The following is a 50,044-nucleotide window of genomic DNA, read 5'->3' on the forward strand; positions in this document are numbered from 1 at the left end:
GATTCCAAACATGTCCCGCCATAGACCTGGATTTGCGGCGACAGTCCTCCGGCCCCGGTGTTCCCGTGGGAAGCGTCCCGGCCGATGACAGCCGGGAAGGGCGACCGCCACCCCACCGGCTTGACCCTCACGTGACGTCAGTCCGTACGGTCGGCGTCATGAGTGACAAGAAGATCCGGTCCCCGCTCAGCGCCGAGGAGAAGCGCGAGGCCTGGGGTGAGTTCGCCGACCGGGAGGACGAGTACCTCGACGAGGTGGAGCAGCGGTGGGGGGACTCCGGCGCGTACGCGCAGTCGGCGAAGCGCGTCGCGACCTACGGCAGGGAGCAGTGGAAGCGGATCAACCGCGACAACGCGGCGATCGAGGCGCGGATCCGCGAGCTGATGGACGCCGGAGCGGCCCCGTCGAGCGAGGCGGCGATGGACGTGGCCGAGGCGCAGCGGCGGCACATCGCCCGCTGGTTCTACGACATGACGCACGAGTTCCACGTGCTGAAGAGTCACCTGTACGTGGAGGACCCGCGTTTCCGGGCGGGCATCGAGACGAACACCCGGCCGGGCGCGGCGGAGTGGCTGCGGGAGGCGATCGCGGCCAACGCCGAGCGCGCCGCCCGCGCACAGGACACGGCCAGGTGATGGCAGGGTGACCGGCCCGGTCGGGACGAGACGTCCGGCGGTTCGTCTCCCCGTCCTGGGCACGGCTCCCTGGCCCGGCGCGGCTTCCGGCCGAGGTGAGGCGCCCGGAGGTTCGTCTCCCCGTCCAGGGCCCGACTCCTTGGTCCGGCCCGACTCCCAGGCACAGCGCTACTTCCTGGCCCGGCGCGACTTCCGGGATCAGCGCGACTCCCACGCCTCCCAGAGACGGGCGTAGCGGCCCCCGGCGGCGACCAGCCGTTCGTGGGGTCCCTCCTCGACGATCCGCCCGTGCTCCAGGACGACGACCCGATCGGCGGAGACGGCCTGGGTCAGCCGGTGCGCCACGACCAGGGTGGTCCTGCCGAGGGTGGCCGCGGCGGCCGACTCCTCCAGCAGGCGCGCGCCCATGCTGCCCGCCTCCGCGGTGGCCTCGTCCAGCACCGCGACGGCCGGGTCGGCCAGTACCAGGCGGGCGAGGGCGAGCTGCTGCGCCTGGGCGGGCGAGAGCTCGTGACCGCCCTCCCCGACCACGGTGTCGAGGCCCTCGGGCAGCGCCAGCGCCCATGACAGCGCCCCGACCGTCTCCAGCGCCGAGGTGACCTGCTCGGCGGTCGCGCCGGGGCGGGCCAGCCGCAGGTCCTCGACGAGGGGACCGGCGAAGACGTGGGTCTCCTGCGTGATGATCGCCACGTGCCCGCGCAACCTCGCCGTGTCCAGCGAGGAGGGCGGCACCCCGCCGATCAGCACGCTGCCGCCGGTCGGGCGCAGCGACCCGGCCGCGACGGCGGCGAGGGTCGACTTGCCCGCGCCCGTCGAGCCGACCAGGGCCACCCGGGTCCCGGCGGGCACGCGCAGGGTGACGCCGTGCAGTACCTCGGCGGAGCCGTCGTAGCTGAAGCGCACGTCGGCCAGGTCGAGCGAGGCGTCGGCCGGCGCCGGTCCTCTCTCGGGTTCGGGAGCGGACTCCAGGTGGGCGACGCCGACCAGCCTGGCCAGGCTCGCCCCGGCCGCCTGCACCTCGTCGAAGACGAACAGCAACATGCCGATCGGGTTGAACAGCCGGTGGAACAGCACGGCCGCGGCGGCGGCCTCGCCGACGGTGACGGCGTCCGCGCGGACCAGCAGGAAACCGGCGACCAGGATGGTGGTGAGGCCGAGGAACTCGGCCCTGTTGACCCGTCCCACGAAACGGGTGAACAGGTCCAGCACCCCCACCGACACCTCCCGCGAGGCGCGCGAGGCGGTGTCGACGGCACGCAGGTGACCTTCCTCCACGCGGTAGGCGTGCACCGTCCGCACGCCCTGCATGCTCTCCACCAGCCGTTGCGACGAGCGCGCGACCGCGACGCGCTGCCTGGCGTAGTAGGGGGCGGCCCGGGGCAGGTACCAGCGCAGCGCCAGCGCGTACAGCGGCACCGAGACGGCGCCGGCCAGGCCGAGCCGCCAGTCGAGGCCGGCCATCGCGGCCAGGCTCAGCGTGCCGAGCAGGAGCGAGGCGATCACGCCGGGGATGACGTCGGAGACGGCCTTGGTGACCTCGGCGGCGTCCGCGCTGACGCGGGACAGCAGGTCGCCCTTGCCCGCGCGTTCCAGCCTGGTGAGCGGGAGCGTGAGGGCACGGGCGACCGTACGCTCGCGCAGGGCGGCGAGGACCTGGCCGCCCAGCCTCGCCACCAGGTAGGACGTCACCCCGGTGGCCGCGCCGCCGGCGAGGGCCGACAGCGTGATGACCACGGCGACCGCGACGATCACCGCGGTGCCCGACTGCTCGCGCACCCGGTCGACGAGGATGCCCATCACGTACGCGGGGACGACCGACGCCGTCGCGCCGAGCACGCCCACGAGCAGCGTCACGGCCACCGTGCCGCGGCGCTCGCGCAGTTCGGCGCGCAGCCAGCGCCAGGTCTCGGCGCCGCTCGCGACCGGCAGCAGGTCCTGTTCTCCCGGTGAGCTCATCGCTGAACCGCCCGCCTGTAGTCGTCGTCGGTGGCCCCCAGCTCGGCGTGTGATCCCTCGGCGACCACCTTGCCGTCGTCCAGCACGAACACCCGGTCGGCGGCGGCGAGCAGGGCGGGGCTGCTGGTCACCACGACGGTGGTGAAGGTGCCGCCGTCGCCGGGGTGGCGCAGGGAGCGCAGGCCCCGGGCGATGCCCTGTTCGGTGACCGCGTCCACGGCCGTGGTCGGGTCGTGCAGCACCAGGATCGGCGGGCGGGCCAGCAGCGCCCTCGCCAGGGCCACCCGCTGGCGCTGGCCGCCCGACAGGCTCGCGCCCCGCTCCACCACCTGATGTTCCAGGCCGTCGGGATGGGCGGCGACCACGTCGTCGGCCGCCGAGGCGGCCAGGACCGCCGCGAGCTCCTCCGGGCTCCCCGGCTCGCCGCCCATGGTCAGGTTGGTGGCGAGGGTGCCCTCGAACAGGTCGGTGTGGTGGGGCTCGACGAGGATCCGGCCGCCGATCCGCACGCTCCCGCCGTACTCGGCGGGGTCCACCCGCCCGGACAGCACCCGTACCAGCGCGTCGGCGTCGGCGGGGCGGTGGGCCATCACCCCGACGAACTCGCCGGGCCCGGCCACCAGGTCCACCCCCGCGAGCGCGTCGTAGCTCAGCCCGGAGACCTCCAGCCCGGGAAGGCCCGCGTCCGCCGAGCCCGCCGAGCCCGCCGCGTCGGCGTCGTCGGTCCGCGGGGCACCGGGCAGCAGCGGCGGCGCGCCGGCCACGCGCGCCACCCGGTCGGCCGAGGCGCGCGCCTCGGCCACCCAGCCGGGCACCAGCGTCAGCGTGCCCACGGGTTCCATCAGGAACTGCGCCAGCCCGATCACCGTGAGGAACTCGCCGGCGGAGATCTGGCCGCGCAACGCGAACCACCCGGCGAGCACCGCGACCCCGCTCGCCAGCAGCGCGCCGCCCGCCCCGGAGACGGCCGCGTAGATTCCCTGGGTACGGCCGGCCCGCAACGCGGCCGCCAGCGAGAGACGGCTGACCCGCGCGTACCGCTGGGAGGCCGCCGCCTCGGCACCGATGCCCCGCAACGGCCGCACGCCGCTGACCAGGTCGGTCGCGAGCGACGCGGCCCGACCGGCCAGCTCCTGCTGGGCGGCGACGTGCCGGGTGATGTACGGCGTGCCGACGTGCAGCGCCAGCAGCGTCAACGGCGTGGCCACCAGGACGGCCACGCCGAGCGGCAGGTCGATGAGCAGCAGCGTCACGGCGCACACCGCCGCCGCGACCAGCGCCCCGACCGCGCGCGGCAGGTAGTCCAGGAGCTCGGAGGTGTTGTCCGCGTCGTTGGAGGAGATCGTCAGCAGCTCGCCCGCGCGCAGGCCGGTGTCCAGGCCGCGCGGATCGATGATCTTCGCGGCGAGTTCCAGGCGCAGCAGGTGGGCCTCGTGGGCGATGGCGCGCATGAGGGTCCGCGCGCCGTACCGGTAGGCCATGCTCAGCGCGGTGAACAGCGCGGCCAGCGCGGCGAGCCACCACAGCAGCGACCCGCCGTCGCCCGGGCCGATCGCGCGGTCGACGATCACCCCGATGAGGATCGGCACGCTCGCCTCGCACACCTGGTGCAGGCTGAGCAGCAGGGTGCCCGCGCCCAGGCGCGCGGCGTTACGCCTCATGGTCCTGCGCAGGACGCTCGCCCCGGTCATGCTCGCGCCGGTCGTGCGTGCCCCGGTCATGCCCGCTCCTGTCATCCCCGCCCCCGTCACGCGCGTGCCCGTCCGGCCGGCGGCCACGCGGAACAGGTCTCGCCCAGGCTCACGGTCACCACCGTCCGGGGATGGTCCGGGTGCCCGGGGTGAGGGGCGGCGCGCACGCGACGACCGGCGGAGCCACGCGGGCCCGTACGGCGGGAGAGGGATCGCGCGGGGGACATGCAACACTCTTTCGGGCGGCTCTGGACGGGCGGGGACGGAGAGCTCGCCTGAAGTAGGTTAGCCTTCCCTAAGGGGAAGTGAGCCTAACTGGATCTCGCTAATTTCGACAAACCGGACATCTCGCGATCAGTGGGGTGCCGGGTTCCCCGTTCGCCCCTCGGTCACCCGCTCGCACCGTCCGGTGATGAGGCGTCCGGTGACGAGGTGGCTGGGCGGAAGGGCGTCTCGAAGAGCGTGGTGAAGGTCTCCTGGAAGTCGTTCCAGTCGCCGTTCAGGTTGCCCACCAGCACACGGGTGCCCTGGCGGTCGCCCATCGCGTACGACATCGAGCCCTGGATGAAGCCGCCGCCGCCCCAGAGCGTGACCCCGCACGGGAGCCTCTGGGAGTAGACACCGAGGCCGTACCCGGTGTCCGGGACCCAGCCCGAGCCCTCGGTCGAGACGGTGGTGAACATCTCCTCCTGCTGGGCGGGCGGTAGGAGACGACCGCCCAGCAGGGCGTTCAGGAACCGGTGCAGGTCCGAGGTCGTCGAGACCATGCCGCCGGCGGCGCCGGCCCAGCTCACGTTCATCTCGGTCACGTCGTGGATCTCCGCGCCGGGGCCGCTCTCGCCCAGCTTGGAGTAGTGACGGGCGTGCGGGGCGCGAACCGTCGTCTCCTCGGCGCCGGGGAGGTACGTTCCGGTGAGGTGGAGCGGGCGGGCGAGACGGTGCTCGACCTCCTCCGCCAGGGTCGCGCCCGTCACGAGCTCGACGATCATCCCCGCGAGGCTGTAGTTGACCTTGGAGTAGACGAAGCGCGTCCCCGGCTCCTCCGGGGGCGCGGGCTCCTGGCCGAGGACGGCGTCGGGGAGCCCGCTGGTGTGGTTGAGCAGCTGTCTGACGGTGATCCCGGTGCCGTCCGCGCCGAGGTGCTCCTCCACCACGCCGGGCAGCCACTTCGCCACCGTGTCGTCCAGCGTCAGCCTTCCCTCGGCCACCAGTTGCAGGACGACCGTGCCGGTGAACGCCTTGGTGAGGCTTCCGATGCGGAAGTGCTCACCCGGCCGGCGCTCGCGGCCGGTCGTCATGTCGGCCACCCCCGCCGTGCCGAACCACGGTGCCGAGCGGGTGTCCCTGAACTCGGCGACGACGCCGGGGCAGCCGCCACCGGCCACGACCCGGCCGAGCGCGCGCCGGATCCCGGCGTGGTCGCGGTTCCCGGCGTGGCCGCGGTCGCGGGCGGCCGCGGAGGGGGGAGTCGTCATGGTGGCTCCCGCCACCGTCAGGGCGACGGCGAGCAGGCCGGCGCGGGCATGGAACATCGACATTCTGCCTCCTTGGCATGGGGCTGGAAGGACTGGAGATCGGAAGGGGCCGGGCACGGCGAAGGAGGGCCGCGGACAGAGGCGTGAAAGGCGGCCGGAGGCAGTGGAAGGTGCCGGTGCGGCCGCTACCCGAGGTCGCCGTTCTCGATGGCGGTGTGGAGGCGGGTCAGCAGGTCGGCGCGGTCGACACCGGCCAGGGCCAGCGCGCGTGGCACCGTGCCGACCTCGGCTCGCAGGATCCCGAGCAGCACGTGCACCGGTCGCAGATCCTTCTTGCGGGTGACCGAGGCGAAGCTCCGCTCGAGGGCGAGCCTGCCCGTCGCCCCCATGGTGGGCGGGCGCCTGAGCGTGGTGCTCGGGGCCGGGAGGCCGAAGGAGGCGGGGGAGACCCCGACCGTGCTCAGGCTGTGCTCGAATTCCCGGTCGAGGGCGGCCCGGACCGTCTGGTGGTCGAGGCCCGCGGAGGCCAGGAGCCGCTGCGGGGCGGTGCCCGTCTGGGCCGCGACGGCCAGCAGGAGGTGGTGCGCCTCGACCGTGGCCGATCCGTGCCGCTGCGCCTCCATCGCCCCCTCCGTGAGGACCGTGTGGAGATATCTGTCGAACGGCTTCATGGTGAACGTCTCCTCAGCGTGACGCCCGCGGCGATGAGCCGCTTGGCGTGCTTCCGGTGGACCGCCTGGCGGGTCACGCCGAGCGCCTCGGCGACCTGCGGCCAGCTCCAGCCCGCGCGCATCGCCCGCTCGACGGCGGCGTCCTCCAGTTGGTCGGCGAGGCGCCGCAGCGCCACCACGGCCGCCAGCGCGTCGGCGGGGTCCTGGGAAGCGGGAATGTCACTCGCGGGCATGTAAGCAACATTAATTGACTAATCCGGTATTAGTCAACATGGGTTGCTTAGGGGTGATGGATCGCGCTTGACCTCAGGTCAGGTTGAGGATGCAGGGTTCTCCTCGGGGGCGATCGGCCCCCGCACCACCGAACGCCTGAACGGGGAGAACCGACATGAGCGCTGATCCGTCCGAGGAGGCCGCCATCCGCCGGGTGGTCGCGGACGCCGTGGAGTTCCAGAGCGACGTGGACAGGTTCGTCCCCCTGCACACCGCCGAGGTGGCCGTCGTCAATTTCGGCGGCCGACGGGTGGCGGGACGCGACGTGCTGGCCGAGGCGATGCGCCAGGCCCTGGCGTCGCCGCTGGCCGACGTGACCACCACGGTCGAGGTCGAGGACGTCCGCTTCCTGCGCGAGGACGTGGCGATCGTGGCGAGCGTCAAACACGTCCACGACCGGCGGCGGGAGACCGGCGGCGCTCCGGTGGGCGCGCTGCCCGCCACCTCGGGGCGGCTCACCTACGTGATGGTCAAGGAGGACGGCGCCTGGAGGATCGCCTCCGCCCAGACCACGCCGATCCTCACCTGAGCAGTCCCTGTCACCTGGCCCGCCCCCGTTCGTGAAGGCGGGACCGTTCCCGTCAACCGGTCACGTGGGGTTGGCGCGGGAGGATTCGCGCAGCACGAGGCCACACGGTACGGTCAGCACGCCGCTCGGCCGGGGAGCGCCGCCGATGGCGCCGAGCAGGTGCTCGGCGGCGACCCGCCCGATCTCGCCCAGGCTCATGTCGACCGTGGTCAGCGGCGGCCTGCAGCCCGTCGCCATCGGCTCCCAGTTGTCGAACCCCACCAGCGCCACGTCGTCGGGGACGCGCCGCCCGCGGTCCCTGAGGGTCTCGCAGACCCCGCGGGCGATCTGGTCGCTGCCACAGAAGATCGCGTCGACCTCGGGGTGCGCCCTCAGCAGGATGTCGGCGCCCTGACGCCCCCACTCCTCGCTCCACTCGCCGAACAGCGGCTCACCCGCGGACCGCAGCCCGGCCTGCGCCAGCGCGCTCGACATGCCCTCCGCCCTCCGCCTGGCCGCCTCGAACCGCCGCGGACCCGTCACGTGACCGATGCGCGAGCGTCCCGTGGCCAGGAGATGCCGGGCGACCAGCGCGCCCCCGCCGAGGTCGTCGGGGATGACGGAGAAGTCGGAGTCGCTGGTCGACCGGGTCATGGCGTACACGACGGGCACCGGCAGGTCGGTGCCGATGCTCGGGCGGGGTTCGGTGCGGCGGCCGGTGACGATGATCCCCTCGACGCGGCGGGCGAGCAGCCGCTCGACGTAGTGCTGTTCGCGGATCGGGTCGTCGCGCGTGTCGCACATGAAGACGGAGATCTGGCCCGCGCCCAGCGCGTCCTCCACGCCGAGCATGACAGGGATGCTGAACCTGCCGAAGCTGTCGCACGACACCAGGCCCACCGTGTAGGTGCGCCCTGAGAGCAGCCCCCGCGCCATCGCGTTGGGCCGGAAGCCGAGCTCCTCCGCCACGGCCGCCACCCGGGCCCGTGTCTCCTCACGCAGCTTGCCGCGCCCGTTGAGCGCCTTGGAAGCCGTGCCGATCGACACGCCCGCGGCCGCGGCCACCTCGCGGATCGTGACGGCAGCCACCTGTTCGGACAAGCCTTTTCCTTTCAGTGGTACGGCGGGCAGAGCCTCGGGCAAGCGCTTTCTTGGTCGGCCTCCGACTATTGACTCTCCGCTCATATTAGATCTACCTTCCATGAGGAAAACCTATTCCTTATGTTTCCTTCAGGTGGCACGGGGGAGCGCGCGACGCCCCTCGCAGGTATCAGGAACCGGAGCCCGCCATGAGACGAACACTCCTCTCGTCAGTCCTGCTCTCCTCCATGCTGGTCGGCGTGCCGGCCGCGCATGCCGCTCCCACCGCCGAGGTCGTCGACATGTTCGGCAGGACCGTCAACGGCTACGGCGTCAAGCTGGTGGACTGGGAGGGATACCTCGCCAACCCCTACGTCGAGCTCACCGTACGTCCCCCGCAGGACGTGCCGTTCCCGGTCACGATCGACCTCAAGGCCGAGGGCACCTCCAGGCTGATGATGGACCTGCCCAGCCAGCTCACCGCCACCGGCGCGACCAAGAGCCTGACGTTCGCCAACGCCTCCGAGCGGAAGACCTTCAAGCTGGCGATCCACTCCAAACGGGGTCCGGGCACCGACGAGCAGCACACGCTGAGGCTCACCACCAGGGCCGCGAACAACACGACCTACCAGCAGACCATGCCCATCCGGGTCCAGCAGGACCAGAAGACCGTGCTGGAACCCACGATCCCGATCAACTTCGACTACCGCTACGACACGATCACCGGCTACTTCTCCAGCCAGCCCTTCAGGACCGCGGCGGAGGAGGCGGTGAAGGACTGGTTCAGGTTCTTCGACCTGCAGCCCTTCGACACGGTGGCCGCGGGGGCCGAGAACAACCACCTGCCGGGCAACGACTGGCAGAACACCGTCTCCGTCACCAACAACGCGGCCTACAACGGCATGTGGGTGTACTTCCGGGGCATCCAGACCCCCTACTCCACCGGCTACCCGGCCGCCAACGGCAAGTACCACGCCAGGAACGGCCAGCAGCTGCCCGGCCCGATCCACCGCTCCACCGCGATGATCTTCGAGTACGACGAGGCGGGCAAGCAGCTCTTCACCTCCCTGGCCGACGAGGACTGGTACAAGACCGAGATCCAGGGGCCGGTGCTCGACGTGCACGGCCTGGTCATGCACGAGTACGGTCACGCCGTCGCCTTCCACAGCGACTGGGCGGGGATGCGGGACTACGTCAACACCTCCGGGGCCGGCGACCAGGACGTCATCGACTACATGGGGCACCCGGTCCCGCTGGACAGCAGCTACCACATCCCGGGCACGCAGGCCAGCTGGGACCGGCTCAGCGGGCAGAGCGGCGGCTGGACGCACCTGTTCCCGACGCGCCGCTGGATGCTCACCAAGCTCGCCCTGCTGGTCGCGGAGAACGCCGGCTGGAAGGTGAACCGCAATCTCACGCCGTTCCTCAAGCCCGCCATCGTCACCACCGCCCTGCCCCAGGTCACCGCGGGTCAGCCCTACCAGCAGACACTGGCCGCCAAGGGCGGCGTCCCGTTCTACGACTGGCGGGTGACCGGCGGCGCGCTGCCCGCCGGGCTCAGCCTCGACAGGTTCACCGGGACGATCAGCGGGACGAGCACGGCGGCCCCGGGCACCTACTCGGCCACCGTCCAGTTGCGTGACTACGACAGTCTCAGCGCCCCGGTGACCAGGACCTTCCAGATCACCGTCGGCGGCACCGCGCCCGTCAACCAGGCGCGGAACGCGACCGCGTCGGCGTCGTACACCTCCGGCTGGGAGAGCGTCACGGCGATCAACGACGGCATCGACCCACCCTCCTCCAACGACACCACCAACCCCCGCTGGGGCACCTGGCCACAAACCGGCCAGCAATGGGCCGACCTCACCTGGACCTCGACCAAAACCCTCAACCGCGCCGACGTCTACTTCTTCGACGACGAAGACGGCATCGACATGCCCGCCTCCTGGAAACTCCAGTACTGGAACGGCACCACCTACACCGACGTCCCCGGAGCGAGCTCCTACCCCCTGGCCAAGAACCAGTACAACACCGTCACCTTCCCCGCCCTGCCCACCACCCGCCTACGCGTCCTGCTCACCGCCACCGCAACCAGCTCCGTCGGCCTCCTCGAAGTCAAGGCCTACGGAACCTGACCCCACCCCGTGAGGGGCGCGCCGAGACGGCGCGCCCCCACGATCCACGTGAAGGGGAGGCCGGCACGGCACCCCCTCCTCCGGCCGGGCGTCCCGGTGCGCCGGGCGTCCCCGCTCGTCCGGCAGGGTGTCCCGGTGAACCGTCCCCGTTCGTCCGCGGGTGACCGGGAAACGGGGCCTCAGAGCGCCGCGGTGTAGGCCTGGGCGAGGCGTTCCAGCACGCCCGGGCCGTCCCGTTCCGGCGCCGGTTCGCCGAGGTGCACGGTCCGCAGCTCGGCCATGAACTCCTCCCACAGCTCCGGCCCGCCGGCCGCGAGCAGCTCCGCCCGCACCCGCAGCCGCTTCGTGGCCGGCCGGTGGCGCAGGCCCCACTCACCGAGATGGGCGAAGACGGGCACCAGCCGGATCGACGCCTCGGTCAGGCTGTAGGCGGCCCGCCGTCCGGGCCCCGCGTTCTCGCGGGTCAGCAGACCGGCGTTGACCAGCCGCTTCAACCGGTCGGCCAGGATGTTGGAGGCGATCCCCTCCTCCGAGCCGGTGAGCAGCTCCCTGAAGTAGCGCCGATTCCCGAACATGATGTCCCGCAGCACGAGCAGGCTCCAGCTGTCGCCGAACGCCTCGACCGCGGCATTGATCGGACACCCCGAACGCGCCGCCTCCACCACCTCGTACCCCGCTTCCGGATACTTCTGACGCCCTCAATCTGGTTGCAATTTACCATCGGCATGGCCTAGCGTGAGGCAACCGATTGCAAAATGCAATCAGATAGCAGGAGGCGACGAATGGGTGACACCGAGCCGCAGACCGCCGACGGAAAGGTGCTCTGGCACTTCACGATGTCGCTGGACGGATTCGTGGCGGGGCCGGGCCACGGGATGGACTGGATGACGGGGATCTCGTCCCGTCCGGGCCTGATCGACGAGTACGTCACGACCACCGGCGCCGTGCTGGGAGGCCGGGACGGCTGGGACCTGTTCCCGGACCCGGGCGGCGTGTACGGCGGTGCCTGGAAAGGGCCGCTCTTCGTCCTCACCCACCACCCCGAGGACGCGAAGCCCGCCGACGGCGTCACGTTCCTGAGCTGCGACCCGGCCGAGGCGGTGCGGATCGGGCTCGCGGCGGCCGGTGGCAAGAACCTTGAGGTCTTCTCGCCGACCATCGGCCGCCGGCTCCTCGAACTGGGGCTGATCGACGAGATCGACCTGCACATCGCGCCGGTCCTGCTCGGCGACGGCGTCCGGCTGTACGACAATCCCGGCGGCGTCCCGATCCGCCTCCACCGAGTCGGCGACGGCGACCCCACGCTGGTCGTGAACGTCCGCTACCGGCCCGTCACGACAGCGAAGACCTCGGCCGGAAGCGCGCGGAGCGACTGAGCGACGGCGGCGGGCGCTGGGCGAGGGGGGTGGGGCGGAAATCGAACGGCTCGGCTGCGGCCGTCCCCCGGACCCTCGTCGCGCCGAGCCTTCTGTCGCGGTCGTTGAGCGCTTCGGACGCGGCCCCGATCGACGTCCCGGCGGCGGCCGTGACCTCCCTGATCGCGACCGCCTTCCCGGAGCCGGCCGTCACCGCCTTCTCGAGCCCGGCCGTGGTCTCCTTCCCGGACCCGGCCGTGGCCACCTTTCCGGACCCGGCCGTGGCCACCTTTCCGGGCTCGCGGCAGGATCGGGCAACTGTTTTCCTCCTTGGACGAGGCCGTACCCCGCGCGATATCCGCTTGCTAACAGGGGAAATACAAACTCTTGACCGGTGCCGCATCACACCCTACCTTCGGTTTGAGAAAACCTATTCTCTGTTTTCCGAGAGTTTTCGTTTCCGCTCGGCGTGAGGAGCTCGATGGGTGCCTTCCACGAACAGGTCCGCGGCCCCGCCGTACCGACTTCGGGGTCCCGGGCGGTGCAGCGCCCGCTGGGGGTCGGCGAGGTGGTGATCACCGGTGGTCCTCTGGGGCGCCGGCAGGAGGTCAACCGCGCGGCGAGCATCCCGCTCGGGCTGGTCCAGATGGAGCGGGCGGGCAGCCTGCCCAACCTCAGGCGCGCCGCCGGCACGGAGGGCGGGGAGTTCCAGGGCTACCGCTTCCAGGACTCCGACCTCTACAAGCAGCTGGAGGCGGTGGCCTGGGAGTACGGCAGGGCGCCCGCCGCCGAGTACGAGGAGTTCGTCGACGAGGCGGCGCGGGTGCTCGCCGCGGCACAGCGCGCCGACGGCTACCTCAACTCCCACTACCAGGTGGTCAGGCCGGACAGGATCTACGCCGAGCTCGAATACAGCCACGAGATGTACTGCGCGGGCCACCTGTTCCAGGCGGCGGTGGCCGCGGCCCGCGTCGGGGTGGGCGAGGAGCTGGTCGCCGTCGCCCGGAGGTTCGCCGACCACCTGGTCGAGGTGTTCCTGCGGGGCGGCGACGACGGCATCGACGGGCACGCCGAGGTCGAGTCCGCGCTGGTGGAGCTCTACCGGCTGACGGGGGAGGGCTCCTACCTGGAGCTGGCCGGGAAGCTGATCGACAACCGGGGAAAGGGACTGATCAAGGACAGCGGCATGGGCCCCCTCTACGCCCAGGACCACCTGCCCGTCAGGGAGGCCGACACCCCGGTGGGGCACGCGGTGCGCCAGCTCTACCTGGAGGCCGGGATCGTCGACGTCTACCTGGAGACGGGCGACGAGTCGCTGCTGGAGTGCTCGGTGCGGCGCTGGGAGGACATGGTCGCCACCAAGACCTATCTCACCGGCGGCGTGGGCTCCCGCCACGACGGCGAGGCGTTCGGCGAGCGCTACGAGCTGCCGCCGGACCGCGCCTACAACGAGAGCTGCGCGGCGATCGCCTGCGTCCACTGGAACTGGCGGCTGCTGCTGGCCACCGGCGAGGGACGCTACGCCGACCTGATCGAGCGCGTCCTCCACAACGCGCTGGCCGCCTCCACCTCGGCGGACGGCGTCCGGTTCTTCTACGTCAACCCGCTCCAGCGCAGGAGCGACCTGGCCGAGGACGCCTACCTCGGGCGGCGGCGCGACTGGTTCGCCTGCGCCTGCTGCCCGCCCAACATCATGCGCACGATCTCCTCGCTGGGACACTACGTCGCCACGACCGGCGACCGGGCGCTCGTCGTGCACCAGTACGCGCCGGGGGTCATCCGCTCCGGCGAGTTCGAGCTGTCGGTCGCCACCGACTTCCCGTGGGACGGCAGGGTCACCTTCACCGTCGAGCGGGCGCCGGAGCGGGAGTGGGCGCTTCGCCTCCGCGTTCCCGCGTGGAGCGCCGTCACCACCGTGGACGGGCTGCCCGCCACCCCGGACGGCAGCGGGTACGTCGCCCTGGAGCGCGCCTGGCGTCCCGGCGACACGGTCGAACTCGGCCTGGACCTGACGCCGCGCCTGGTCCACCCGCACCGGCGGATCGACGCGGTACGGGGGAGCGTCGCCCTCCAGCGGGGGCCGCTCGTCTACTGCTTCGAGCAGGCCGACCAGGACGTCGACGTCGAGGAGCTCGCGCTGAGCCCGGAGGCCGAGCTGCGCGTGCTCGACAAGGACGACCTGCCCGGCGTCGGCAGGACCGTCCTCATCGAGACCGACGCCCTCGCGATCACCCAGCCCGGCGACGGCCTGCCGTACCTCACCACCCCCGTCGCCCCCCTCGCGACCGGCACGCACGTGACCGCCACGGCCGTCCCCTACTTCCAGTGGGACAACCGCGACGGCGGCGCGATGCGGGTCTGGCTCCCCCTCGCGTGAAGGAACGACGACCATGAGAAGACGAGACCTGTTCAGGGCGGGCGGCCTGGCCGCCCTCGCGGCCGCGGCCGGGGCCTGTGGCGGCGGTGACGGAGGAAGTTCGGCGGGAAAGGTCCAGCTGCGGTTCATGTACTGGGGCTCGACCTTCGAGAAGCAGGCCGTCGACAAGATGCTCAAGGCCTACGAGAAGCAGCACACCGGGGTGAGGGTGAACCCGCTCTACACCCCGGACGAGTACGACGTGAAGCTCAACACCCTGATCGCCGGCGGCCGGGTGCCCGACGCCGGATACGTGCCGATGTCGATGTCCTTCCGCCTCGCCGAGCAGGGCAAGCTGGTCAACCTCTTCCCGTACCTGAAGAAGTATCCGCAGCTGGCCGGCTACCTGCCCGACGCCTACCTCTGGTACGGCCAGGACAGGCTGCACGGGCTGGCCACGGCGAACGAGGTCGAGCTGTTGTGGTTCGGGAAGTCGGCCGTCGCTGAGGCAGGGGTCACCCCGCCGGTGCGGGCGGCCGACGCCTGGTCGTGGGACGAGATGGTGCGCAACGCCTACCGGCTCACCCTCGACCAGGACGGCAGGCACCCCGACGAGGCCGGCTTCGACGCCAGGCGGATCAAGCAGTTCGGCGTCTCCAGCAGCATCACCTACAGCGCCGCCTGGTATCCCTTCCTGCGCAGCAACGGCGCCGACTTCGCCGACGAGGCGGGCACCAGGTGCACGCTCGACAGCCCCGAGGCCATCGAGGTGTTCCAGAACCTGCAGGACCTCATCTACAAGCACCGCGTCGCGCCCGGCCCCGGCCAGCTCGCCGCGACCGGCGACGACGTGCCCGGCACCAACATCCTGCTGAAGACCAAGCGCGTCGCGATGGTCGTCGACGGCCACTGGAGCCTGCTCGACATGAACGAGAGCGAGACCGACTACGGCATCGGAGTGCTCCCCAGGTACGGGGAGCCGTTCACCACGACCCAGGTCGCGGGCGCCTCCGCCGTCTTCGCGGGCACCAGGCACGAGCAGGAGGCGGTGGAGCTGTTCGCCTTCCACAACGACCCGCGCTACGTCGACCTGTTCGAGCGGGGACTGTGGATGCCCCAGGAGAAGAAGTACTACGAGGACCAGGCGGCCATCGACGCCTGGACGAAGAACGAGGCGCACCCGCCGGAGTTCAGGACCGCGGTCGTCGACTACACGCGCGAGCACGGCGTGCCCGACATCCGCAACCGGGTCAAGAACCTGTCGGCGATCTCCAGCGACGTGCTCACCCCCGCCCTGCAGGAGATCGAGTCCGGCAGGCGCCCGGCGGGCGAGGTGCTCAGGGAGGTCGCCCCGAAGATCACCGGCATGCTCCAGGGCTGGCACCACACCCAGGCCCTGTGATGGCCCGGCTCCCCGGCCGGCGCGGGCTCCGGCTGGGCAGGCCCCGGCCCTCCGGCCGCGGCTCCCGGCCCTCCGGACGCAGGACCGGGCTCTTCGGCCGCGAGTCCTGGCTCTTCGGCCGCAGGTCCCGGCTCTCCGGCCAGCGCGGGCTCGAACGGCGCTGGGGACTGCTGATGGCGATCCCGGCGGTCCTCGGTTTCGCCGTGTTCACCGTCGGTCCCATGATCGCGTCGCTCTTCCTCAGCCTCACGGACTGGCGGATCGGCGGCACCCCCTCCTTCGTCGGAGCGGACAACTACACCTCGATGCTCGACGACGAGCTGTTCTGGAAGTCGCTGAGCGCCACCACCTACTACACCCTCGGCGCCGTCCCGCTCGTCCTGATCGTCAGCTTCGCCGTGGCCATGCTGCTCAACCAGCGGGTGCGCGGCCTGTCGCTGTGGCGGACGATCTTCTACCTGCCGACGCTCGTCCCCGCGATCGCGAACGTGGTCCTCTGGATCTGGATCTTCAATCCGGACTTCGGGCTGCTCAACTCGCTGCTCCGCCAGGCCGGCCTGCCCGGCTCCCAGTGGATCTACGACGAGGCCACCGCCATCCCCTCACTGATCATCATGAGCACCTGGGGGTTCGGTAACACCATGGTGATCTTCCTCGCCGGGCTCCAGGGCGTGCCCCGGCACCTGTACGAGGCGGTGTCCATCGACGGCGGCGGGCCGCTGCGCCGCTTCTGGCACGTGACGCTGCCGATGATGACGCCGACCATCTTCTACAACCTCGTGGTCGGCGTCGTCGGCACCTTCCAGGTCTTCAACCAGGCCTACGTGATGACCGAGGGCGGCCCCAACCACTCCACCCTCTTCTTCGTCTACTACCTGTTCCGCAAGGCGTTCACCGAGAGCGAGATGGGCTACGCCAGCGCCCTGGCCTGGGTGCTGTTCATGATCATCATGGTGGTCACCTTCCTGCTGTTCCGTAACGCCCGCCGATGGGTCTACTACGAGATGGCCGGTGCCCGATGACCACGCTGACCGCCCCGGACAAGTCCCGCGTCAGGGGAGTGACGCCCGCCGCCGGGCCGCGCGCACCCAGAAGGTACGGCAAGGCGCTGGTCTACCTGGCCCTGCTCGCCGGTGCCGTCCCGACCCTGCTGCCGTTCGTCTGGCTGGTCCGTAGCGCCCTCATGCGGGACGACCAGATGTTCGTCGCGCCGCCCGAGTGGATCCCCGACCCCTTCGAGTGGGGCAACTTCGGTGGCGCGCTCACCGCCCAGCCCTTCGGCCGCTATCTCCTCAACACCGTCGTCATCGCCGTGGTCAGCGTCATCGGCACCGTGCTCACCTGCTCGATCGCCGCCTTCAGCTTCTCCAGGCTCCGCTGGCGCGGCCGCGACGTCGTCTTCGCGGTCCTGCTCAGCGGCGTGATGCTGCCCTACGCGGTCACCCTCATCCCCACCTTCGTGATGTGGCAGGAGCTGGGCGCGCTCGACACGATCCTGCCCCTCACCGTGCCGAGCTGGTTCGCCGGCGCGGGTGGCGGGGTGTTCAACGTGTTCCTGCTCAGGCAGTTCTTCCTCACCATCCCGTTCGAGCTGGACGAGGCCGCCTACATCGACGGGGCCTCGCCCTGGCGGGTGTTCTGGACGATCGTCATGCCGCTGTCGAGGCCCGCGATCGTCGTGGTCACCATCTTCACCTTCATCGGCACCTGGAACGACTTCCTCGGCCCGCTGCTCTACCTCCAGAACGAGGAGAACCACACCCTCTCCCTGGGGCTGGCCTCCTTCCAGAGCATGTACATCACCCAGTGGGGATACCTCATGGCGGCCTCCGCCGCGGTGATCGCCCCGATCATCGCGCTCTTCTTCTTCCTGCAGCGCTACTTCATCGAGGGCGTCACCCTCACCGGCATCAAGAACTGAGGTCCTCGTCGATCCCCTGTCCACGCCCGAAGACAGGGGGCATCAGGCCGGAAGGAGGGGAAAGGCCGGAAGGACCGGAAGGATTCACGCGAAGAAGGCCGCCGCCCTCGCCGTCCCCGGCGGTCGTCCCCGTCGAGGTCGTGCTCCGGCACGATCCCGCACCCCTGAACGACGCGACGGGAGGCCGGACCGGACCGAGCCGGGGCCGTGACGGCGGGACGGTCCGGTCCGGCCGGGTCGGGGCCGTGACGGCGGGGGGCGGCCGGCCCGCCCCCCGCCCCTCACCGGTCAGGTGCTCGGCGTGGTCTCCTTCCAGGCATCGGCCCACCCGCCCTGCACCATGGTCTGGAAGACCCATCGGCCGCCCGACTTCACCAGCAGGTCCGCGTAACGCATGCCGTACGTCTCGCCGTTGACCGTCATCGTCGCGTCGGTGACCACGACGACCAGGTTCGCGGTGAGGAAGTGGGGTGTGCGGACCGACTCCATCGTGAGGTCACCCGCCTCACCGCCTCCCATCACCTCGGCCATCGTGCGGGTGAACCGCTCCCTCGTCCACCGGTCGGCCAGCCCGTCGCCGCCGGGACCGTCGGTCACCACGTTGAGCGGGAACATCGCCATGTCCGCCATGCGCTCGACGTCGACCTTCGCGCTGTGGGCGTCGTACTCGGCGAACCACGCCTCGACACTCTCCCTGTCCTCGGCCGTCGGCGTGAAGACGCCACTGCCGAACGGGGACTCCTGGACCTCTGACACGATTCCGCTCCTTCGTCGATGAACGCGTCCCACCGGTCCCTCGCCCGTCACCGTGGCGACGCTGGGCGCCGTCCGGTGGCACGCTGCGAACCGTATGGCATACCGTACAGTGTACGGAAGCCCTGTCAAGCGAGGCCCCGGAGCGAGGCGGACGAGAGCCGTGCCCGGCGGGTCCTCCAGGGACATCCCGCCCGGTGGAGCCGGGGAGTCCGGGCCCGCCACCCCGGTCGCGGCCGCGACCACGACGGTGGTCCTCCTCGGCCGGGCCGTTCCCGCCCTCGGCCGACTGAAGGCGCCGGGTCGGCGGACCGTCGTACGGACCCGGCCCGGCCCCGGAACCGGACGCGAGCTCGGACCCGAGCCGGGAGCCGGGAGCCCGGACCCAGACCCGGACCGACCGGCCCGACCCGGACCGGGAGCCTGGACGGGGCCGCTGTGATGGTCGCGCCGGCTCCTCGGCGGGAGAGCCCGTGGGATCGGAGCTCCGGGGGTCCGAAGCTATAGCAATGCAATGCTATATATTCTGGTGCCATGGCGAGGGTGAAGGATCCGGCGGTCCGCACCCTGCTCATCGAGCGGGCCGCGCACATGCTCCGCACCCGCGAGCCCATCACCCTGCGCTCGCTGGTGGCCGGGACCGGCGTCTCGACGATGGCCGTCTACACCTACTTCGGAAACATGGACGGTGTGTGGAAGGCCCTGCGACAGGAGGGCTTCACCCGTCTGGCGGCCAGGTTCACGACGGTGACGATGTCCGCGGACCCGGTGCGGGACCTGGCCGCCATGGTCGCCGCCTACCTCTGGAACGCCCTGGAGCACCCCGACCTGTACCGGGTCATGTTCGACGCGAACTTCGACCTCGAAGACCTCAAGGCCGCGGACGCGAGCCTGGAGCATCTGGTCCAGGCCGTCGAACGGGGGAAGGGGACCGGCCGCTTCCGCGCCGGTACCGACCCGCTGGAGCTGGCGATCCAGAGCTGGACCATCGCCCACGGGCTGGCCTCCCTGGTCGCCAACGGCCCCCTGCCGCGCGAAACGCTCGCTCACGGCGTCCCCCTGCTGACCGCGCTGTTCGTCAGCGCGGGGGACGAGGTCGACAGGTGCCGCCTGTCGGTCGAGAACGGCTGGAAGCACCTGCGCCTGCCCGGTTGACAGCCTGGCCGGGCCATTTCACGAAATTTCCAGTCTTGCTCCTCAGGTGCCGCCGCCTCGGCACGGTCAGGGTGAGCCGCGTGCCGCACGAACGCTCCGGCCGGCAGTCCGATGGTCGGAGAAATACGCGAAGAAGACCCTCTCCGCTCGCCACCGCCCTCGTCATGGCGGTGGCGCTCTCACCCGTCCCGGACGGGGATCCACCGGCCGGAAATCCGATTGCGTGAGGGAGGCGGGATGGGGTTGGGTCGGGTCCCGTGACCGCGTTCGACGCACTCCTGCGCCCCGATCGTTACCCGCTGTCCTCAACCTACGATCCGGCCTGGCTGCTCGGGCTCGACATGGGCCCCCATCCGTTGTGGATGCTGGAGGACCTCGCCCGCGACCTCGACCTGAGGCCCGGCATGCGGGTGCTGGACCTCGGCTCGGGCAAGGGCGCGACGTCGGTGTTCCTGGCCCGCGAGTACGGTGTCCGGGTCGTCGCGGCCGACTGGTGGATCGGCGCGGACGAGGCGGCGGGGGTCTTCGCCGAGGCCGGTGTCGGTGACCGGGTGGAGGCGGTGCGGGCGGAGGCCCACGACCTGCCGTTCGAGAAGGAGAGTTTCGACGCCATCGTGAGCGTCGACGCCTTCGAGTACTTCGGCACGGCCGACAGCTATCTCCCCTACCTGGTGCGATTCCTCCGCCCCGGGGGCACGCTCGGGATGGCCACCCCCGGGATGACGCGAGAGGTCCGCGAGCTCGGGGCGATCCCCGAGCACATCAAGAAGGTGGTCGGCTGGGAGGCCATCGCCTGGCACACGCCACAGTGGTGGCGTTTCCAGTGGGAGATCACCGAGCTGGTGGAGGTCACCTCCGCCCGGCTGCAGGAGGGCGGCTGGCAGAACTGGCTGCTCTGGGCCGGAGCCTGCGCCGACCACCGCCCGGAGGATCGTGCCTCGCACCAGCCCGTGATCGACATGCTCGTCGCGGACGGCGGCGAGTTCCTCGGCCTCACCCTGGTGACCGCTCGCAAAAAGTGAACGCCCAGGTCCCGGCGACGCGCCTCCCGCGCCTCCCGCGTCGGCCGGGCGGCCTCGGTGGCCGCCGGGCCGGTCGCCGGTTCGCGGGTCCGGGTCAGTCGGGCCCGGCGGTCATCAGCAGGGTCGCAAAGGCGATCATCGCGAGCAGGAAGGCGATCATGACCGCCGTGAGAGCGAGTTGCACGGCCGCGGTGAGCCTGGCCCACCGGAGGTTCTCGCGCTGGTTCACCAGCACACGGTAACAGTCGCCTGCCCGCTTTCCCAGGATGGAAGAAGCGCGGGCGATGTGCGCCCGTGACCATGACACGGCGGGCAGAGTGACAGGTGTCGAGTGTGGTTGCGGGGAGGACATCATGGCCGGACATGCCGGAGGTGGATCAGGCCGCGGGCGAAGACGCGCCCCCGCTGTCATGCTGTGGGCGGCACTGTGGCTGCTCAACGCCTACGATCTGCTGCTGGCGATCTGACCGGGCGCCCGTTCGCCGGTCGCCTCTTCGGCCGGTTCCCCGGTGACGCCTCCCGGACCGACGGCCACAACGGGCATGTCCGCCCCACACCGGCAAAACCACGCGCTTGAGCTCCGCGCCAGGTGAGACGCCTTTTTTACCTGCCGATCCGGTATGGAGCATCGGGAACCCCGGCCGTGTAGTGATCGTTTTCCTCTTGATCATCACACGACGCACGAGCAAAAGGGGAAAACGTGATCTTCAAACGGATGCTGGGGGCTTTCGGGGTCGGAGCTCCCTCGGTGGACACCGTGCTCGCCGCGCCGCGGGCGCGGCCCGGCGAGCTGTTGCGGGGCGAGGTGCGCGTCAAGGGCGGCGACTTCGACGCCGACATCGAGTACATCGCCCTCGGCCTGGTCACCAGGATGGAGTCCGAGCACGGCGAGGGTGAGCAGACCGGTCTGGTGGAGTTCTTCCGCACGCAGGTCAGCGGGCCGTTCCGGCTGCGCAGCGGCGAGGACAAGGTGGTGCCGTTCCAGTTCCCCGTCCCGTGGGAGGCGCCGGTCACCGAGGTGATGGGCCAGCGCCTGCACGGCATGGTGATGGGGGTGCGCACCGAGCTGGCGATCGCCGCGGCCGTCGACAAGGGCGACATGGACCCGGTCGAGATCGTGCCGCTGGCCTCCCAGCAGGCGGTGCTGGACGCCTTCGCGCGGCTCGGCTTCCAGTTCAAGAGCGCCGACCTGGAGTACGGCCATCTCTACGGCGTCAGCCAGCAGCTGCCGTTCTACCAGGAGATCGAGTTCTACCCGCCCGCCCAGTACTCCGGGCAGATCAACGAGGTGGAGCTCACCTTCGTCGCCGGTCCCGCGGGCCTGGACGTCATCGCGGAGGCCGACAAGCGCAGCGGCCGCCACGGCTCCGGCACCGACGCCTTCGGCCGCTGGCAGACCAGCCACGACCAGGCCCCGCACCGCGACTGGGTCTCCGAGATCAACACCTGGCTCGCCGCTCTCTCCCAGTACGGCTCCGGCGGCTTCCACCCCGGCGGCCACGACCCCTACGCCCACCAGGGCGGCCACTACGGGGACCATCACGGCGGTCACCATGGTGGTCACCACGGAGGGCCCGGCTGGGGCGGTGTCGCCGCCGGTGTGGCCGGTGGCTTCATCGCCGCCGAGGTCGTCGAGGAGATCTTCGAGGACGACGAGGGCGAGGACGAGGAGTGAGCCCGGGGTGAGCCCAAGGTAAGCGCGGGGTGAGCCCGGGGTGAGACCGGCACGCAGGTCTCACCCCGGCCGCGACGGTGACGCCCCGCCCCGCCCCGTACGCGCGGCGGGGCGGGGCGTCGTCGCGGTCTCGCCGAGCCCGCCTTCGTCCCGGTCGTCGTGGTGCGGCGACGACGGCCCGCCCCGGTCGTCGCGATGGTGCCCAACTCGCCCTCCCCTCCACAGGGGCTCCGTCTCGTCCGGCACCCGCCGGCCGTCCCCGAGGCCGGGGGGGCACGTCGAACCTTGAGGTCCGCGTGTCACGCGGGGTGGTATTCGCTTCTAAGCTCGGGGGATGGCGAAATACCTTGATGTGCATCCGAACAGTCCCCAGCCCCGGCTGCTCGGCCAGGTGGTCGACCTGCTGCGCGCGGACGGGCTGATCGCGTATCCGACGGACTCGGGCTACGCGCTGGGGTGCCGGATGGGCAACAAGGAGGGGATCGACCGAATCAGGGAGATCCGCAACCTCGGCAGTGACCACCATTTCACCCTGGTCTGTAGAGATTTCGCGCAGTTCGGCCAGTTTGTGCATGTGAGCAATGCGCTGTTCCGCTCGATCAAGGCGGCGACCCCCGGCGGTTACACGTTCATCCTGCCCGCGACCAAGGAGGTGCCGCGGCGGTTGCTGCACCCCCGGAAGAAGACGGTCGGCGTGCGGATCCCCGATCACGTCGTCACGCAGGCGCTGCTCGCCGAACTCGGCGAACCGCTGGTGTCGAGCACCCTGCTGTTGCCCGACGAGAGCGAGCCGCTGACGCAGGGCTGGGAGATCAAGGAGAGGCTCGACCACGTGGTGGACGCCGTCATCGACTCCGGCGAGTGCGGCGCCGTCCCGACGACGGTCGTCGATCTCTCGCAGGACGAGCCCGAGATTCTCCGCCGGGGCACCGGAGACCCGTCCCTCTTCGAGTAACGACCGGTGGACCGCCGTCAACGACCGGTGGACCGCCGCCCGGTGCCGCCGGCCCGACGGCCGGGACGACGACGGGGCCGGTGACCGCCTCCGGCGGTTCCCGCGCTCCGAAGAGCTCGCATGTTCCGAAGGTCCCGCGCTCCGAAGGGGGCCCGCGCTCCGGCGGCGGTTTCCGCAGATGGAAGCGGTTCCTGTGGCCAGGAGAGGCCACGTGCACGCACCCGTCGGCGGCCCGCGGGCGCATGCGCCGACCGGCGGCCAGGTGCTCGCCGTCACGTCCGGCGCGGAATCGTTCCACGTGGACGCGGTCGTCAAGTCTCGCGGACGGCGGTACCGGACCTCTCGTCCCGCCGTCGGCGAGGCCGTTTTGGCGGCCTGACCCGGGCATGAACGGTGCCCGCCGACGTGGAGTGAGCTCATAACTCCTGTAGCGTTGTCACATAGGGGGTGAGCTGCTTTGAAGGCGAAATCGAACGACGGCCGGTCGCGCTCCAGACCCGCGGTGCTGGAAGACGTCGCCGCGCTCGCCGGAGTGTCGGCGATGACCGTTTCACGGGCGCTCAACGCGCCCGAGAGGGTGCACACCGAAACCCGGGCGCGCGTGCTGGCCGCGGTGCAGGAGCTGGACTACCGGCCCAACGCCGCCGCCCGTCAGCTCGCCACGGGACGGTCCGGGGTGCTGGGCGTGGTCAGCATCGACACCACCCTGTACGGCCCGGCCTCGACCCTCTACAGCATCGAGCGCGCCGCCAGGCTCAACGACTACTCCGTGAGCATCGCGAGCCTGAGCACGCTCAACCGTCGCTCGATCGAGGAGAGCCTCCGCCAGCTGCGGTCCCAGTCGGTGGACGGCGTCATCATCGTCGCGCCGCACGAGTCGGCGGCCGACGGCCTGCGCCACCTGTCGTCGGAGATCCCCGTGGTCGCGGTCGACGCCGGGGCCGGCCTCTCCGTCCCCGTCGTCATGGTCGACCAGCGGGCGGGAGCGGCGCGGGCGACCAGGCACCTGCTCAGTCTCGGCCACGAGACGGTGTGGCACGTGGCTGGCCCGGCCAGCTGGATCGACGCCAACGGCCGGGTCGAGGGCTGGCGCGAGGTGCTGGAGGCCGGAGGGCACCAGGTGCCCGAGGTGCTGCGCGGTGACTGGAGCTCGCGCTCCGGCTACCAGCTCGGCCGCCGCCTGGCACAGGACCCCGAGGTCACCGCCATCTTCGTGGGCAACGACCAGATGGCCCTGGGCGTGCTGCGGGCGATGCGCGAGGCCGGGCGGCGCGTTCCCGAGGACGTCAGCGTGGTGGGCTTCGACGACGTGCCGGAGTCCGCCTACTTCTGGCCCCCGCTCACGACGGTCCGGCAGGATTTCGAGGAGGTCGGCAGCCACGCCTTCCACATGCTGCTCGACCAGATGGCGGGCAGGCCGAGCCAGCCCCGGCGGCTGGTGGAGCCCGAGCTCATCGTGAGGGAGAGCACCGGGATCGCGCCGGGCTGAGCGGGTATCGGCCATCTTCTAGTACGTGACCTGGAAGGTGGCGTCCTGCCTGGCGGCCAGGGCGGAGCCGGTGCCGAGCTGGTCGATGCGCAGCACGTAACCGGAGTGCCGGAGGTAGCGGTCCGGGAAGTTGTACGACCGGAACGACGCCCACGTGCCGTCGGCCAGCCCGGTGGTCCGGTAGAACGTGGCGTCGGCCCGGAACGTCGAGGTGTTGTCGTTCGGATCGAGCCTGAGGGCGTAGTTCGCGTGCCGCAGGTAGCGGCCGGGGGAGTTCACCGACTCGAACGAGACCCCGGCCGGGTCGGCCAGGCCGGGCACCAGCCGCCACTGCTGGTCGGCCGTCGGGTCCATCGGGAAGGGGTCGATCCGCGCGATGTCGCTCGCGTGCCGCACGTACCGGTCCGGGAGGTTGTACGACTTGAGCCGGTTCCACTGCGGTGCCCCCCAGCGGTTGACCAGCGCGGTCCGCTCGGCCGCGGTGATCGGGGTGATGGTGGCGTGCTTGGCGTTGATCGGCGCGGTGTAGGTGCGCTGGCCGATCGCCGACCAGGCGTTGCCGTTGACGTTGGTCGACTGCCAGGCGTAGAAGACCGCGTTGGCGGGGGAGTAGGAGTCGCCCCACAGCCAGAACGTGTTGCTCGTGTTCGACCTGACCAGGATCGGTGCCTCGATCCCGCCGCCCTGCCGCAGCCCGCCGGTCAGCGTGGTGAAGCTGTTCGGCGCTCCCGTGGTCGACCGGGCCACGTAGAGGTTCTGGTCGTTGAGGTTCTTGTACGCCAGGTAGAAGTTGGTGCCGTCGACGAGCACGTCACCGTCGAGCACGCTGAAGCCCGGGTCGAAGAACACCTGGGGCGTGCCCATGCCGACGAAGTCGCTGGTGTAGTTGACCATGAACACGTCGCGGGTGCCGTTGTTCGCCGAGTAGATGACCGCGTACTGGTTGCGGGACGGGACCCAGAACGCCTCCGGGGCCCAGGAGTGCGTGTTCATGGTGTGCAGGCGCACCCGGCGGTAGTTGGAGAAGCCGGTCAGGTCCGCCGAGTCCCACACGTGGATGTACTGGTTGTTGAGATTGAACACGCGGCCCTTCAGGTCGGTGGCCAGGACCGTGAACGTGCCGTCCTGCTTGCGCAGGATGTAGGGGTCGCGCAGGCCCTGCATGCCGGCGGTCGGCGTGGCGACCGGGTTGTTCTGGTTCAGCGGCATCCAGTCGAGACCGTCGGAGCTCACCGCCAGGTGGAGGGCGTAGCTGTCGCCGGACTGGTTCGGCGACTCCTTGAAGTAGCCCATCACGTAGGCCGAGTACGTCGCCGCGGAGAGGGGCGCCGCGTGTGCCGCCGGGGCCACACCGAGAGCGGGCGCGGCGAGGGCCCCCACCGGCGCGGCCAGTCCGGCCCTGAGCAGGGTCCTGCGAGAGACATGACGGTGGACCATGAGCGTCTCCTCACATCGGGCCCCTCCGGGAGTCGGCCGGAGGAACCCATGGTCAAATCGAGGTGCCGATGGAGCGGGCTGATGTTAGCGCTAACATTCTTTCTGCCCGAGATGCCGGTAATCCGTGAGCGATGACCGATCCCCGGATCGCCAATGGGGCGGTGGGGATCGGATCGCGTCCATGTTTCTGGCGCGTTTCGCAGAGTGTTAACGCTCACAGCAGGGTTGTCAATACCCGGATTACCGGACGGGGCCGGCCCGTGCGTCGTCGGCGGCTCGGTGAAGTCTCGCTGACCTTTGCTTTCGAGAGAGCCTGTGCCGCTCGTCAGCTCGTGGGCGACGGTCGCTCGCCGGCCGGGTGTCATGGAGGTATTGACCGGCCACATGTTAGCGATCACACTGATGTGACGCCGATGTAACCTCTGTCCGGCCGGGGTTGTGTGCCACGCATTTCGGTGCGCCGGCGATCATATATTGCTGCAGCAGGTGAATTTCCGCGACACAGATTGTTAACGCTAACACTTATAGTTCGGTAAGTGGAACGAAGTGTGGCGCGGTCGCGTACCCACTCCCGAAGCGTGCCACTCCCAAAGGAGAAACGCATGTCGAAAGCCCTGTCCCGGGTGGGCGCGGTGCTCGCCGCCTGCCTGATGTTCGCGTCGTGGTCGCTCGCCGTCCCGAAGAGGGCGGCCGCCCTCGAACCGTTCACCGGCTACCTGATGGCGCACTTCACCGGGGAGTCGGCGAACGGCGAGCAGATCTACCTCGCCCACAGCGACGACGGGCTGCGCTGGACCGACCTGAACAACGGCGCGCTGGTCCTGCGCTCCACGGTCGGCACGCGAGGGGTCCGCGACCCCGCCCTCGTCCGCTCTCCCGCGGGTGACCGGTACTGGATCGTCGCGACGGACCTGCGCATCGCCGGCGGCACCTCGTGGAGCGACGCCTCCAGCCGGGGCAGCACCTCGCTCGTCGTGTGGGAGTCGAGCGACCTGGTGAACTGGTCGGCTCCATGGCTGATCAACGTCGCGGGCGGCATCCCCGGCGCCGGCAACGCCTGGGCGCCCGAGGCCGTCTACAACCCCGAGACCGGTGACTACGTCCTGTACTGGGCGACGAACTCGCCTCGCAACGGCGTGACCAAGCACCGCATCTGGTACGTGCGCACCGGCGACTTCCGCAGCTTCACCGCGCCGCAGCTGTTCATCGAGCGCGGCGGCAGCCAGGGCATCATCGACACCCAGATCGTCGACGTGCCCGGCAGCGTCGGCGGCTACCGGTACTACCGGGCCTCGGCGGACGGCCACATCACGATCGAGGCGAGCAACTCGATCCTGGGCTCCTGGACGACCCTCGGGAACCTGTCGCACATGGGGATCTCCAACGGCACGGGTGGCGGCAACGTCGTGGAGGGCCCGATGTGGGCGCAGTTCAACGGCCGCAACGAGTGGGCCCTGTGGCTGGACCAGTTCGCCACCGGCCGCGGCTACATGCCCATCACCTCCACCAACCTGGGCAGCACGCGGAACTTCCAGACGCGCTCCGACTACGGCATGGGCACCAACCGCAAGCGCCACGGCTCCATCCTCAACCTGACCGCCGCGGAGGAGAACCGCGTCCTCGGCCGCTGGGGCGCCACAGTGCCGATCAACCGCATCCAGTCGTACAACTTCCAGACCCGGTACGTGCGGCACGCGAACCTCGACGTGCGCATCGACGCGAACATCAGCCCCGCCCAGGACGCGCAGTTCCGGCTGGTGCCCGGCCTGGCGAACGGCAACGGTTACGTGTCCTTCGCGTCGGTGAACTACCCCGGGTACTACCTGCGGCACTACGGGTTCGACTTCGTCCTCGCGCCCGACGACGGCACCGCCACCTTCGCGGGGGACGCCACGTTCCGCCAGGTCGCCGGGCTCGCCAGCTCGTCGTGGACGTCCTTCCAGTCGTACAACTACCCCGACCGGTACATCCGGCACTACGACTACCTGCTCCGGCTCGACCCGATCGCCGACGCGCAGAGCCGTGGCGACGCCACCTTCCGCGTGACGACGTGATCCCCGGCGAGGTCTCCGGCGAGCCGTCGTACCGCCCGCCGGGCACGGGGCCGACCTCGCCTTCGCCCGCGTCGCGCAGGGCGGGCGTCCGGGCGACCGCCAGGCTTGGCGCACACGGGCGGGCCGCCGCCTGACGGCATACCTTCCGGGCCCGCCCTGACCCGGTCCCGGAAGGATCCGGCTCGCCCCGTGTCGGCCAGGCTCGCCCTGTGCCGGCTCGGCTCAGCCCGGCTCGGCCCGTGTCGGCCCGATCCCGCCGGTGACGTGCCGCCCGCGTCACCGGCGGGACCGGCGGGACCGGGCCTGAGGAGGTCGTTCGCCCGGCCCGCGCCGGAGCGTCTCCCCAGGTGGGGGACGGGTGGGTGATGGGCGGGGAGAAGGGTGTCACGACGGGAGCCGCGGACGGTTTCCCGCTGATCTTTTCGGACAGAGGGAGTCAGCACGACGCTCCCAAAACGGTCGGCATCATCACAGAGGCCGACGATCAGCTCACCTCGGAACCCCCGCTGACAATCCCCCCTTGGAGAACCGGTGCGAACACCCTCCTCGATCAACCGCCGAAGGCCGTGGCCGCGTGCGCTGGTGGCAGCGCTGGCCGCGGTGGCGGCCGCGCTCACCATGACGGTGGCGGGCGCGGCGCCCGCCTCGGCGGCGCCGTCGACCGTGGTCGGCGTGGCCTCCGGCCGCTGCCTCGATGTGATCGGCAACAGCACGGCCTCCGGAACCGGCGTCAACATCTACGACTGCAACGGGCAGGCCAACCAGTCCTGGAACCTCACCGCGGCAGGCGAGCTCCGGGTGTACGGCGACACGATGTGCCTGGACGTGGTCGGCCAGGACACCACCGCCCCGGCCGCGCTGCAGATCCACACCTGCAACAACGGCGCCAACCAGCGCTGGAGGATCAACTCCGACGGCACCGTCACCGGTGTGCAGTCGGGCCTGTGCCTGGACGTGACCGGCGAGGGCACGGCCAACAGCACCCTGGTGGGGCTGTGGACCTGCACCGGGCGGAACAACCAGAAGTGGCGGACGTCCGCCGGGAGCTCCGACACCCAGCCCCCGACGGTGCCGGGCGGCCCGAGGGTGAGCAACCTGACGTGCGACTCGGTGACGTTCGCGTGGAACGCCTCGACGGACAACGTGGGAGTGGCCTTCTACGACATCTACCACGACGGCCAGCAGATGAAGACGGTGAGCGGCACCACGCTGTCCACCGGCCTCACCGTGGTCGCCGGGGCGACCTGGGGCCTCTACGTCAACGCGCGCGACGCCGCGGGCAACGTCTCGCAGGCGAGCACCACGGTGACGATCACCCCGCCGCAGTGCCAGGCCGACACCCAGGCGCCGAGCGCCCCGTCGCAGCTCACCGCCTCCGCGTCCGGCACCACGGTGACGTTGAGGTGGACCGCCTCGACCGACAACGTCGGGGTCCGGGCCTACGACGTCTACCGCGGCGGCGCCAAGGTCGGCGCGGTCAACGGCACCCCTCCGGCCACCACCTTCATCGACAGCGGGCTGGCGGGCAGCACGAGCTACCAGTACTACGTGGTGGCCCGTGACGGGCAGGCCAACGTCTCGGCGCGCAGCGACACCGCGACGGCGACCACCGGCGCGGCGTGCGGCAACCCGGTGTGCACGGTGACGCAGGTCGCGACCGACACCGACATCCCGTGGGGACTGGTCACGCTTCCCGACGGCACGATCCTCTACAGCCGCCGCGACGCCGACGACATCATCCGCCTCAACCCCGCCACCGGCGCGAAGACGACCGTGGGCACCGTACCGAACGTGGCCGGCACCGACGGCGAGGGCGGCCTCCTCGGCCTGGAGATCTCGCCCACCTTCAACAGCGACCGCTGGGTGTACGTCATGCACACCTCGCCGACCGACAACCGGATCGTGCGGATCAAGCTGGAGAACGACAGGCTCGACACCGCCACCGAGCAGATCCTGGTCAGCGGGATCCTGCGCAACAAGTACCACGACGGCGGCCGCCTGCGGTTCGGCCCGGACGGCAAGCTGTACGCCAGCACCGGCGACGCGCAGAACGGCGACCACGCGCAGAACACGGCCAACCTCAACGGCAAGATCCTGCGGATCAACCCGGACGGCAGCGTGCCGTCGGACAACCCGTTCGGCAACCAGGTGTGGAGCTACGGGCACCGCAACCCGCAGGGGCTGGCGTTCGACTCCCAGGGCCGGCTGTGGGAGCAGGAGTTCGGCAACAGCGTCATGGACGAGACCAACCTCATCACCCGGGGCGGCAACTACGGCTGGCCCGCGTGTGAGGGCACCAGCGGCGCCTGCGGCACCGCCGGGTTCATCGCTCCCAAGCGCACCTACCCCACCGCGGACGGCTCCTGCTCCGGCATCGCCATCGTGCGCGACGCGCTGTACGTGGCCTGCCAGCGCGGCACCCGGATGTACCGCGCGGTGATCAGCGGCAGTTCCCTGACCAACGTGCAGACGTACTTCAACGGCACGTACGGCCGGCTGCGCACCGTGGAGCCCGCCCCGGACGGCGGCCTGTGGCTGACCACCTCCAACACCGGAGACAAGGACAGCACGCCGAACAACAGCGACGAGAGGATCCTGCGCGTCACGCTCGGCGGCTAGCCGGGCGGTGAGGACGCCCGGCGGTCCCCGGAAACGGCTCCGGGGCCGCCGGGCGTCCCCGCCCTCGCGCTCCGCGCGAGGGCGGCGCTCCATCTCCGTCTCCGTCGTCGGTTCGCGCTTCGCGGTTCGCGCGGGGCGGGCACTCCGCGCCCGTCCCCGGTTCGGGTTCCGTGCGGGTCGGCATGGCACGTCCACCCCGGTTCGCGTTCCGCGCGAGGGAGGCATCCCGCGTCCGCCGGGCCGGGCCGGGCCGGGCCCGGGTCACCTTCCGGGGGAGGCCGTGCTGTTCCGTACCACCAGGCGGGTCGGGACGAGGTCGGTGCCCGGCAGGGAGGTCTGGTTCTCGCGGATCTGGACCAGGACCCGCTGCACGCACCTCCTGCCCACCTCCGCGAAGTCCTGGTGGACGGTCGTCAGGGGCGGGATGAAGAAGGCGGAGTCGGGGATGTCGTCGAAGCCGACCACGCTGATCTCGTCGGGGACCACCCGGCCGCGTTCGTGCAGGGCGCGCAGCAGCCCGAGGGCCATCTGGTCGTTGGAGACGAACACCGCCGTGCAGCCGGGCTCGTCCGCGAGCGCGAGACCGGCGGCGTAGCCGGACTCGGCCGACCAGTCGCCGGGCAGGGGCGGCGGCACCGGCCGCCCGGCCTCCTCCAGCGTGGTGCGCCAGGCCTGGGTGCGGCGCTGGGCGGCGTAGGACGTCCGCGGTCCGGTCACGTGCCAGACGGTCCGGTGCCCCAGGTCGAGCAGGTGGTTGACGGCCCGCCGGGCCCCGTCGGCCTGGTCGGTGTCGACGACGCTGTAGCGGTCGCCGGCGTCGGAGTCCACGACGATGACGACGTGGACCCCGGGGGGCAGGGTCACGGTGCCCGCGTCGAGCAGGTGTATCTCGATGATGACGATGACCGCGTCCACGGCGAGCTCGCCCATCCGGGTGAACGCGCCCAGCACGTTGTCCTGGGTCGGCACGTCGACGGGGATCAGCGTGATGGCGTACCCCTCGGCGGCGGCGTGGGTGGCGATCGCCTCCACCGTGCGGCTGTTGCCGGTGGAGGCGAGGCTGAAGAGGATGACGCCGATGGTGTTGAACTGGCCGTACCGCAGCGCGCGGGCCGCGCTGTTGGGCCGGTAGCCCAGCTCGCGCATCGCCGCGAGCACGTGCTCGCGGGTCGAGTCGATCACTCCCGGGTGGCCGTTCGAGACCCGGGACACGGTCTGGGACGAGACGCCCGCCAGCGTGGCGACGTCGGCCATGGAGACGCGCTGCTTGCGGCGTCCGCCCGGCACGCTCGACCCGCCGCGCTGCGCGCCGCCGTGTGTCGTTCCCGGCTGCTGCCGGCCACCGCCGCTCATCGTCTCCGCCTTTCGGGTGTCTTCGGACGGCCGTTGGCGCCGGGGGAAACCTTGACGACCTCTGTGACCGGTGTCACGATACCGCACGGACGTTTACGTAATCATTACTAACGGATTACCAATTGTAACCCTGTGTTGGTTCTGGTCGGACTTCCTTCTGGGCGTGATGTTTACGTAAACATTGCACGAGAGCGGGAGGGAACCGGTGGTCGCAACACCACGGGTGAGCACGCCGGTCGGCCGGAGGGCGGCGCCGGGGAGGAAGCGCAAGGTGGCGCCAGGCGGGAAGCGGTCGTGGGCGGGGTGGCGGTTCGTCGGGCCGTTCCTCGCGGTGTTCGCGCTCGTCTTCCTGGCGCCGGTCGTCTACTCCGTCCACCTGAGCCTGTTCCGCACCCGGCTGGTCGGCGGGACCGCCTTCGTCGGCGCCGACAACTACCTCGCGGCGCTGGCCGACCCGCAGTTCTGGTCCGCCTTCGGCAACGTGACGCTCTTCCTGGTCGTGCAGGTCCCGATCATGTTGTTCCTGTCGCTCCTGGTGGCCCTCGCGATCGACAGCGGCCGGCTGTACGGGACGAGCTTCTTCCGCATCTCGGTGTTCCTGCCCTACGCCGTACCGGCGGTGGTCGCGACGCTGATGTGGGGCTTCATGTACGGCGACCGGTTCGGTCTCGTCGGCAACCTGAACGAGACGTTCGGGCTGTCGCTGCCGGACCCGCTGTCGGCCGATCTGATCCTCGCCTCGATCGGCAACATCGTGACCTGGGAGTTCGTCGGCTACAACATGCTGATCCTGTACTCCGCCCTGCGCGTGGTCAACCCGTCCCTGTACGAGGCCGCGGAGATCGACGGGGCGAGCCAGCTCCGGATCGTCTACGCGATCAAGCTCCCCGCGCTGCGCGGGGCGCTGCTGATCGCGACGATCTTCTCGATCATCGGTAGTTTCCAGCTCTTCAACGAGCCAAGCATCCTCAAGACCCTGGCGCCGAACGCGATCACGACCTACCTGACGCCGAACCTCTACGCGTACTCGCTGTCCTTCGACGGCCAGCGGTTCGACTACTCGGCGACCGTCGCCATCGTGATGGGCGTGATCACGATGATCATCGCCTACGTCGTCCAGCTCCGCGGCATGAGGAAGGAGGACCGATCGTGACCGCCACCCCCGCGACCGGCCGGAAGCCCCGCCCGCGGGCCTCGTCCGGCCCGCTGGTGATCCGGCGCGGTCGCCGGCGCCCCGAACGGCATTCCGGACCGCATTCCGGACGACGGGTCCGGCGCAGCGCCACGCTGACCGCCCTGACCTCGATCATGCTGGTCTACGCGCTGCTCCCGCTGGTCTGGCTGCTGATCAACGCGTCCAAGACGCAGGAGGGGTTGTTCGCCTCGTTCGGCCTGTGGTTCGACGCCGACTTCGCGCTGTTCGGCAACATCGCCGACACCTTCACCTACGACGGAGGCATCTTCACCCGCTGGCTGCTCAACACCCTGCTCTACGTGGTCGTGGGCGCGGGCGGCGCGACGCTGCTCGCCACGGTCGCCGGGTACGGGCTGGCGAAGTTCGACTTCCCCGGCAAGAGGGCCGTCTTCGCCGTCGTCATCGGCGCGGTCGCGGTGCCCGGCACCGCGCTGGCCGTCCCGACGTTCCTGATGTTCTCCGGCCTGGGCCTGACCAACACGCCGTGGGCGATCATCATCCCGTCGCTGGTCTCGCCGTTCGGCCTCTATCTCATGTGGACGTTCGCCGCCGACGCCGTCCCGGACGAGATCCTGGAGTCGGCGCGGGTGGACGGGGCGCGGGAGTTCCAGGCGTTCCTGCGCATCGGCCTGCCGCTGCTGGCGCCCGGGATCGTCACCGTCCTGCTGTTCACGGTCGTCGCGACGTGGAACAACTACTTCCTGCCGCTGATCATGCTGAAGGACCCGGACTGGTATCCGCTCACCCTCGGCCTCAAGAGCTGGAACGCCCAGGCGTCGACCATAGGCGGCGAGGCGATCTTCAACCTCGTGATCACCGGTTCGCTGCTCACCATCGTCCCGCTGATCGCGGCGTTCCTGCTGCTCCAGCGGTACTGGCAGTCGGGCCTGGCCGCCGGAAGCGTCAAGGAGTGACCGAGGCCGTGCCCGACCGTCCCCAGGTACGACCACGAAAGGGACATCCATGACGACAACCCGCCGCCACGCCCTCCTGCTGGGCACCGCCCTGGCCGTACTGTCGGTGTCGCTGACGACCGCCGCCTGCGCCCCCTCCGGTGACGGCGGCTCCGGAGCCGCGGCTCCCGCCCAGAACGTATCCGCCACGGACCTCCAGGCCGCGCTGGACGCCGGTGGCAGCATCACGATCTGGGCCTGGGAGCCGACCCTGAAGCAGGTGGTCGCCGACTTCCAGGCCAAGCACCCGAAGGTGAAGGTCAACCTGGTCAACGCCGGCACCGGCAACGACCACTACACCGCCCTGCAGAACGTGATCAAGGCCGGGTCGGGCATCCCCGACATCGCGCAGATCGAGTACTTCGCCCTGCCGCAGTTCGTGCTCGCCAAGTCGGTCGCCGACCTGAAGGGCTTCGGCGCGGACAAGCTCGAAGGCACCTTCACCCCCGGCCCCTGGAACTCCGTCCGCTCCGGAGGCGGGATCTACGGCATGCCCATGGACTCCGGGCCGATGGCCCTGTTCTACAACAAGGAGGTCTTCGACAAGCACGAGATCGAGGTCCCGGCCACCTGGGCGGAGTACATCGAGGCGGCGAGGAAACTGCACGCCGCCGACCCCAAGTCGTACATCACCAGTGACACCGGCGACCCCGGGTTCGCCACCAGCATGATCTGGCAGGCCGGCGGCAGGCCGTACAAGGTCGAGGGCACCACGGTGAGCGTCGACTTCGGTGACGCCGGCACGCGGAAGTTCACCACGGCCTGGCAGCAGCTCGTCAGCGACAGGCTTCTCGCGCCGATCAACGGATGGACCGACGCCTGGTACAAGGGCCTGGGCGACGGCACCATCGCCACCCTCGTGATCGGCGCCTGGATGCCCGCCAACCTCGAGACCGGCGTCAAGGCCGGGTTCGGCAAGTGGCGGGTCGCCCCCATGCCGCAGTGGGAGAGCGGCGGCAAGGCCACCTCGGAGAGCGGCGGCAGCTCGCTCGCCATCCCCGAGGCGAGCGCCAACAAGGCGCTCGCCTACGCCTTCCTCAAGTACGCCGGCGTCGACGAGGGGGTGCGGACCCGGCTGGACGGCGGAGCGTTCCCCGCGACCACCGCGGAGCTGGCCTCCAAGACCTTCCAGGACAAGAAGTTCCCCTACTTCGGCGACCAGCCGGTCAACCAGGTCCTCGCCGAGTCGGCGGGCCAGGTCGTCCCGGGCTGGTCCTACCTGCCCTACCAGGTCTACGCCAACCGGATCTTCAACGACACCGCGGGCAAGGCCTACATCAGCGGCACCACCCTGCAGGACGGCCTGAAGGCCTGGCAGGACGCCTCCATCAAGTACGGCAGGGAACAGGGCTTCAACGTCCGATGACCCCGCCGCACCCCTCGTCCCGCCGCCCATCGGGGCCGGCGGCGGGACCCACCCCCCCGTGACGGGCCGTTGGGAGAGGGGCTGCCCGTCCCGCGCGTACGCCGGAAGCCGTACGCGCGGGAGCGCGGGCGTCAGGAGACGGGCGGGGTCTCGTGCGCGCGGCGCAGGACGCACACCTGGCGGGGGGCGAGGGTGAGGTCCGAGGCCAGGCACGGCGCCTGGAGGACCTCGCCCGCGACCTCACCGGCATCGCCCACGGTGACGCTCTCGTCGGTGCGGTTGATGAGGAACCAGTAGTCGGCGTCGTCACCGGTGCGGATCGCGAGCTCCACCGACCCGGCGACGGCCTCCGGGAGTTCGCCGCGCACCCCGCCGGTCGCCAGGAACCGCGAGAGCACCGGGCCCAGGCCCTCGGGGCCGAGCCTGGTCGAGACGTAGGACGCCGAGCCGGTCCCGACCCGGCGGGTGGTGACGGCGGGCCGGCCCGCGTGCTCGCCGGAGGTGTAGCGGGCGACGACCTCGACGTCCGGTCCGGTGACGTCGATCCGGTCGCTCCACAGCGTGCCGGAGACGCCGAGATCGAGGTCCACCCGGTCGCCGTCCAGCAGCGGCCCGAACTCCTCGATCCGGATGCCGAGCAGCTCGCGCAGCGCGCCGGGGTAGCCGCCGAGCCACACGTGGTCGTGCTCGTCCACGATGCCGGAGAAATAGGTGGTGACGAGATGGCCGCCGCCGGCCGCGTACGCGCCCAGGCGGTCGGCGAGCCCCCGCGGGACGACGTGCAGGATCGGGGCGACGAGCAGGTCGTAGTGCGGGAACGACTCGGCGGAGGTGACGACGTCGACCCGCACCCCGGCCGCCGCGAACGCCGAGTACCAGTCCAGGGCCTCCTGCCGGTACCGCAGCCGTGACGTGGGGTGGGAGTCCAGCTCGCTCGCCCACCAGGAGTCCCAGTCGAACACGATCGCGGCCGGGGCGCGACGGCGGCGCGTCCCCGCGACCGGCGCGAGCCTCTCCAGGGTCGCGCCGAGGTCCACGACCGAGCGGAAGACCTCGCTGTCCGTGCCGGCGTGCGGGACCATCGCCGAGTGGTACTTCTCGGCCCCTCCCGCCGACTGCCGCCACTGGAAGAAGCACACGGCGTCCGCCCCGTACGCCACGTGGGTCAGCGAGTCGCGGGCCAGGCCGCCGGGCTTCTTGGGCGTGTTGACCGGCTGCCAGTTCACCGCGCCGGTGGAGTGCTCCATCAGGAACCAGGGCTCGCCCCCGGAGAGCCGGCCGGTCAGGTTGGCCGAGAACGACAGCTCGTCCCGCGCCTGCGGGCCGGTCGTCACGTAGTGGTCGTTGGAGACGAAGTCGACCTCACACGCCCAGTCGGCGTAGTCCATCCCCTTGGTCTCGCCCATGACCATGAAGTTGGTGGTGACCGGGATCTCGGGCGTCAGCTCGGCCAGCGCGTCGCGCTCGGCCCGCAGATAGTCCTTCAGGGCGTCGGAGGAGAACCGCTTGAAGTCGAGCTGCTGGGTGGGGTTGGCGTAGGAGGTGGCCAGGCGCGGCGGCAGGATCTCCGCCCAGTCGTCGTAGGTCTGGGACCAGAACGCCGTCGCCCACGCCTGGTTCAGCTCCTCCACCGTGCCGTACCGGTCGCGCAGCCAGGCGCGGAACGCCGTGGCGGCGTCCTCGGAGAAGTCGTAGACGTTGTGGCAGCCGAGCTCGTTGGAGACGTGCCACGCGGCCAGCGCGGGATGGCTCCCGTACCGCCTCGCCATGGCCCGGACCAGGCGCAGGGCGTGCTCGCGGAAGATCGGCGACGTCGGGCGCCAGTGCTGGCGCCCGCCCGGCCACAGCGTGCGGCCGTCGTGGTCGACGGGGAGGATCTCCGGGTGCCTGGCGGTCAGCCACGGTGGCGGGGAGGCGGTGGCGGTCGCCAGGTCCACGGCGATGCCGTGCGCGTGCAGGAGATCCATCACCTCGTCCAGCCAGTCGAAGGTCCACCGGTCGGCGCGCGGCTGGAGCCGGGCCCACGAGAAGATCGCCAGCGAGACGATGTTCACCCCGGCGTGGCGCATCGCCCGGACGTCCTCCCGCCACACCTCCCGGGGCCACTGTTCCGGGTTGTAGTCCGCGCCGAAGGCGAACCGGCGCCGCGAGGTCTCCGAGGGCCAGCGAAGCCAGCGGGGTCCGTGATCAGCTGTCACTGCCACTCCTGCCTGTCGTCACAGGGGGATCGTCAAGCATATGTTTACGTAAACATAGGGTATCCCAGGCCCGTCCCGCCGTCCGGAAACCGGATCCGGAAACCGGGGCGACGGGTGTCGGCAGGGGGGGCGGCTCGGCCGGCCCTTCGCGAGGGCCGGCCGTGGAATCACCGTGACCGGGCGGCCGCACCCCGGTGGCGCTCACCGCCGGGGTACGGCCCGGTGCGTGCCGTGCGTGCCGTGCGTGCCGCCGCGTCAGGGGCGGGCCTCGTCGTAGGGGACCTGGGCCGTACGGGACCTGAGCAGGAACCCGGCCGCGGCGGCGGTGAAGAACATCAGCACGCCGTAGGTGGCGGCCGGGACGGCCATCCGGGTATCGCCCAGCAGCGTGAGCGCGACCGCGATGGACAGCGTGGCGTTGTGGATGCCGATCTCCATGCAGGAGGCGACGGCCTGGCCGCGCCCGATTCCGGCCAGGCGCGGCACCCAGTAGCCGATGGCCAGGCTGAGCACGCTGAACACCAGTGTGACCGCGCCGACCGAGCGGATGTAGCCGCCGAGGTTGTGCAGCTCCTGCAGCAGGGCACCGGCGATCACCAGGACCAGGATGACAGCGGAGGCGATCTTCACGGGCGTGTTCATCCGGTCGGCGAACCTCGGCAGCCACGCCCGGACGGCCATGCCGATCGCGACGGGGACGAGCACGATCGCGACCACCTGGACGGTCTTGTCGAACTGCAGGCCCAGCGCGGCCGAGTCGGCGGCGAAGTAGCTCAGCGACAGGTTGGTGACCAGCGGCAGCGTGACGACGGCCAGCACGGAGTTGATCGCGGTGAGCGTCACGTTGAGCGCGACGTCGCCGCCGAACAGGTGGCTGTAGAGGTTGGCGGTGGTCCCGCCGGGGGAGGCGGCGAGGAGCATCATGCCCACGGCGAGCGCGGGCGGCAGGCCGAAGGCGAGCACCAGGCCGAAGCAGATGGCGGGCAGCAGCAGGATCTGACAGGCGAGCGCGACCAGGGTGGCCTTGGGATAGGCGACGACGCGGCGGAAGTCGGCGATCGTCAGGCCCAGACCGAGGCCGAACATGATGACCGCGAGGGCGACGGGCAGGAAGACACCGGCGAGAGCCATGGGGGGTGTGTCCTCTTTCTTCTTTCTTCGGACGAGGGGTGGCGGAGAGGTCAGCGTGGAGGGGGCCGGTCGTCACGGGCGACGCCGGCGCGGCGTCCGTGATGCCGGGGGAGGCCGGAGAGGGCGACGGCGCCCGATCCCGCGACGACGGTACGGGCGGGAGCACGGCGCTGCATGGTGGGTCCAATGATCACGCACATTTCGTGATCACGCCAGGTGAGGAGTCCGGTCTTCTCGGTTTCCGGGGAAGGCGGTACCCGGGACGCGGACGATCCCGCCACTCCACGCCCGGACCGGGCGTGGACCGGGGGTGGGTGCGGGAGCCGTGGCTTCCGCACCCACCCCGCCGGGCTACTGCCTCCTGAACGTCTGCGCCAGGCTGCCGTTGCAGTCCCACAGCCGCAGTCTCGCGGCGTTGGCCGTGGAACCGTCCGGTGAGTCGAGGCAGCGGCCGGACTGCGGGTTGAGCAGCGCGCCGTTGGCCTGCGGCACCCACCGCTGGGCGCCGCCGCCGTTGCAGTCCCACAGCTGGACCGGCGACCCGTTCGCCGTCGCGTTACCGGTCACGTCCATGCACCGGTTCAGCGTGCGCAGCGCCATGCCGTCCCACGCCCAGTGCTGGTCGACCGCGTAGGGCTGGCAGTCCCACAGTTGCACCGCGGCGCCGTTGCCGCCGGTGTCGTCGGCGGCCACGTCCACGCACTTGCCGCCGGGGCCGTTGACGAACGTGGCCCCGCCGGAGCCCCCGCCCAGCCGGAACGTCTGCGCCAGGCTGCCGTTGCAGTCCCACAGCCGGAGCCTGGTCCCGTTGACCGAGGAGCCGTTCGGTAAGTCGAGGCAGCGGCCCGACTGCGGATGGAGCAGCGCGCCGTTGGCCTGCGGCACCCACTGCTGGGCGCCGCCGCCGTTGCAGTCCCACAGCTGGACCGGCGTGTTCGCCGTCGCGTCCAGGCACCGGTTGAGCGTGCGCAGCATCGTGCCGTTCCACGTCCAGTGCTGGTCGGCGGCGTGGATCTGGCAGTCCCACACCTGCACGGCGGCGCCGTTGCCGCCGGTGTCGTCGGCGGCCACGTCCACGCACTTGTTCCCGGGGGCGCTGATCGGCCGGCCGGGCGGGGGCGGGGCGGTGTTCAGCCGCTTCGACGCCGCGATGATGCCCAGGTTGGCCGCCCTCACCCGGGCGGCGTCGAACTTCATCACCTGCCGGTCGTAGGTCCAGAAGCCGTTGACCTCGCCCTCGACGTCGAACGGCTGCGTGTAGACGAGCGCGCTGAGCCCGCGGGCGTGCATGAGGTTCGCCGACTGGGCGACGAGGCTCACGTACCGGTCGGTGATCGACTGCGCGTTCGGGTGCGTCTCGTACGCGCCGAACTGGCCGTTGGGGCTGTACTCGTGACCGGGGGTGCGCACGCCCAGCCCGCCGTACTCGCCGAGCACGGAGGTCCGGGTGCTCGTCGGTGTCGGCGCGTCGGGGCCGACGTAGATGTGCCAGTCCATGATGTCGCCGTTGCCCGGGTCGCCCTTGGAGGCGCAGCAGTTGTAGCCGCTGTGCGCGTTGACGAGCCTGGTCGGGTCCTGGTTCTTGACGTTCTGGACGATCCGGGTGGTGTCGGCGAGGTTCCACTCGCCCCAGCCCTCGTTGAACGGGACGTAGGCGACGACCGCGGGCGACGAGCGGTGCTCGTCGACGACCTCCCTCAGCTCGCTCTCCCACTGCGCGTGGTGGGTGGCGTCGCCCCCGCCCATGCTCGGCATGTCCTGCCAGACCAGCAGGCCGAGGCGGTCGGCGTGGTAGAACCACCGCTGCGGCTCCACCTTGATGTGCTTGCGGACCATGTTGAAGCCGAGGTCCTTGGTCTTCTGCAGATCGCTCGCCAGCGCGGCGTCGGTCGGCGCCGTGTACAGGCCGTCCGGCCAGAATCCCTGGTCCAGCACGCCGTTCTGCATGACGAACTGGCCGTTGAGCGTCAGCGCGAGCCGCCCGTTGACCGTGGCCTTGCCGACCTCGCGCATCCCGAAGTAGTGCGTCGTCTGGTCGACGGTCGCGTTCGCGTCGTTCCGCAGGGAGATCCGCAGGTTGTACAGGAAGGGGTCGTCCGGCGACCAGCGCCGCGCGTTGGGAACGGGGACGCTGAAGTCGGTGAACCCGCCGGTCGCGGTGCCGACGACGGTCGAGCCGTTCAGCGCCTCGGCGTACACCGAGTGCCCCGAGACGTCGCCGCGGGTGAACACGCGCACCCGCAGGGTGTTGTTGGCGAGGTTCGGGTAGAAGTCGACGCTGTAGATCGACGAGGTCGGCGTCGGCTCCAGCCACACCGTCTGCCAGATGCCCGACGACGGCGTGTACATGATGCCGCCCGGGTTGCGGACCTGCTTGCCGCGGGCGGGGTTGGTCCCGTTCACCCCGGAGTCCGACGGGTCGAAGACCCGCACGACCAGCTCGTTCGTCCCGCCGTTGAGCTGCGGGGTGATGTCGAACTCGAACCGGTCGTAGCCGCCGGTGTGCCCGCCGACCTGCACGCCGTTCACCCACACGGTCGTCTGCCAGTCCACGGCACCGAAGTGCAGCTGCACCCGGCGGCCGCTCCAGCCGGCCGGCACGGTGAACGTCCGGCGGTAGAACAGGTAGTAGCGGTTGTCGTTCGCCGGGCGCTTGACGCCCGACAGGGCCGACTCCACCGGGAACGGCACGTTGACGCGCTCCGGCAGCGTCTGCCCGAACACGGGGGCGTCGTTCGTGGCCGACTGCCGCAGCTGCCACTCTCCGTTGAGGTTCAGCCAGTCGGGCCGGGTCATCTGCGGGCGGGGGTACTCCGGCAGCGGCGTGCCGTTCAACGCCTGGCCCGTCCACGGCGTCGTCAACGGCGACGGCTGGGCCGGGGCGGCGCCGGCCTGCGGCGTGCCGACGACGAGCATGGCGAGGCCGACGACGCAGACGACGACGGCGTGCAGCAGCCGTCGCCGAGGGCGTACTCGTTGCATGGGATCTCCTCAGGGGGGTGGGGGTTCGGAGATGCGGGACCTGGCGGGGCCGGCGGTGGTGGCCCGGGTCGCGGATCGGCCTGGCGAGGCGGGAGGGGAGCCGGACATCGGTTCCTCGCACCGGCCGGTCCGCGCCGGGTCTCCGGTGACGAGCGTCAGCGGCCGGTGACCGCGCGTGAGCTCGACGACCCCGCGGGGCTCGAAGTCCTGACGGTGGTCGTCATGACCGGCGCGGACGTTCTCGTCACCGGCGAAGCCTCCAACGGCGGTCTCCCTGCTGCGGTTTCGCGGGCACCTGCCGCGGGCCGGCATGGCGTGCGCCCAACACGGATGGATGATCAAAAGTGAATACTTTGAAATATCTTGTGTCAATATTCGATCGAATATGATCAGCTCAACCCTGAAATCGTGGACCCGCATCAGCGGCGGGCCACGCGGAGAAAAGCCCGGCGGCACCGCCGATTCGTCCAAGACGGGGCAGGCCCCGGCGCGCACCATATGGGCAGGAGGTGCGAATGACGAGCAACGACGAGACGACCGAGACGTCCGCGACGACCGAGATGACCGCGACCGGCGACGCCGATCTGGACGGGTTCGGCACGTGGCGGGCCCTGACGCCGCTGATGGATCTGGTGACCCCGATGGCGCTCCGGGTGGCCGTGACCCTGCGGCTGCCCGATCTGGTGGACGAGGACGGATCGGACATCGGCGACCTGGCCGCGAAGACGGGCACGGACCCGGACGCGCTGGGAAGGCTGCTGCGCCACCTGGTCGGGCGCGGCGTGTTCGCCGAACCCCGGCCGGGCACGTTCGCGGCGAACGGGACGGCCGCCCTGCTGCGCCGGGACCACCCGTCCGCGGCATGGCGGTGGCTGGACCTGGACGGGTTCGGCGGCCGGATGGACCTGGCCTTCACCGGCCTGGCGGACACGGTGCGGACGGGCCGGCCGGCCTGGCCGGCGGTGTTCGGCGCGCCGTTCTGGGACCATCTCGACGCGAACCCCGAGCTGAGCGCCTCCTTCGACGCGACGATGGCGGCCAACGCCGGGTACGGCGAGCTGGCGGAGGGCTACGACTGGCCGGCGCTGACCCGGGTGGCCGACGTCGGCGGCGGTACCGGAGTGCTGCTGGCCGAGCTGCTGCTGCGCCACGACGGCCTGCGCGGCGTGCTGGTCGACCTGCCGGACACCGCGTCACGCGCGCGGCGATACCTGGCCGGACGCGGGCTGGCGGACCGGTGCGAGACGGTCGGGGGGAGCTTCTTCGACGAGCTGCCCGGCGGCGCCGACGCGTACGTGCTCAACCGCGTGCTGCACGACTGGGCCGACGCCGAGGCGACCGCCATCCTGCGCCGCTGCGCCGACGCGGCGGGCCGGCACGGCCGGGTGCTGATCCTTGAGTCGCCGATCATCTCCGGGGCCGATCCGGCCATGTTCGCGGAGATGAACCTGCGGATGCTGGTCCTGGCCGGCGGCAGGGAGCGGACCGTCGACGACTACCGGGCGCTGGCCTCGGCCGCCGGGCTGCGGGTCGCCGCCGTGCGCGACGTCACGGCGCGGCATACCGTCGTCGAGTGCGTCCCGGTCACCGCCGGCACCTGACGGTCCTGCCCCGTCCAGCCGTGGTGGGTGCCCCGCCGGGAATCTCCGACGGGGAACGGTACGCGCGTACCGTCCTGAAGCGGGGAGATCGTCCCGCGCGGCGCGCGGGCCCCGGGCCGGTCCGCCACGAAGCCCGGCGGACCGGCCCGGTACGTCGCCCTGGTCAGCGGGATCGTGAGATGGAGGCGCGGGCCCGCCCGGCGCGCGAGGCGGCCGGGCGGTGGCGTCGCCACGGCGGAGCGTTACGCCTTGGCCTCCTGCTGGATCCGCACCATGTTGCCCGAGGGGTCGCGGAAGGCACAGTCGCGCGGCCCCCAGGACTGGTCGATCGGCTCCTGCAGCACCTCGGCGCCCGACGCCCGTACCCGCTCGAAGGTCGCGTCGAGATCGTCGGTGCTGAAGACGCTCATCGGCAGGACGCCCTTGGTGAGCAGCTCCTGCAGGGCGTCGCCGTCGGCCTGGGAACGGCCCGCGTGCGGTTCGGAGAGCACGATCTCGAGGCCCGGCTGGGTCGCGCTGCCGAGGGTGACCCAGCGGAATCCGCCGGAGGCGACGTCGTTGCGCACCTCGAGGCCGAGCGCGTCGCGGTAGAAGGCGAGCGATTCGTCCACGTCGTTGACGGTGATGTGGCAGTACTGGAGTGCGATGGTCATGCCGCCAACGTTAGGCGGCGGCGGCCCGGCCCGCTTCTCGGATACTGCTCGGCGGGTTTCGCACCGGGCGGGTCCGCACCTTCGCCACGCACGCGGGCATCGCCGCCACGGCGCTGTGCTCCCGGACGCGGTACGCGCTCGGCGTCTCCCCGACGATCTCGGTGAACCGCGAGCTGAACGAGCCGAGCGAGGTACAGCCGACCGCCATGCACGCGTCGGTCACGCTCATCCCGCCGCGCAGCAGCGCCATCGCCCGCTCGATCCGGCGGGTCATGAGATAGCTGTAGGGCGTCTCGCCGTAGGCCGCCCGGAACCGCCGCGAGAAGTGCGCCGGCGACATGAGGGCGCGGCGGGCCATCGTCGGCACGTCGAGCGGCCGGGCGTATTCCCGGTCGATCAGATCCCGGGCGCGGCGTAGGTGCGCGAGGTTGGCGAGGTCTTCCGGGGTCATGGGACGAACCTATCATCTTCCCGCTGAAACACCCGTTCACCTGCGTGAACGGGATTTCCGGAATGCCGGGGCCGGGACGTGGAGACCTTGGGGCCGCCCGGCCCGTGAGGCGCCGGCCCCGCGGTCCGGCGGGGGTGCCGGGGAACGGCCACGGCACCCCCGCCGGACCGCGGGGCCGGCGCGATCACCGGTCTCCCGGCGGGATGGTCCTCATGGTGCCGCGTCCGGGCCGGGAGCGCCGGAGGGTGGGGAGGCCCTCTCGTCCAGCGGGGAGTACCACAGCTGGGTGTGGCCGCCGGGGGACGGGCTCAGTGTGACCCGTACCCGGTAGACGCGCTCGATCCAGCGTTCGGTCAGGACCTCGGCGGGGGGCCCCGAGGCGACCAGGCGCCCGGCCTCCAGCAGGAGGAGGTGGTCGCAGTAGCGGGCCGCGAGGTTCAGGTCGTGCAGGGCGGCGACGACCGTGGCCGGCGCGCGGGACAGCATCCGCAGCAGGTCGAGCTGGTGGTGGATGTCGAGGTGGTTGGTCGGCTCGTCCAGCAGGAGTTCGGTGGGCCGCTGGGCCAGCGCGCGGGCGATGCCGACCCGCCGGCGCTCCCCGCCCGACAGCGTCGACCAGCGGCGCCCTCCCCAGCCCGCCAGGCCGCACCGTTCCAGGGCCTCCTCGGTCTCCCGCGCGTCGCGAAGGTCGTCGCGGCCGATGAGGGCGAGCGGCGACCTGTGCGGGATCCGGCCGAGGGCCACCACGTCCGCGACGGTCATGTCGATGTCGGTGGAGACCTCCTGGGCGACCACGGCCAGGCGACGGGCGACCTCGCGCCGGGGCAGCTCACCCAGCCGGCGCCCGTCCAGCAGGACCGTCCCGGCCCGCGGGCGCAGCAGGCCGGCCAGCAGCCGTAGCAGCGTTGACTTGCCGGAGCCGTTGGGACCGATCAGGCCCGTGAAGCGCCCTGCCGGCACGCCGGCCGTGACCCCGTCGACGATGGGGACCCCGTCGGCGCTCCAGGTGACGTCATGGGTGTCCAGGCTCACGATCCGGCGCTCCTTCCGCGCATGATGACCGCGAACGCGGGGACGCCGATCAGCGCGGTGAGCACCCCGACGGGCACCTCGCGCGGGGAGAACAGCGTGCGCGCGGCGGTGTCGGCCCACAGCAGGAAGATCGCCCCGTACAGCGCGCAGGCCGGCAGCAGCACGCGGTGGCGGCCGCCGGCCAGGAAGCGGACGGCGTGCGGGACGACCAGGCCCACGAACCCGATGGCGCCGCTCGCGGCGACGAGGACCGCGGTGCTCAGCGCGGTGGTGACGAGCAGGACGAGCTGGGTCCTGCCCGGGGCGATGCCGAGCGAGGCCGCGGTCTCACGCCCGAAGGCGAAGGCGTCCAGCGCGGGGGAGGCGGCCCAGCACAGCGCCAGGCCGGTTCCCGTCGCCGCCGCGCAGAGGGCGGTGGTGCTCCAGCTCGCCGAGGCGAGGGAGCCCAGCAGCCAGAACGTCACGCCGCGGGTGCTCTGCGCGTCACCGGCCCAGATGACGATCAGGCTGGTCAGCGCGCTGAACAGCTGCGAGACCGCCACCCCGGCCAGCACGACGCGCAGGGAGCCGCCCGGTGCCGTCCCGATGAGCGCGAGCACGCAGCAGAAGGCCGCGAGGCTGCCGGCGAAGGCACCCGCCGTCAGGGCGGCCGCCGCCCCCGATCCCAGACCGAGGATCAGGACGGCCACCGCCCCGGTGGAGGCCCCGGAGGAGATGCCGAGCAGGTAGGGGTCGGCCAGCGGGTTGCGGGTCAGCGCCTGCAGGACCGCGCCGCACACGGCCAGGCCACCCCCGACCAGCGCCGCCAGCAGCACCCGTGGCAGGCGCAGCTCCCACACGATCGCGTCCAGCAGCGGGCTGGGGGCCTCCACCGGGAGGCCGAGGTGCGCGGCGAGGCTCTGGAACACGTCGCCCACCGACAGGCCCGCGGCTCCGACGGTCACCGCGAGCGCCACCGACAGGGGAAGCAGCACCAGCCCCGTACCGGCCACCGGGAGCGAGCGTCGCCCCCCGGCCCGCGAGACCGCGGCGCCCCGCCGGACCGCGACGGGTGTCTCGGTCACGGCGGGCACAGCGGTTACGGCGGGCACAGCGGGCACAGCGGTCGCGGGGGGTACGGGCGGCGCGGAGGTGCGTGAGAAGTCGTCGGAGGTCATCGGAGGTCATCGCCTGGCGAAGACGACGTGGTCGTCCAGGTACTGCCAGACGGTTCCCACCTCGGTGAAGCCCGCGGTGCGCAGCGCCGCGAGGTGGAACTCCAGTGGCGCCGGAGGCTGCGGCGGCCGGTCGGCGAAGCGCCGCTCGCGTTCGGGCATCAACGCGGCCAGTTCGGGGTGCCCGGCCGCCCGCGCCCACCACTGCTCCCAGGTGGCGGCGCCACCCGCGAAGGACTCCCGCTGCACGGCGGCGTCGTGGGCGGCCGACAGCCGCCGCAGGGTCGGGCTCTCGTCACCGAAGCGCAGGTGGTCGGCGTTGAGGAGTACGGAGCCCGGTGGCAGCAGCCGGGCCAGCTCGGTGTAGACCGCGAGCAGCTGCCCGGGGGAGAGCCAGTGCAGCGCCGTGGAGGTCAGCACCGCGTCGAAGCTCCCCTCGGGCAGTGCCGACGACCAGCCCGGGTGCGCCAGGTCGGACTCGACCACGGTGGCGCGGCCGTCGTAGGGCGCGAGGACCGAGCGCGCGAGCCGCGTCAGTACCGGATCGTGGTCGAGGGCGACGGCGCGCGCCCGGGGGAAGCGGCTCAGCACCCGGTCGGTGATCGAGCCGGGCCCGCAGGCGAGGTCGAGCACGGTGAGGTCGTCGGGGCAGTGCAGGCCGAGCACGTCGAGCATCACCTGGAAGCGGTTCTCGCGGTGGGCGACGTAGGCGGCCTGCTGGTCCTCCCAGCCGGACAGCAGGTCCCGGGCGGTCACCGGGCCGGCGGGGGAAGCGGGGGCGGAGGGGGGAGTGGTCATCGTGGTTCTCCGTAGGGGGAGGGAGCGGTCGGGTGGTAAGCGAGGTCAGCGGTGAAGGTCACGCAGGCCCGCGCCGACCTGCTCCACGGCGCTGACGCTTCTGATCGAGGGATCCATCGCCGATCCGGGGACGACGACGAAGCGGTTCTTCCTGACCGCGGTGAGCCGGGAGGCGACGGGGTCGGAGCGCAGGAAGCTCATCTTGGCCTCGGCGCTGTCGCCGTCACCGCCACGGGTGAGGTCGGCCAGCACGATCACGTCCGGGTCGCGCTCGGCGATCTTCTCCCAGCTCCCCTCGGCCCACTGCCGGGGGATGTCGGAGAAGGCGTTGCCCGCGCCGAGGAAAGTGGTGATGGTGTCGGGCAGCCCGCCGCGTCCCGCGATGGCCGGGGTCTTCGTCCCGGAGTAGTACCACATCAGCTTCGAGCCCGAGCTCGCGCGGGAGATGTCCCTCGCCGCCTCGAGCCGCCTGCGCAGGTCGGCCACCACGCTCTCACCGCGCTCCGGGACGCCGAAGGTCTTCGCGATGTCACCGATCTCACCGAAGATGGCGTCGAACGTGACGGAGGAGGGGATCAGTGTCGGATCCTCGCAGTCGTTGGAGGAGAGGTAGGCCGGTATCGCGAGCCTGGCCAGCTCCTCCCGGGCACCCCCGGCGTCCGGGGCGTAGGCGGAGGCGCGCGTCGAGTAGACGAAGTCCGGCCTGGCGGCGAGCAGGGCCTCCCGGCCGGGATACCGCGCCGCCAGGACGGGAACCTCGCCGTAGCCGGTTTCGAGCTCGGGGAGCACCGGGTCCGTCCGGTAGGCCGTGCCCGCCATCCGGCCCGACAGCCCCAGCGCCAGCATGATCTCTGTCGCGTTCTGCTCCATGGCGACCGCCCGGCGCGGCGGCGCGGAGATCGTGAGGGGGAGGCCGCAACTCGTCAGCTTCGTCACGACGGGTGCGGCCCTGTCCGTGCCGGTGGACGAGCCGCTCGCACCTCCGCAGGCGGCCGGTACGAGAAGGAGGAGGCCCATCGTGAAAATGGGAACGATTTTCATAGTCGGTGACTGTAGCGCAGCGGGGAGCGTTGTGAGCGGCGGGGTGGCCCGGAGGTGATCGCGGGCAGGGGGCCGGTCGGCGGGATCCGCCCCGGAGTGAGGGGCACTTCATGCGTCGAGACGTGAAAGCCCTGAGGGATGAGTGTCGTGCCGCGTGACTCTGGGTGCGTTGAAAATCTACATTGTAAAGGGGGTCGACAGTTTCAAGATCATTAAAAACACGGTCGACTGAAGGCGACCACCGGAAGAGCGGGGCGGCCGGACATTCGACGGGCACATGGACGTAGATTGTTGAAACCGATACCGTCGACCACGTAGTCGTGGTGACAGGAGTCGCGGGATGTCCTCAAAAACGGCCAGGCGACCTCGTGTCCCGGCCCAGCCGGTTCGTTCGTCCAACCGGACGGGTCTCATCGTGGCCGTTCTCGCCGCCGTCGCGGTAGCCGGGCCGGTGGGTTATCTCCTCGGTCTCCCCGACTCCTCCCAGGTCGCCGTCGCCGACATGCGTGAGGCGGAGGCGAAGCGGGACGTCCAGCAGATCGGTGAGCTGACGGCCACGGCCCGGGTGACCGCCGGTGAGCTGAACGGGGTGCTGGCCGGGCTCGCCGAGGTGCTTCCCAAGGACGGAAAGCCCGGTACGCGGTCGGCGGAGCCGGCGGAGGTCGACGGGTGGCGGCGCGTCGTGCGGCAGGCCGTCGACAGGCACGCGGATACTCCCTCCGGGGCGACCGCGACCAACGTGGCCCGTGCGGGGCTTCGGAGCGCGGTGGACGCCATGGCGATCGCGGTCGACGCGTACGCGGCCGGTTCGGGGCTTCCCGAGGGCTCGCGGCAGACCTTCCTCGACCTGGCGGCCCGTCAACGGTCCGCTGCCATCGTGACGTGGTCCATCGCGGCGACACAACTCGATCAGATCAGTGTCGACGCCGGTAAGGGGCACCAGCACGTCTACCTGACGGGTGACCCGGGAGAAGGGGGCATGTCCGCGGACACCCTCCCGGAGGGTAGCTCCGACTAGCCTTCCTCGCCTTCCTCCGGCGAGCACGCACAACGACGAGTACCCACAACGACGAGCACGGCTGCCGCGTGCACGCCGACTGCTTCGACTGCTCCGGCAGCGCGACGGTCGTGTTCCGTGGCCGGCCGCGCGGGCGGTGAGTGGGGGCGTGCCGGACGCCTGCGCAGGACGGGCGCGGCCGCCGCCAGGACGGTCGCCGCCGTGGCCGTTCACGCGATCCGTGATCCGGCGCCCTCTTCCGTGAACAGCGTCGGCGTTCCGTCGTACGCCGCGTGACAGGGCCGAAGGTCCCACGGGACAGGGACGTTCGAGGCTGCGGCGCGGTTCGTACGGCACTGTGGCGGAGCTCCGGGAGACGGTGTGATGAGGACGTCACGAAGACCGCCGAACATCACGGAGCAGAGGGAAAGGGGAGCCGTCATGGCCACCACTCACGGACACGACGTTCACACCAAGCCGGTCACGGGCGCCGTCCCCGCACAGACCGTTCCCGCACAGACT

General features: G+C 71.1%; 42 protein-coding genes. 22 read left to right on the forward strand and 20 right to left on the reverse strand.

Annotated elements, in window-relative coordinates:
- The first annotated feature begins 158 nt into the window (after positions 1–158).
- Complete coding sequence (locus tag ACFFRH_RS36290; RefSeq protein ID WP_344749812.1) at positions 159–635, forward strand: TipAS antibiotic-recognition domain-containing protein; 477 nt, start codon at positions 159–161, stop codon at positions 633–635.
- A 198-nt stretch (positions 636–833) separates the two neighbouring features.
- On the opposite strand, the gene ACFFRH_RS36295 is transcribed toward ACFFRH_RS36290, so the two are convergent.
- The 5 genes from ACFFRH_RS36295 to ACFFRH_RS36315 all read right to left on the reverse strand — a co-directional run bounded on the left by ACFFRH_RS36295 (position 834) and on the right by ACFFRH_RS36315 (position 6,661).
- Entirely contained in the window at positions 834–2,591 is a 1,758-nt protein-coding gene (locus ACFFRH_RS36295) for an ABC transporter ATP-binding protein (RefSeq protein WP_386162018.1), read from the reverse strand.
- The gene (locus ACFFRH_RS36300; protein WP_386162019.1) at positions 2,588–4,312 is read right to left on the reverse strand and encodes an ABC transporter ATP-binding protein; all 1,725 of its coding nucleotides are present in this window, start codon (positions 4,310–4,312) and stop codon (positions 2,588–2,590) included. Before ACFFRH_RS36300 ends, ACFFRH_RS36295 begins: the two co-directional genes overlap by 4 nt.
- 359 nt (positions 4,313–4,671) lie before the next feature.
- Complete coding sequence (locus ACFFRH_RS36305) at positions 4,672–5,820, reverse strand: serine hydrolase domain-containing protein (RefSeq protein ID WP_344749818.1); 1,149 nt, start codon at positions 5,818–5,820, stop codon at positions 4,672–4,674.
- Positions 5,821–5,942: 122 nt separating this feature from the next.
- Positions 5,943–6,428, reverse strand: coding sequence for a Clp protease N-terminal domain-containing protein (locus tag ACFFRH_RS36310; protein WP_344749819.1), 486 nt, complete (start codon positions 6,426–6,428; stop codon positions 5,943–5,945).
- Positions 6,425–6,661 (reverse strand): hypothetical protein, encoded by a 237-nt coding sequence (locus ACFFRH_RS36315; RefSeq protein WP_344749820.1) that lies wholly within the window; start codon positions 6,659–6,661, stop codon positions 6,425–6,427. The genes ACFFRH_RS36310 and ACFFRH_RS36315 overlap by 4 nt, the downstream gene beginning before the upstream one ends.
- A gap of 155 nt (positions 6,662–6,816) precedes the next feature.
- On the opposite strand from ACFFRH_RS36315, the gene ACFFRH_RS36320 reads away from it, so the two are divergent.
- Positions 6,817–7,230, forward strand: coding sequence for an SgcJ/EcaC family oxidoreductase (locus tag ACFFRH_RS36320; RefSeq protein ID WP_344749821.1), 414 nt, complete (start codon positions 6,817–6,819; stop codon positions 7,228–7,230).
- Between the two features lie 60 nt (positions 7,231–7,290).
- Here the strand turns inward: ACFFRH_RS36320 and ACFFRH_RS36325 are convergent, their stop codons facing one another.
- Positions 7,291–8,310, reverse strand: coding sequence for a LacI family DNA-binding transcriptional regulator (locus tag ACFFRH_RS36325; protein ID WP_344749822.1), 1,020 nt, complete (start codon positions 8,308–8,310; stop codon positions 7,291–7,293).
- A gap of 188 nt (positions 8,311–8,498) precedes the next feature.
- Here ACFFRH_RS36325 and ACFFRH_RS36330 point away from each other — a divergent pair, with 188 nt between their 5' ends.
- A complete protein-coding gene (locus tag ACFFRH_RS36330) occupies positions 8,499–10,424 on the forward strand; it encodes an Ig domain-containing protein (protein ID WP_344749823.1) in 1,926 nt (641 codons plus the stop codon).
- Positions 10,425–10,603: 179 nt separating this feature from the next.
- On the opposite strand, the gene ACFFRH_RS36335 is transcribed toward ACFFRH_RS36330, so the two are convergent.
- Positions 10,604–11,086: a winged helix-turn-helix transcriptional regulator gene (locus tag ACFFRH_RS36335; protein ID WP_344749824.1), complete on the reverse strand. Its 483-nt coding sequence runs from the start codon at positions 11,084–11,086 to the stop codon at positions 10,604–10,606.
- A 120-nt stretch (positions 11,087–11,206) separates the two neighbouring features.
- Between ACFFRH_RS36335 and ACFFRH_RS36340 the strand changes: the two genes are divergently transcribed.
- The 6 genes from ACFFRH_RS36340 (at position 11,207) to ACFFRH_RS36365 (ending at position 17,458) form a co-directional block, all read left to right on the forward strand.
- Positions 11,207–11,800, forward strand: a complete 594-nt coding sequence (locus ACFFRH_RS36340) for a dihydrofolate reductase family protein (RefSeq protein ID WP_344749825.1) — start codon at positions 11,207–11,209, stop codon at positions 11,798–11,800.
- A 149-nt stretch (positions 11,801–11,949) separates the two neighbouring features.
- Positions 11,950–12,252 (forward strand): DUF3432 domain-containing protein, encoded by a 303-nt coding sequence (locus ACFFRH_RS36345; RefSeq protein ID WP_344749826.1) that lies wholly within the window; start codon positions 11,950–11,952, stop codon positions 12,250–12,252.
- 8 nt (positions 12,253–12,260) lie between these two features.
- On the forward strand, positions 12,261–14,156 hold the full coding sequence (locus ACFFRH_RS36350) for a glycoside hydrolase family 127 protein (RefSeq protein WP_344749827.1): 1,896 nt from the start codon (positions 12,261–12,263) through the stop codon (positions 14,154–14,156).
- Positions 14,157–14,169: 13 nt separating this feature from the next.
- The gene (locus tag ACFFRH_RS36355; RefSeq protein WP_344749828.1) at positions 14,170–15,537 is read left to right on the forward strand and encodes an ABC transporter substrate-binding protein; all 1,368 of its coding nucleotides are present in this window, start codon (positions 14,170–14,172) and stop codon (positions 15,535–15,537) included.
- Positions 15,537–16,559 (forward strand): carbohydrate ABC transporter permease, encoded by a 1,023-nt coding sequence (locus tag ACFFRH_RS36360; protein ID WP_386162025.1) that lies wholly within the window; start codon positions 15,537–15,539, stop codon positions 16,557–16,559. The genes ACFFRH_RS36355 and ACFFRH_RS36360 overlap by 1 nt, the downstream gene beginning before the upstream one ends.
- Positions 16,556–17,458, forward strand: a complete 903-nt coding sequence (locus ACFFRH_RS36365; RefSeq protein WP_344749830.1) for a carbohydrate ABC transporter permease — start codon at positions 16,556–16,558, stop codon at positions 17,456–17,458. Before ACFFRH_RS36360 ends, ACFFRH_RS36365 begins: the two co-directional genes overlap by 4 nt.
- A gap of 288 nt (positions 17,459–17,746) precedes the next feature.
- Here ACFFRH_RS36365 and ACFFRH_RS36370 read toward each other — a convergent pair whose 3' ends face one another.
- A complete protein-coding gene (locus ACFFRH_RS36370) occupies positions 17,747–18,214 on the reverse strand; it encodes a nuclear transport factor 2 family protein (RefSeq protein WP_344749831.1) in 468 nt (155 codons plus the stop codon).
- 531 nt (positions 18,215–18,745) lie between these two features.
- Between ACFFRH_RS36370 and ACFFRH_RS36375 the strand changes: the two genes are divergently transcribed.
- Positions 18,746–19,366 (forward strand): TetR/AcrR family transcriptional regulator, encoded by a 621-nt coding sequence (locus ACFFRH_RS36375; protein ID WP_344749832.1) that lies wholly within the window; start codon positions 18,746–18,748, stop codon positions 19,364–19,366.
- 257 nt (positions 19,367–19,623) lie between these two features.
- The gene (locus ACFFRH_RS36380; protein ID WP_344749833.1) at positions 19,624–20,388 is read left to right on the forward strand and encodes an SAM-dependent methyltransferase; all 765 of its coding nucleotides are present in this window, start codon (positions 19,624–19,626) and stop codon (positions 20,386–20,388) included.
- A gap of 94 nt (positions 20,389–20,482) precedes the next feature.
- Here the strand turns inward: ACFFRH_RS36380 and ACFFRH_RS36385 are convergent, their stop codons facing one another.
- A complete protein-coding gene (locus ACFFRH_RS36385; RefSeq protein WP_344749834.1) occupies positions 20,483–20,617 on the reverse strand; it encodes a hypothetical protein in 135 nt (44 codons plus the stop codon).
- Positions 20,618–21,088: 471 nt separating this feature from the next.
- On the opposite strand from ACFFRH_RS36385, the gene ACFFRH_RS36390 reads away from it, so the two are divergent.
- From ACFFRH_RS36390 to ACFFRH_RS36400, 3 genes are all read left to right on the forward strand, one after another.
- Positions 21,089–22,063: a sporulation protein gene (locus ACFFRH_RS36390; RefSeq protein WP_386162028.1), complete on the forward strand. Its 975-nt coding sequence runs from the start codon at positions 21,089–21,091 to the stop codon at positions 22,061–22,063.
- A 334-nt stretch (positions 22,064–22,397) separates the two neighbouring features.
- Positions 22,398–23,018 (forward strand): L-threonylcarbamoyladenylate synthase, encoded by a 621-nt coding sequence (locus ACFFRH_RS36395; protein ID WP_344749836.1) that lies wholly within the window; start codon positions 22,398–22,400, stop codon positions 23,016–23,018.
- A gap of 457 nt (positions 23,019–23,475) precedes the next feature.
- Positions 23,476–24,507 carry a LacI family DNA-binding transcriptional regulator gene (locus tag ACFFRH_RS36400; RefSeq protein ID WP_386162029.1) on the forward strand — a complete coding sequence of 344 codons (1,032 nt, stop codon included), beginning with the start codon at positions 23,476–23,478 and terminating at the stop codon, positions 24,505–24,507.
- An 18-nt stretch (positions 24,508–24,525) separates the two neighbouring features.
- Here ACFFRH_RS36400 and ACFFRH_RS36405 read toward each other — a convergent pair whose 3' ends face one another.
- On the reverse strand, positions 24,526–25,944 hold the full coding sequence (locus ACFFRH_RS36405; protein ID WP_386162030.1) for an AbfB domain-containing protein: 1,419 nt from the start codon (positions 25,942–25,944) through the stop codon (positions 24,526–24,528).
- 602 nt (positions 25,945–26,546) lie between these two features.
- Here ACFFRH_RS36405 and ACFFRH_RS36410 point away from each other — a divergent pair.
- Both ACFFRH_RS36410 and ACFFRH_RS36415 read left to right on the forward strand, forming a co-directional pair.
- Entirely contained in the window at positions 26,547–27,998 is a 1,452-nt protein-coding gene (locus ACFFRH_RS36410; RefSeq protein ID WP_386162032.1) for a glycoside hydrolase family 43 protein, read from the forward strand.
- A 582-nt stretch (positions 27,999–28,580) separates the two neighbouring features.
- A complete protein-coding gene (locus ACFFRH_RS36415; protein ID WP_386162034.1) occupies positions 28,581–30,617 on the forward strand; it encodes a PQQ-dependent sugar dehydrogenase in 2,037 nt (678 codons plus the stop codon).
- A 261-nt stretch (positions 30,618–30,878) separates the two neighbouring features.
- Here the strand turns inward: ACFFRH_RS36415 and ACFFRH_RS36420 are convergent, their stop codons facing one another.
- On the reverse strand, positions 30,879–31,970 hold the full coding sequence (locus tag ACFFRH_RS36420) for a LacI family DNA-binding transcriptional regulator (protein WP_386162036.1): 1,092 nt from the start codon (positions 31,968–31,970) through the stop codon (positions 30,879–30,881).
- Positions 31,971–32,175: 205 nt separating this feature from the next.
- Here ACFFRH_RS36420 and ACFFRH_RS36425 point away from each other — a divergent pair, with 205 nt between their 5' ends.
- Genes ACFFRH_RS36425 through ACFFRH_RS36435 form a run of 3 tightly spaced genes read left to right on the forward strand, consistent with a single transcriptional unit; the run spans position 32,176 to position 35,484 of the window.
- Entirely contained in the window at positions 32,176–33,123 is a 948-nt protein-coding gene (locus ACFFRH_RS36425) for a carbohydrate ABC transporter permease (protein WP_386162038.1), read from the forward strand.
- Complete coding sequence (locus ACFFRH_RS36430; RefSeq protein WP_386162040.1) at positions 33,120–34,079, forward strand: carbohydrate ABC transporter permease; 960 nt, start codon at positions 33,120–33,122, stop codon at positions 34,077–34,079. The genes ACFFRH_RS36425 and ACFFRH_RS36430 overlap by 4 nt, the downstream gene beginning before the upstream one ends.
- A gap of 49 nt (positions 34,080–34,128) precedes the next feature.
- A complete protein-coding gene (locus ACFFRH_RS36435) occupies positions 34,129–35,484 on the forward strand; it encodes an ABC transporter substrate-binding protein (protein WP_386162042.1) in 1,356 nt (451 codons plus the stop codon).
- A 131-nt stretch (positions 35,485–35,615) separates the two neighbouring features.
- On the opposite strand, the gene ACFFRH_RS36440 is transcribed toward ACFFRH_RS36435, so the two are convergent.
- The 3 genes from ACFFRH_RS36440 to ACFFRH_RS36450 form a co-directional block, all read right to left on the reverse strand.
- Positions 35,616–37,682 carry a beta-galactosidase gene (locus ACFFRH_RS36440; RefSeq protein ID WP_386162044.1) on the reverse strand — a complete coding sequence of 689 codons (2,067 nt, stop codon included), beginning with the start codon at positions 37,680–37,682 and terminating at the stop codon, positions 35,616–35,618.
- Between the two features lie 255 nt (positions 37,683–37,937).
- Positions 37,938–38,813: a bile acid:sodium symporter family protein gene (locus ACFFRH_RS36445; protein ID WP_386162045.1), complete on the reverse strand. Its 876-nt coding sequence runs from the start codon at positions 38,811–38,813 to the stop codon at positions 37,938–37,940.
- Positions 38,814–39,164: 351 nt separating this feature from the next.
- Positions 39,165–41,795 (reverse strand): ricin-type beta-trefoil lectin domain protein, encoded by a 2,631-nt coding sequence (locus tag ACFFRH_RS36450; protein WP_386162047.1) that lies wholly within the window; start codon positions 41,793–41,795, stop codon positions 39,165–39,167.
- A 165-nt stretch (positions 41,796–41,960) separates the two neighbouring features.
- On the opposite strand from ACFFRH_RS36450, the gene ACFFRH_RS36455 reads away from it, so the two are divergent.
- The gene (locus ACFFRH_RS36455; protein ID WP_344748457.1) at positions 41,961–42,143 is read left to right on the forward strand and encodes a hypothetical protein; all 183 of its coding nucleotides are present in this window, start codon (positions 41,961–41,963) and stop codon (positions 42,141–42,143) included.
- 167 nt (positions 42,144–42,310) lie between these two features.
- Positions 42,311–43,396, forward strand: coding sequence for a methyltransferase (locus ACFFRH_RS36460; RefSeq protein ID WP_386162049.1), 1,086 nt, complete (start codon positions 42,311–42,313; stop codon positions 43,394–43,396).
- A 242-nt stretch (positions 43,397–43,638) separates the two neighbouring features.
- Here ACFFRH_RS36460 and ACFFRH_RS36465 read toward each other — a convergent pair whose 3' ends face one another.
- The 6 genes from ACFFRH_RS36465 to ACFFRH_RS36490 form a co-directional block, all read right to left on the reverse strand.
- Complete coding sequence (locus ACFFRH_RS36465) at positions 43,639–44,049, reverse strand: VOC family protein (protein ID WP_386162051.1); 411 nt, start codon at positions 44,047–44,049, stop codon at positions 43,639–43,641.
- Positions 44,050–44,059: 10 nt separating this feature from the next.
- On the reverse strand, positions 44,060–44,500 hold the full coding sequence (locus ACFFRH_RS36470) for a helix-turn-helix transcriptional regulator (RefSeq protein WP_344748455.1): 441 nt from the start codon (positions 44,498–44,500) through the stop codon (positions 44,060–44,062).
- A gap of 210 nt (positions 44,501–44,710) precedes the next feature.
- Positions 44,711–45,532: an ABC transporter ATP-binding protein gene (locus ACFFRH_RS36475; RefSeq protein ID WP_386162052.1), complete on the reverse strand. Its 822-nt coding sequence runs from the start codon at positions 45,530–45,532 to the stop codon at positions 44,711–44,713.
- Positions 45,529–46,596, reverse strand: coding sequence for a FecCD family ABC transporter permease (locus ACFFRH_RS36480; protein WP_386162054.1), 1,068 nt, complete (start codon positions 46,594–46,596; stop codon positions 45,529–45,531). The genes ACFFRH_RS36475 and ACFFRH_RS36480 overlap by 4 nt, the downstream gene beginning before the upstream one ends.
- A gap of 99 nt (positions 46,597–46,695) precedes the next feature.
- Positions 46,696–47,484 (reverse strand): class I SAM-dependent methyltransferase, encoded by a 789-nt coding sequence (locus tag ACFFRH_RS36485; protein ID WP_344748454.1) that lies wholly within the window; start codon positions 47,482–47,484, stop codon positions 46,696–46,698.
- A gap of 45 nt (positions 47,485–47,529) precedes the next feature.
- The gene (locus ACFFRH_RS36490) at positions 47,530–48,525 is read right to left on the reverse strand and encodes an ABC transporter substrate-binding protein (protein WP_386162056.1); all 996 of its coding nucleotides are present in this window, start codon (positions 48,523–48,525) and stop codon (positions 47,530–47,532) included.
- 340 nt (positions 48,526–48,865) lie between these two features.
- Between ACFFRH_RS36490 and ACFFRH_RS36495 the strand changes: the two genes are divergently transcribed.
- Positions 48,866–49,543, forward strand: a complete 678-nt coding sequence (locus tag ACFFRH_RS36495) for a hypothetical protein (protein WP_344748452.1) — start codon at positions 48,866–48,868, stop codon at positions 49,541–49,543.
- Positions 49,544–50,044: the final 501 nt, after the last annotated feature.

This window comes from Streptosporangium vulgare (assembly GCF_042428775.1).
Lineage (GTDB): Bacteria > Actinomycetota > Actinomycetes > Streptosporangiales > Streptosporangiaceae > Streptosporangium > Streptosporangium vulgare.

What these genes read in the sequence shown, in the direction of transcription:
- ACFFRH_RS36305 (WP_344749818.1), bottom strand. Translation starts at nt 5,820, where the DNA reads ATGTCGATGTTCCATGCCCGCGCCGGCCTGCTCGCCGTCGCCCTGACG.
- ACFFRH_RS36315 (WP_344749820.1), bottom strand. Translation starts at nt 6,661, where the DNA reads ATGCCCGCGAGTGACATTCCCGCTTCCCAGGACCCCGCCGACGCGCTG.
- ACFFRH_RS36465 (WP_386162051.1), bottom strand. Translation starts at nt 44,049, where the DNA reads ATGACCATCGCACTCCAGTACTGCCACATCACCGTCAACGACGTGGAC.
- ACFFRH_RS36490 (WP_386162056.1), bottom strand. Translation starts at nt 48,525, where the DNA reads ATGAAAATCGTTCCCATTTTCACGATGGGCCTCCTCCTTCTCGTACCG.
- ACFFRH_RS36330 (WP_344749823.1), top strand. Translation starts at nt 8,499, where the DNA reads ATGAGACGAACACTCCTCTCGTCAGTCCTGCTCTCCTCCATGCTGGTC.
- ACFFRH_RS36460 (WP_386162049.1), top strand. Translation starts at nt 42,311, where the DNA reads ATGACGAGCAACGACGAGACGACCGAGACGTCCGCGACGACCGAGATG.
- ACFFRH_RS36445 (WP_386162045.1), bottom strand. Translation starts at nt 38,813, where the DNA reads ATGGCTCTCGCCGGTGTCTTCCTGCCCGTCGCCCTCGCGGTCATCATG.
- ACFFRH_RS36495 (WP_344748452.1), top strand. Translation starts at nt 48,866, where the DNA reads ATGTCCTCAAAAACGGCCAGGCGACCTCGTGTCCCGGCCCAGCCGGTT.
- ACFFRH_RS36375 (WP_344749832.1), top strand. Translation starts at nt 18,746, where the DNA reads ATGGCGAGGGTGAAGGATCCGGCGGTCCGCACCCTGCTCATCGAGCGG.
- ACFFRH_RS36420 (WP_386162036.1), bottom strand. Translation starts at nt 31,970, where the DNA reads ATGAGCGGCGGTGGCCGGCAGCAGCCGGGAACGACACACGGCGGCGCG.
- ACFFRH_RS36470 (WP_344748455.1), bottom strand. Translation starts at nt 44,500, where the DNA reads ATGACCCCGGAAGACCTCGCCAACCTCGCGCACCTACGCCGCGCCCGG.
- ACFFRH_RS36350 (WP_344749827.1), top strand. Translation starts at nt 12,261, where the DNA reads ATGGGTGCCTTCCACGAACAGGTCCGCGGCCCCGCCGTACCGACTTCG.
- ACFFRH_RS36395 (WP_344749836.1), top strand. Translation starts at nt 22,398, where the DNA reads ATGGCGAAATACCTTGATGTGCATCCGAACAGTCCCCAGCCCCGGCTG.
- ACFFRH_RS36320 (WP_344749821.1), top strand. Translation starts at nt 6,817, where the DNA reads ATGAGCGCTGATCCGTCCGAGGAGGCCGCCATCCGCCGGGTGGTCGCG.
- ACFFRH_RS36360 (WP_386162025.1), top strand. Translation starts at nt 15,537, where the DNA reads ATGGCCCGGCTCCCCGGCCGGCGCGGGCTCCGGCTGGGCAGGCCCCGG.
- ACFFRH_RS36485 (WP_344748454.1), bottom strand. Translation starts at nt 47,484, where the DNA reads ATGACCACTCCCCCCTCCGCCCCCGCTTCCCCCGCCGGCCCGGTGACC.
- ACFFRH_RS36435 (WP_386162042.1), top strand. Translation starts at nt 34,129, where the DNA reads ATGACGACAACCCGCCGCCACGCCCTCCTGCTGGGCACCGCCCTGGCC.
- ACFFRH_RS36355 (WP_344749828.1), top strand. Translation starts at nt 14,170, where the DNA reads ATGAGAAGACGAGACCTGTTCAGGGCGGGCGGCCTGGCCGCCCTCGCG.
- ACFFRH_RS36450 (WP_386162047.1), bottom strand. Translation starts at nt 41,795, where the DNA reads ATGCAACGAGTACGCCCTCGGCGACGGCTGCTGCACGCCGTCGTCGTC.
- ACFFRH_RS36405 (WP_386162030.1), bottom strand. Translation starts at nt 25,944, where the DNA reads ATGGTCCACCGTCATGTCTCTCGCAGGACCCTGCTCAGGGCCGGACTG.
- ACFFRH_RS36310 (WP_344749819.1), bottom strand. Translation starts at nt 6,428, where the DNA reads ATGAAGCCGTTCGACAGATATCTCCACACGGTCCTCACGGAGGGGGCG.
- ACFFRH_RS36365 (WP_344749830.1), top strand. Translation starts at nt 16,556, where the DNA reads ATGACCACGCTGACCGCCCCGGACAAGTCCCGCGTCAGGGGAGTGACG.
- ACFFRH_RS36290 (WP_344749812.1), top strand. Translation starts at nt 159, where the DNA reads ATGAGTGACAAGAAGATCCGGTCCCCGCTCAGCGCCGAGGAGAAGCGC.
- ACFFRH_RS36410 (WP_386162032.1), top strand. Translation starts at nt 26,547, where the DNA reads ATGTCGAAAGCCCTGTCCCGGGTGGGCGCGGTGCTCGCCGCCTGCCTG.
- ACFFRH_RS36340 (WP_344749825.1), top strand. Translation starts at nt 11,207, where the DNA reads ATGGGTGACACCGAGCCGCAGACCGCCGACGGAAAGGTGCTCTGGCAC.
- ACFFRH_RS36295 (WP_386162018.1), bottom strand. Translation starts at nt 2,591, where the DNA reads ATGAGCTCACCGGGAGAACAGGACCTGCTGCCGGTCGCGAGCGGCGCC.
- ACFFRH_RS36300 (WP_386162019.1), bottom strand. Translation starts at nt 4,312, where the DNA reads ATGACCGGGGCACGCACGACCGGCGCGAGCATGACCGGGGCGAGCGTC.